Genomic DNA, 56937 nt, shown 5'->3' on the forward strand with positions numbered 1-56937 from the left:
ATCGATGACAGATCCGGGCTGGTGAAGCGGGGTGATCGTGATATCGTCTTCCAAGGCGTATCGCTCCTTCGGGAGGTTCTGGCAGGCTTTGACACCCGCCACGATACGCCGCCTTCTCAGGCCCCATTACCCAAAATCTCGCATAGCTCCGTCCGGTCCGTGCGAACGCTTTTCGCAAGCCGCCTTGTGCCAGCGCCCGGCGATCTCCAGGAGCGCGTTGCAGGCGGTCTACGTACGCCTAGGCACAACGCCTGCACGGCTGGCAAGCGCGACAAGGCTCAGTCGCGCGATCCCCCGCTGCTTAAGTCGGCCAAGCGGTCTCAGACGCCCGCGGCTGCCGTTCCGAACTTCTTCAGCATCGCGGGAAGCCGCCGAGTCAGGAGCTCTCCGATACGGCGAGCGAGCCACTTGAGAAAGAGAGGGAGCGCATACCCGTAGTTGACCTCCGCTGACGCCTTGATCGCCACAATGAAGGCAAGACCATCAGCGTGTCCGTGCGGTTCGTCGAACATGCCGTGACACCCCAAGATGCGGGAATGTCGATCAACCGGATGTCGTTGCCAGTTGGGTGGATCTGCCAGCTTTCCGCGAAATGAAGGAATGGCGGGGTTCTCCGAGGTCGAGAGCAAGGCGGTCTGAGAAAAACCGTCGGTGCCTGGTTCATTTCCGGCGTTTGCGCCTGCGCGAGGTCGTGTTTCCGATGGCGGAACGAGAACCCGCCTCCGGCAGGCCCGGCGTGGTCAAGAGGGCCACGTCTAGGCGGAAGCGGGTCAGATGGGCAGGGGGTGGATCGTGGCACGAGGGCGACCGGCGTCCTCCCAGAGGAAGGCCAGGGTGATCGGCAGGCGGAAGCGGCGGGGGCCGGCGGCGCCAGGGTTCAGCCAAAGGATGCCGCCGGCTTCCTCGATGGCGGGCTTGTGGGAGTGGCCAGAGATCACGACGTTCCACCCCTCGGCTCCCGGATCGGCCTGCAGGGACTTGCGGTCGTGGATCATGTGGATCCGCAGGCCCTCGATCGTGAGGGTCACCGTTTCGGCCAGGACTCCGGCCCAGTCGCCGCGATCGATATTGCCGCGGATTGCAGTCACCGGCGCGATGCGCGCCAGCGCGTCGAGGTGGTCTGGATCGCCGATATCGCCCGCGTGCAGGATGCGGTCGACGCCTTCGAGAGCCTCCAACGCCTCGGGGCGGAGCAGGCCGTGCGTGTCGGAGATGACGCCGATGCGTCCTCGTAGGGGCGGCTGGTCGAGTGCGGGCATTGGCGCAGCTCCTGTTCAGCGAAGGAATGGGCGGTGCGGGGCGCGCAATGCCTCGGCTTCGCCGGCCAGCGCCGCCAGCTCGATGCCGACGTCAGTCGCCATACCAGAGACATGCGTCGTGCGTACCTGCGCGCCCGGGACCATCGTCGTGACCGCGTTCTGCAGCCCGATGACGTAGCTGATTGCCATCACCGTCAGGGCCTCGCCGGTCTGCTGGGGACGGGTCACGAGCAAAGCTCCGAGGCCAGGAGCAAGGCGGCCTCCTCCTCGGCTCGAGCCGCGGCCGAAGCTCATCTGCCTGCGGATCGCATGGCGCAGTTCGGGAGGCCGCGAGGGAGGGCGACCGCTCATCTTCAATCCTCGAACCTGTCGCGCCGCAAGCGGTAGGTGCGGGGCCGGTCCGGGACGTAGCGTCCGGGGAGGCGGTGCAGAAGATCCCGCGCCGCCTCCTGAAGTGACCGGTTACCGGCGATCTCGGCGAACACCTCGCAGTCGAGGTAGATATGATCCGCGTCGATCCAGCCGGCGAATTCTCCCTCGGCCTCGGTTCCTTCAGGAAGGGAGGTGAAGCGGTCAGGCGTGCGCACGAGCGCGGTCAGCCGATCCATCATGCCGTCGAGTCCGTTCGCGCGTTTTTCGCCGGCCGCGTTGTGCCAGAGCCCGGCGTTCTCAAGGAGCGCGTTCCAGGCGGTCTCCGTTCGCCATGGCACAACGCCCGCGCGGCTGGCGAGCTCGCCGGCGATGGCGACAAGGGCCAGTCGCGCGATCACCCGCTGCGCGGGGCCATCAAGTGGACCCAGGCGCTTTGTCGCTGCCCGCTCGAACATCTTGAGCATCGCCGGCAGCTGCTCAGTCTCGAGCTTGCCGATACGTGGGACCAGCCAGTCAAGATAGGCCGGGAGTGCATGTCCATGGTTGGCTTCCGCTGCTGCCTTGATCGCCATGGCAAAGTCGTGACCATCTGCATGTCCGTGCAACTCATCGAATACGCCGTGACGCCAGGCGGACGCGGGGATATCGATCAACTGCGCGCTGCGCGGGCGACCGTGGATTTGCCGCTCGACGTCTTGCTGTGGAGATTGATGCCGACCGTATCGAGGCGCGAAGGCCCAAGAAGCGGCCCCACGAAGCCCATGGCCACGCCCGCGATGAGCGCGGGGTTGCCGACCGACCAGCGACCGATCGTGGTCTGCCAGTCTTCAAGGGTTCCCGATACGGGCATTGGCGTGGCGCCCGACAGCCGCACTATCTCCGTGATCGGCCGCGATGCGCAGACCTCGCCGTCAGGACGGATGAACACGGAGGCGCCGTTCGGCAGGTCGAGCCAGCCTGGGCGGTCGGCGAGATACCCTGTAGCGTCGACATCCCAAGCCTTGATCAATGCCGTGAGGTCTGCAGGTTTGCCGCGAAGATCGAGACCAACATGGGTCAGGGCGTTGACCACGGCCGCGGGACGTGTGCTCAGCTCCGCAACCGGCACGATGACAGTGCGGATCCGCCCGTCGAAATCCCGCAGGGCGATCTCGAGAGGCCTGCCGGTCCCGTCGGGAGTTCGCAGGCGGCGGAGGACGCGGATCGGACTGCAGACCGGGGCATAGTCTCCAGCCTTGGTCAGCTGATACAACAGACCGATATCGAGGAAATACAGATATCCTCTCGGCAGCTCCTCCTCCATCTCGCGCAGGAAGGTCTCCGTCTCCGTTTCCTCTCGCGGCGCCTCGTCATCCGCGGGCGCGTGTTCGTCCGCCGAGACGATCGGGACGGGGAGATGCGTACGGGCCTCGTCGTCTGGATGAGGCTCACCTGGATCGTGGTGGGGCATATCTTGCGGTCTCCGTGGAAGGTCTCCACGAATATGCTGTCAGAGACCCCCGTGTGTCATGCACTTGTCCAAAGGTATTTTGAAATCCGATGGCGATACGAATGGAGCCATTGGACACGAGCTCGCTCCCGGGCATCGGACCGACCATTGGACAGGTCAGACGGTCTGGCGCGATATCCTGCTGGGCGGCGCCGCTACTACCACGGCGGGCAATCGTTTCATGGAAGGCCACAGGTGACCGTGTCGTGTTTCACTTGGTGCGGGCCGTACGACGCTGTCCAACGGTCCGACTGTCCAAGGCGTTGAGCGCGGAGGGCGGTTCCAGCCGGAGGAACCGCCGCTCTCTCCACGCCAGCTCCGAACGTGGGATAGCAGGTCGCGGGCTCGCATTGCCGGCGCTGTCCAACAGTCCAACAGTCCAAGGCGTCGAGCGGGTAGGACGGCTCCAGCCGCAGGAACCGCCGCTCGCTCGACGCCTGCTCCGAATGCGAAATAGCAGGTTGTGAGCTTGCATCGCGGGCGGTTGAACAGGAAAACCGGCGCCGTCCGCGTTGATGATGCCAAGGAAACCGAAGTGGAAGACCCGGACGCACTGGAGGCGACACGGCGGTTGACGCTGGCCTGGCTCAACAAGACCTTCGGCCTTGGGATTGGTGACTGGAGGCGCAGCCAATCGGCTCTGCGGGAAGGCATGGTCGCCATCGCGACGGTGATCGAGAAAAAGTCCTGACTGTGTGACGGCCACGGACGCCAAGCCTCGTCATTTTCATCACGACCCTCCCTTCGGCACCGGCGGAACGGGTGTCAGAGGCTCGGGCACTGGTGCCGTCAGCATCTTGTCCCGCCCGGACATGATGTCGCCCTGCACCTGTTCGGCCAGGCGCTGCACATCGCGACGGCGGATGTCGTCCAGCGCCTTGGCCACTGCGGCCTCATCCCAGCCAAGCCGACGGAGCCCCTCGGCCCCCATCAGCAAGGCCGATTCGGCTGTCTCGCGGATCTCATAGTCCACGCCTGCGCGGATCAGTTCCATCGAATGGCCACGATCGTAGCTGCGCGCCAGCACTGCAGCATTCGGGAACTCGTGCTGGACCTGTTCGACAATGCTGTTGACGGCGTGTCGATCATCGACACAGATCAAGATCACCTGCGCCTGCGCAGCGCCCGAGCTGCGTAGAATGTCCAGCCGCATGCCATCGCCGAAATAGACCTTGTACCCGAAGCGCGCAGCCTCGCGGATACGGTTGGGGTTGTTGTCGATCACCGAAACCTGCGCGCCCCACGCCAGCAGCACTTGCACAGCGATCTGACCGAAACGCCCGAAGCCGATCACAAGGACCTGTCCGCCCAGCTTGCTTGCCGGCTCCACCCCATCCAGCGTTGACCCAGGATCACGCAACAGCCTGTCGGCAGCGATCAAGATCAGCGGCGTGATCGCCATGGACAATATCACGACGGTCGAGAAGATCGCATTTTCCCGCCCGTCGATGACCTCGCCTGCCACCGCGGCCGTATAGAGGACGAAGGCAAATTCGCCCCCTTGCGCGAACATCACAGTGCGGCGCAACGCGGCGAGATTGGTCCCGCCAAAGGCCCGCGCTGTGGCATAAATGGCGACAGCCTTGACCAGCACATAGACCAGCAACATGGCCAGCAGCAGCGGCCATTCCGCCGCGACGACGGCCAAGTTCAACGACATGCCGACAGCAAGAAAGAACAGCCCCATCAACAAGCCCTTAAATGGCTCGATATCGCTTTCGATCTGGTGGCGATAGCTGGAGCCGGACAGCAGGACGCCGGCCAGAAACGCGCCCATTGCCATCGACAGGCCCACCGCCTCCATCAGGAGGGCCGCGCCCAGCACGACCAGCAGCGCCCCCGCGCTCAGCACCTCGCGGGCACGGGCGCGCGCCAGAAGGGCAAAGAACGGCCCCAGCAGCCAATAGCCCGTCACTAGCAGCGCGGCCAGCCCGGCCAGCGCCAGCGCCACGGCACTCAGCCCGCCACTGCCTTGTCCGACGGGCGACAGAAAGGCCACAACCGCCAGCAAGGGCACGATCAACAAATCTTCGAACAGAAGGATCGAGACGGATTTCTGCCCCTCGGGGCTGGCGATCTCTTTGCGCTCCTGCAAGGTCGACATGATCACCGCTGTCGAGGACAGCACGAACCCGGCTCCGGCAATGAAGGCCGTGACCGGTGGAAACGCGAAGACCGCCGCGCCCGCCAGCGACAGCAAGGCAATCGCGAGGCTCACCTGAGCCAGCCCCAGCCCGAAAATCTGCGCCCGCAGCGCCCAGAGCTTTTGCGGTCGCAACTCCAGCCCGATGATGAACAGGAACATCACCACGCCAAGTTCTGCGAAATGCAGGATCGTGTCGGGGTCCGTGAACAGTCCGAGCACGGATGGTCCGACCAGCGCCCCGGCGGCGAAGTACCCCAGCACCGACCCAAGCCCCAGTCGCCGGAACAAAGGCACGGCAATGACCGCTGCGCCCAACAGCACGACCACAGGGCCGATGGTCGGGCCCAATCCTCCTACGGCCATCGGCTTAACCCTCTCAAATGGCAACGCCGGCGCGCGGTGGCGCCGAGTGTCGCGTGCATAGTTGCACCAGCGCGGGTCACCTCGGCTGCTGGCAATGGCTTTTTCGGCTCCAGACCTGCGTTGATCAACGAGCGGCGCAGTTCATCGACTGGGGGCGGCGGCAGCATCTTCATTGCTTCGGATGGTGTGCCGACCGCAGCGAGCGTGTTATTGGACATCACGTCTCGGGCCGGCCAAACACGTCGTGCCATTCAGGATGGCGGTCGAACTTTGCCTTCGCGAACGGGCAGATTGGTAGGATGACGACTTTTTGCGCCGCGCATCATCGGTCGCCTGTCGCACCAGCCTCTCTCTGATCTTGCGGCCACGCAGGGCCGCAGAAACTTCGGTGTGGTCAATGATGATCATCCCGGCGCCGGCGCGGCTGTAGGTCATCTCGGCCTCGTGGCCATCGATGACCAAGTGGTAACGTCCCTTCGACGCGCCATCTTCCCGTTCAACCTTGACGTCGCTGGGCGTGGGCGCAGCCTTTTCAAGGCTCGCGTTCTGCCGCCGCACCTGGCGCGGTTGCCCTTGTGCGCATTCCAGAAGGTCGCGGTCCCACTTGCCTAGGTCGGCGGCCGCCTCGTAGGTCGGGACCAGGAAAGCCATCAGGGCTTCGTCGGGATCGGCTGCACTCTGCACGGCATCGTAGGGCAATATGAATTCCGACAGGCCGTCATGCCAGAAGGCCGCATCGGGTCTGATCAGCGCGCTGCGATAACCGCCCGGCACAGGATAGGCGTAGGCATAGAAGGCCGGATAGTCGATCCCGTTACCGCCCGGCCAGAAACCTGCCGAGGACACTTCGCGGTCATAAGCTTCCCGCGCCACGTCGTCGGGGAGGGACGGAACGCCGGCAGGGTGGAGTGGCGCACGTCGCCCCGAGAAACGCGTGACCGCAAGATCCAGCGCGCCCCAGAACAGGTGAACGGGACTGAACTTGTCGAGAAAGGAGGTCCGGAACCTGCCCATCACCCTGTCGATCGCCACAAGGGCCTGATGGTAGCGCTGTACGGAGTCCCGGTCATAGGGTCGGTCCCGATGATCCTCTCTGAACGGGACTGGGTCAGGCACCTCGTTTGGGGTGTCGTTGAAACTCGACGTGCCCCCGAGGTCGGTAATCAGCTGCACGAAGTTCGCGCGGAACGCCGCGACCGTGGTCGGCCCGAGCGCGAACATTGCAGCGCGGCCGCTGCCGCAGGTGCCCACGATCTTGTGCTCCAAGAAATTGAACCTGAATTCGATGCCGGGACCGTCCGGTATGGTCGACGATGTCAGGCCTGTTGGCGTAACATAGAATGTCGCGTTCCAAGCATGGTTGAGCCAAGGCGTGTGCGCCAGCCTGTATTTGCCGACGATCTGCAGGTACAGATGCAGGGCGGAACAGCTCTCACGCCATTCAAGGTGGTCGAGTTGGGGCCATTTGGTGCTCATTGCGCGTTTCTCCGTTCAGCATCTGTTCCTTCGGGGAACCAGTCACTTGATATCGGGTCGCTCGCGTTGCGCCCCGCCGATAGGTCCGTTGGCGCGGGTCAATTCGGCAAGGGGATGTGCTCATCGCGGTCATCGGCCGGAAGATCAAAGCGCCCCTTACCCCAGTTAGCGGTGCGCCATTCGATCTTGGCCGCTTCGATACGCTCCTGCGATGAGGCGACGAAGTTCCACCAGATGTAACGGGGGCCGGGAAAGGTCGCGCCTCCAAGGATCATCAGCCGCGCGCCCCGCTCGCCGGCGGCGACCGTGATCCTGTCGCCCGGACGGAAGACCATCATCCGACCCGCATCGAAATCCTGTCCCGCGACCGAGATGGAGCCGTCAACGATGTAGATGCCCCGGTCTTCGTGATCATCCGGCATCGGCAGCCGGCTTCCCGGCTCGAGCTGAACATCGGCGTAGAAGGTTTCCGACAGCATCGTCGCAGGAGCGGTCTGGCCATAAGCGCTGCCGAGGATAAGCCGCACCGAGACGCCACTGTCCTCGATCATCGGCAACGTCTCCTTGCCGTGATGCTCGAAACTGGGTGCCACATCTTCATGTGCGTCAGGCAGGGCCAGCCACGTCTGGATTCCGAACAGGCCGTTGGGACCGCTGCGGGCCGCAGCGGAGGTCCGCTCCGAATGGGTCACGCCGCGCCCGGCGACCATCCAGTTCAGCGCGCCGGGGCTGATGATCTGGTCGGCGCCGGTGCTGTCCCGATGGTGGAAGTCGCCGCGATAAAGATAGGTCACCGTGCCAAGGCCGATATGCGGATGTGGCCGGACGTCGATGCCCTGGCCGGTCAGCAGTTCGGCCGGCCCGGCCTGATCGAAGAAGATGAACGGTCCCACCATCTGCCGCTTTGGGGCGGGCAGGGCGCGCCGGACCTCGAAGCCGCCGAGATCGCGGGACCGCGGAACGATGAGCGTTTCGATCGCGTCCACGCTGACATCGTCGGGACAGCCCGGTTCGAGTGCAGGATTCCAGCTCATTGATGTGATCCTTTTCGATCAGGGTTCATTCAGAATTGCGGGTCCAGCGCGTCCAGCGCAGCGCAGACGCCGGCGCCATACTCAGGATGGACTTGTTGGAAGAGGTCGATCTGCCGCTCGATGATCTCAACAGGTACACTGCGCATTGCTGCTGCAACGTTGGTAAACAGTCGATCTTTCTGTGCGGCGTCGAACAACTCGAACAGCGCCCGCGGCTGACTGAAATCGTCGGTGCCGTCCCGATGATCGAACCTGGCAGCCGGACCATTCAGGTCGAGCGGCGGTTCGGTGAACGCGCTGTCCTGCCGTGGGCCGCCGAAGCTGTTTGGCTCGTAGTACGCATCGGGACTGGCCGCGTTGGCGAAGAAACGCATGGCCCCGTCCTTGTGGTAATGATGGACCGGGCATCTCGGCCTGTTGACCGGCAGCGCTTCGTAATGGGTTCCGAGCCGATAGCGATGTGCATCCGCGTAAGCGAAGATCCGGCCCTGAAGCATCCTGTCCGGTGAGTGGCCGATGCCCCGGACGACATTCGACGGGCTGAAGGCCAGAAGCTCGACCTCGGCGAAATAGTTGTCGGGATTGCGGTTGAGTTCGAGCATGCCAATCTCGATCAGCGGGAAGCCCGCGTGGGGCCAGACCTTTGTAAGGTCGAACGGGTTGAACGATAATGCGCCCGCCTCGGCCTCCGTCATGATCTGAACCTGCACGGTCCACTGGGGAAACTCCCCAGCCTCGATCGCGCCGAACAGGGCTTCCTGATATCCCTCGCGCGTTTCACCGATGACCTTCTCCGCCTCGGCGTGGGTATAGTGGCGATGTCCTTGCCGCGTCTTGAAGTGGAACTTGACCCAGACCCGCTCGCCTTTGTCATTCCACAGGCTGTAGGTGTGACTGCCGTAACCATTCATGTGCATCGGGCTGACGGGGAGACCTCGGTCGGAAAAGAGCATCGTTATCTGGTGCAGGCTCTCGGGCGACAGCGACCAGAAGTCCCACATCGCCGTCGGCGACCGCAGATTGGTCCGCGGGTGGCGTTTCTGCGTATGAATGAAGTCGGGGAACTTGAGCGGATCACGAACGAAGAAGACCGGCGTGTTGTTGCCGGCGAGGTCCCAGTTGCCTTCCTCCGTGTAGAACTTGAGCGCGAAGCCACGCACGTCCCGTTCATGGTCGGCCGCGCCCATTTCTCCGGCCACGGTAGAAAAGCGCGCAATCATCGGCGTCTCAGTGCTGGGTTGCAGCACACGGGCGCAGGTCAGATGCGAAATGTCGCCTGTGATCTTCAACGTTCCATGCGCGCCCCAGCCCTTGGCGTGGACGACGCGCTCGGGAATCCGCTCGCGGTTCTGGTGCGCCAGTTTCTCGATCAGATGCCAGTCCTGCATAAGGACCGGTCCCCGATCGCCCGCAGTGAGGCTGTTCTGGTTGTCAGCGACCGGCGCGCCGGCTGTGGTTGTGAGACGGAGTGTCGAAGGTTCTTGAGGAGGCATCGTCGGTCCTGTTCAATCGAGCCATGCCGGCTTCCGGCTTAGTGCGCTTGCCGTCTCGTGATCATGCTGGCAGGCGACAGATTCTGCACAGAACTGCGCATTGATCAGAGTTCTAGCGGACGAATTAAGGCTCTACGTCGCTGGATCTGCTGCAAAGATGCCAATCTTGCGACTTGGTTCCGTGGCCGGTCGGCCTTAGACGGCGACCTTCGCGCTGCCGGGGTGACCTGTCTGCGCCCGGCAGCGCTGCTTGTGCTAGGCGCTGAAGCAGCAGGCCTTGATGCCGGCGTCAATGGCGATGACCTGCCTGTCGAGTTCGGCCCTCGTGACGTTTTTGCCTTGGATGATCATCCGCATGTAGAGGGGGGAAAAGAGCAGATCGAGCGCCAGCTCCCTGTCGAGGTTCTCGTGCAGTTCGTGGCGGTTGATGGCGCGATCCAGCAAACCATGCCCGAACTGTCGGCGTGCCATGGCAGCGCGGTCCAGTACCGTCGCCAGTTCGCCCGATCGCAAGCGTTCGGCGACCAGATCGGCGATGATCCGGCGGACCAGTGGATGCCGCAGCACAGTGCGCGTGGCTTGAAGAAATGCTCGGGCATCCGCTTTCAGAGATCCATGATCGGTGGGATCCAGCATCGCGATCTCAATGCTGGCGATCGCGTCCGACGCGAACTCGCGTTTCGAGGCCCATCTCCGGTAAATTGCGGCCTTGCCGATCCCCGCGCAGGCAGCCACGCGTTCAAGGCTTATCCCCACATATCCGGTTCTTGCCCACTCCTCGAACAATGCCCGAAACAACTTGTCCGTCAGGTCAGGGCGGATCACTGCCGCTCCGCTCGGTTTGCGCTTCTTACTGACGCCGATACTCTTGCGTTCCATCCACTACCTCTTTAATGTGAACGGAGCGGTATCGTTCCGATCATGCCGTGTGAAGAGGTGGTCGAGGTGGGGTAATGCCGCCTCACAGGAGACACGACATGGTACGGCCTGCGTATGCGTCTTCCTCGCAATGGTACTATGACGGACCACTGGGGTCCTATGTGCGCACGTTGAAATCCCCGGGCGGAGTCCTCGATCTCTTCGAAGTAGCGCGACCGGCCGGGGATATGTCTCGCCCGGGGCTGCCGGATATCGTGCTGTATCAGGACATGATGGGCAGTAGCCGTGTGAGCGGGGACTTGGGCGGGGGACGGTTCGATATAACGAGCGAGAAAGGTGGCATCTGCCTCGCCGCGCCGAACTTTTCCACCTCCGCGATCATGGAAGAAAGCCATCAGCTTCGCAGCTTGGCGTTCCCGACGGCGCAGTGGCAAAGCGTGCTCGATGAAGCCGGCGAGGGTCGGTTCTCGTTCGACAGTGCCTCGATCTACGGTCACATGTTCGACTCGCCGGCCATCAGATCCCTGCTCCGGAACCTGTGGGTCCTTGGCGATGAAGAAGGTGCGCCCTCGCGTCTGCTGGCGCGGGCCGCAGGCTGCGAGATCCTGGCCGAGCTGTGTCGGCTGAGCGGGACACCGTTCGCGCCAGCAAAGGGCGGCCTTGCGCTCTGGGCCGAGCGGCGCTGCGTGGACCTGATGCGCGCGAGGCTCTCGGAGGATATCTCCCTTGATGAACTGGCCGCCGAGGCGCAGCTCTCTCCGTTCCATTTCGCCCGCATGTTCAAGCAAAGCGTCGGCGTGCCGCCACGAGTGTACCTGACGCGGTTGCGCATGGAGAAGGCCTGCGAACTGCTCGAACAGACGGACCTGTCGATTACTGAGATCGCGCTCGAGGTCGGGTATTCGTCCAACCAGGTCCTCGCCCGGGTATTCGTCAAGCATCAACGCATGAGTCCTACTGATTATCGTCGGGCGGTTCGCAACCCGCCGCGCCGAGTGCTGGGAGCGGCGACTACAGCATCCAACGCACAGCGATGAACGTGCCAGCCTATTCTTCGTATCTGCAATGGTATAGCGAGGGTCAGCTCGGGTCCTATGTGCGAACACTAAGATCAGCCGGCGAAATGCTCAGTTTGCTGGAGGCCGCGCCGCCACCCGGAGACAATTCCGGCCCCGCTGTTCCGGATCTCGTCCTGGCCCAGGACATGCTTGGAGGGAGCAAAGTCACCGGCAACTTGGGAGGGGGGCGTTTTGACGTAATGAGCAAAAAAGGGGGCTTGTTCCTGGCGGCACCGCACTTTGCACGTACTTCTATCGTGGACATCAACCATCAGATACGCGCCGTGGCATTTCCTGTCGCGCAGTGGCAGACTATCATGGAAGAATCCGTAGACGGCCAATTTGCATTCGACTTTGCCCGTGTCCATGACGGAATGTTTGACTCGCCTGCAATCCGGTCAACGCTTCGGAAGCTATGGTCTCTTTGCGAAGACGAAGGGGCGCCCTCGCGTCTGCTGGCGCGTGCGGCAGGCTGCGAAATCCTCGCCGAACTCTGCCGCTTAGGCGGGGCGCCGTTTACTCCGGCCAGAGGAGGCCTTGCGTCTTGGGCCGAGCGCAACGTGCGGGATCTGATGCGCGCGCGGCTTTCGGAGGATATCAGCCTCGACGAACTGGCCGCTGAGGCGCAGCTGTCGCCATTTCATTTCGCCCGCATGTTCAAGCAGAGCGTCGGTGTGCCTCCACGCGTTTACCTGACGCGTTTGCGGGTGGAGAAGGCGTGCGAACTCCTCGAGCATTCGGACCTTCCGATCACGGAGATCGCACTGGACGTCGGGTATTCGTCGAACCAGGTTCTCGCCCGGGTGTTCAGCAAGCACATGTGCGTGACGCCGTCCGACTATCGGCGCGCCGTTCGAGATCCTGTGCGCAGTTTTGCGCTACGGTAATTTTCACTGGCTCCGGCTGCAGGCACAGCGCCCCGGCTCTGAATCGCTCGGCCCACCAGATCAAGGTCATTGGACTTGAGCGTTCCACGCCGCTTCTGCCACGCTGAGCTGCTCAGAACACGGAGGATTGCCGAAGTGGCGCTGGCCTCGTCCGTACTTCAGCGGGCCGGCGTCATGGAACATGAGCGCGGCCCGGTCCCGCGGCCCGCGCCGTAGTCGCCGTCAATCCACTGCTTCGGCCGCCTGTCGGATCACGTCGGCCACGTCGGCGGGGTTTGTCATTGTCAACATGTGACCATTCTCGATTTCCACGACCGTCGAACCGGCCCGCTCCGACATCTGCCGCTGCAGGTCGGGGGGAATGGTCCGGTCGAGGGTGGCGATGACCGACCAACTCGGCTTCTCGGCCCACGCCGCCGATTGTGTCTCGTATTCGAGGATGGACGCGTTGGATGCTGCCTGCGACCTTGCGACGAAGATGGCGTCTTCAGCCGACAGACCGTTGCCGACGACCGAGAGAAAGCCGTCTTCATGGATCAGGTAGTGGCCATCTTCGAAGACCGTGAGCATGTCGGACGACAACGCGCCCGGATTGGAGGCCAGCAGGCTCCCGCCGCTTTCCCCTGCATCGGGTTGGAACGCGGCGACGTAGACGAGGCCCCTGACGTCCGGGTTCACGCCGACTTCGCTGATCACCACGCCGCCGTAGGAATGCCCGACCAGCAGGATCGGACCATCTTGAACGTCGACGATCCGCTGGACCGCGGCAATATCGTCCTCGGTGGAGGTCAGCGGCATCTGCACGACCGTGACCTTGTAGTCCTCTGCGGTCAGGCGGTCATAGACGGCGCGCCAGGTGCTGCCGTCGACATTCGCGCCATGGACGAGAACGATGTTGTTCACATCGGCGAGCGCCGCGCCTGACTGCGCGGTCACGACACCGACAGCCATGGCGCTGGAAATCAGGAGAGCTTGTAGATTGTTCATGATCTGGGTCTCGTTTTGATGTTGCTGCAGGGAGTCCGGTCTGCGCGAGTTGTCATGTCGGCATTCGGTTTTCGGGCATCGAGAACGTATCGGTGCCATTGTTTTCCATCGGTAGAACGCGACCAAGGAAGTCACGGATCAGCGTTGCAATTTCGCCGGCGTGGGTTTCCAATGCAAAGTGTCCGGCATCCAGAAGATGAACCTCGGCGTTCGGAAGGTCGCGCTTGTAGGCTATAGCGCCTGCGGGGATGAAGGCCGGATCATAGCGCCCCCACGTCGCCAGTAGCGGCGGACGATGCTGGCGGAAATACGACTGGAAGTCCGGATAGCGCGCCACATTGGTGCGGTAGTCACGGATCAGGTCGAGCTGGATATCCTCCGCGCCGGGCCGCGCCATGTAGGCGATGGCGAGTTCGTATCCGTCGGGAGAAAGAAGCTCCGGGTCGGCTCCAGTTCCGTATTGCCAGTTCCTGATCGTGTCGAGTGACAACGACGGTCGGCAAGCTTCGCGGTTAGCTTCGCTCGCACCGCGCCAATAAGCCTCCCACGGTCCCCACTGGTCGCTGAAGCCATCGACATGGGCGTTGCCGTTCTGGCTGATGATTGCGGAAACTCGCTCGGGGTGGCGCATTGCCAGACGCAGACCAGCCGGCGCGCCGTAATCGAAGATGTAAAGCGCACACCGGTCGAGCGACAGCGAGTCGGTGAACCCTTCGATCACGTCGGCGAGCCGGTCGAAGTTGTAGTCGAACGCCCCGCGTGGCGGTGACTTGGTCTGGCCGAAGCCAGGCAGGTCGGGCGCAATGAGCCGATAGCTATCAGCCAGAAGCGGAATCAGGTCACGAAACATGTGGCTAGCCGTCGGGAACCCATGCAGCATCAGGATAACAGGCGCGTCGGCCGGCCCGGCTTCGCGATAGATTACGTCGACCCCGCCGACCGGTTGGGTCTTGAATCTTGTACGTCTGGATTTGGAGTGCATCTCGAGTTTGCTCCGGATTGTTGAGCATTGGCAGGGGCGTCACTGACTTCGGTGGTCATCACCCTAGGACAGCCGCATTGTCGACCAACGACCGCTAGGCCCGGTCGGACTGCGGGCGATCACCTTGAGAATTGTCAGCCTTGTGGGGTGACCCTGGCGCTCGGTTCACTGAAATGCGGCGCCGAGGCTGCCGCGTTGGTGCGATTCTTGCGGCCTTTGCGACTTTCAGGTGGTGGCGCATCTCGACCAGCAGGACCGGGTTCGAGGACAGGCACTGAGGGATCGGCGATTGTCCGGACGGAGGCCGTGGTCCGCATCGGGCGATGTCAAAGGCCCGGAGATGACATTCTTTTGGCTCTTGGCCCCTGTCCACGTCTGTCGCGTTCTGGCGATGGGCCGGGACCACGGCCTGGCCCCGCCTGTGCGAATCGAAGGTCAGCAAGATCGGCACCAATCCGGCAGCCTCCGCGACGCGAGGCGCGGGAACGCTCGCTACGGTGTAGCCATGGGTCGGTGCATCGCGGCCCCGGCCTTCCCTGCAACATCCGGCAACCGCTGAAACCCGACCGAAGGAACGGCAACCATGGCAATCATCACCACATCGGACGGCACAAACCTCTTCTACAAGGACTGGGGACCGAAAGACGCCCAGCCGGTCTTGTTCCATCACGGCTGGCCGCTCAGCGCAGATGATTGGGACAACCAGATGCTGTTCTTTCTGGCCGAGGGTTATCGCGTGATCGCGCATGATCGGCGTGGGCACGGCAGGTCCGACCAGACCGACACCGGCAACGATATGGACACCTACGCGGCGGATGTTGACGAGATCGTCAAGGCGCTGGACTTACAGAACGCAATCCATATCGGCCATTCGACGGGTGGAGGCGAGGTTACGCGCTATGTCGCCCGGGCCGAGCGCGGCCGCGTGGCCAAGGCCATACTGATCGCTGCCATTCCGCCCCTCATGGTTCAGTCCGATGCGAACCCGGATGGTGTGCCGCTTGAGGTTTTCGATGCATTTCGATCCGCGGTGGCGGCGAACCGGGCCCAGTTCTTTCTCGATGTGCCAAGCGGACCTTTCTACGGCTTCAACCGAGAGGGCGCGACCGTCAGCAACGGCCTGATCGGCAATTGGTGGCGCCAGGGCATGGCCGGCGGCGCAAAGGCGCATTATGATTGCATCGCGGCTTTTTCCGAAACCGACCTAACCGAAGACCTGAAAGCGATCGCCGTTCCGGTCCTGTTCCTGCACGGCGAGGATGACCAGGTCGTCCCAATCGCGAACTCGGCGCACAAGGCGATCAAGCTGGTGCAGGACGGCACGTTGAAAACCTATCCAGGCTTGTCGCACGGCCTGTTCGCCACGCATCCTGAAGTCGTGAATCCGGATCTGCTGGCCTTCATTCGCGCCTGATACGCCTTCGTCATAGGTGAACGGCGGTTGCGAGACTCGCGACCGCCGAAAGCGGTATATTACTCAGGTCTGAGACCAGAGCGCTCTTTGGTCGGCGGAATTTGCTTGATTCACAGGACCACTGGTGTGTTCAACCCGAGCCCGATCGGGCCGTACCAGACGTTTGAGGCAACAGGATAAAAGCGATGCGTGTTCTAGAGGTTGCCATCGCCGGCTTCGGGGGCGTGTGGCGCGCTACGACCGATCTTCTGCTGGCCCGCCGGATCGCTATCGGCGCGTCTATGGCGCCGACGTTTGCCTAGACGCGGTCTGCGGATCGCTCGCCGGCCTGGCCGATCCCTTCGGCCTGGAACCGGGGCGCCTGAACACCATTGAGCCAGGTCTGTCAGGCCCGGATTTCATCGGAACGAGCGGCGACGACATTCGCGTCGAGGCAGGGCCAAGCGATTTGCGCACCGGTAACCGGGCCTTGCCTACATCCGCTCATCCCTCACGGCCGGGCGCCACGCCATCGTCATCTCGAAGGGGGCGCTCGTCTATAGCGGGCCGGAACTGCGCGCTCTGGCGGGGCGTCCGGTTCGATGCTGAAGCTCGGCGGCGCGGCCGCCGCAGCCCTGCCGACCATCGCCCTCATCGAACAGAGCTTGAAGGGCTGCGAGGCTCCTCGTCGTACTGGCGGACCGATCGCCGTCTACGATAACACTCGTTCGTCGCGACCGAGATTGCATTGCTCAGGGCACGCTTGGAAGCCGACCTGCCGACGCTGGACATAGGCCTTGGCGCGCAACGGATCGCCGCAGCTCTCCGCGCTCGCGTCTACCCGGGGCCGACGAAAGAAATCAGCTTATTGCCACCTAAGCTTGCAAGCTCTGGCGAATTCGACCCTCTCGGCCCTTCGCGCGACGTTCATGTGTTGCACTGGCATGTCGACACTTTCGAGCTGCCTCGTGGCTACAGCCTTCTCGCGTCGACACCTGTATTCCGGCACCGGGCATTTTCTTGCGGGCCGAACGTGCTCGGGCTCCAGTTTATCCCGAAGTTCACGGCATCGATTTCGAACACTGGCTCAGGACACGCAAATAAACTGGCGACCGCCAGTCTCAGCGCCGCGCGGCTGCGCAGCTATGCCGAACGATATGGCGGCACTCTCGAGAAAGCCGGCGCCGTGATGCTGGCGCAATGGGTGTCATGCCCCACTCGATGATGGCTGCCATGGCAATGGTAGGCGGAGTTGCATCAAGACGGAGCCAACCTCGGTCCTCCCCGAACCGCCCGGCGATATTCGGAAGGACTCGTGTGCCGATGTTTAAGGAACACCCGCGCGAGCACCTGATTTGAAGAGTAGCCGACCTCTAGCGCAATCTGAGTGATTGGAAGGTCAGTCTGTTCAAGCAGTTCGCAGGCTTTCTCCACGCGCAATCGCGTCAGGTAGACGCGTGGCGGCATGCGGAGGCTTTGCTTGAACATGCGGGCGAAATGAAACGTTGAGAGCTCAGCCTCGGCCGCCAGTTCGTCAAGGGTGATATCTTCCGAAAGTCGGGCCCGCATCAGTTCCAGACAGCGCCGCTCTGCCCACGGCGCCAGTCCCCCGCGTGCCGTAGTGAGCGGCGAGCCAGCCAAGCGGCAAAGCTCGGCCAGAATCTCGCAACCGGCGGCCTGCGCCAAAAGTCGCGACGGCACACCCTCCTCATCGCAAAGACGCCAAAGCTGGTGCTGTAAAGACCGGATCCTGGGCGACGTGAACGCTCCGCGGTGCAAAGCACCGAAATCGAGAGAGGAGGCCCGATTCGGGGCGTTCTCGAACATATGGCTCCAAGAACTGACAGGAAACGCTATGGAGCGAATCTGGTGGTCGCTGTCGACTCTGATCGAGTTGGCGAAACTCGGCGCGGCAAGGAAGAAGTGGCCTCGCTGTGTCGTCGCATTGAAGCGTCCCGAGCCAAGGTCGGCGCTAACGCCAAAGCCCCCCCGAAGATCGTGGTGCAGGACGAGCTCGGGCACGGCGGGGTCCGACATCTCGACCGCTGGCATGGCAGTTTCGATCAGGTTGAGAAAGCCGCCGGAGGATTTTATCGTCCGGACATAGGGCGCAAACGGGCCGCCACGGAACCACTGGACGAAGGAGGAATAGCGTGGCGGCGTCATTTTCATTCCCCTGCCGTCTCAAGCGCTGCGCTTGCGGATACAGAGATCTGGCGCACCGGATCGCGCACCGCCCGGCGATAGTCGGACGGGCTCATGCGTCGATGCTTGATGAACACCCGCGCGAACACCTGGCTCGACGAGTAGCCGACCGTTAGCGCAATCTGAGTGATTGGAAGGTCGGTCCGTTCAAGGAGCTCGCAGGCTTTCTCCACGCGCAAACGCGTCAGGTAGACCCGTGGCGGCACACCGACGCTTTGCTTGAACATGCGGGCGAAATGAAACGGAGAGACCTTTGCCTCGACTGCCAGATCATCAAGAGAGATGTCTTCCGAGAGCCGCGCGCGCATCAGTTCAACGGAGCGCCGCTCGGCCCAAGGCGCGAGGCCGCCCTTGACTTGCCCGAACGGTGCCCCGCCCAATCGGCAGAGTTCGGCTAGGATCTCGCAGCCTGCCGCCTGCGCCAGCAGGCGCGACAGCATGCCCTCCTCAATCCGCAGAGCCCACAGGTTCCGAATCGCGAACCGGATAGTGGGCGACGCGAACGACCCCATGCTTAAATCCCGATAGTCTATGAAAAACTGGCCGTCGGTGGCTTCATCCAGAACGGACTGCCACTGCGCCAACGGAAACGACAAGCTGCGAAGCTCATGAGCGGCGTCAACAATGACCGTATTTGCGAACCTCAGAGCGGAGAGAAAAAAACCGCCCTTTTCGCTCCCTACATCGAACCGCTCCCCTCCCATATCTCCGATGACGCGGCTGCCGCCATGCAGATCTTGATAGAGGACGATATCCGGGACGGCAGGATCAGACATGTCGCCGGCCGGCTGCGCGGCTTCAAGCAGATGAATTGCACCACCTGCGGACGTCGTCGTGCGCACATAGCTCGCCAAGTGGCCGGCGCTATACCATTGGGCAAAAGAGGTATAGGCCGGCATGCTCATGCTGTGTCTCCAACGCTATCGGTGATCGGGCCGATCCGTCCGCCCCGCTCGCGCTTCGATCGGCGTCATTGCTCGATGCAAGCGTTTCCCTTTCAGGTCGCATGAAAAAATACCTGCGGTAATCCACGTGTCCGCGGCGCCCGCAACGGCTCTGAAGCCCCCGTCGAAGATCGTTTCGGCCCCTGTTCACAGCATGGCGCGAACGCTACCGTTCCATCGACAATGGGGGAATTCTGGATGGAACGCAAGAGTATCGACGCGGGGAAAAGCGGGCGAAAACCGAGTGGGGCAGCGGTCATCCGGCCTGAACTGACCACAACGCTTTTCAAGGCGTTGTTTGAGGAGTGGGCAGAGACCGGCTATGCAGCAATAAGCTTGGAGCGCGTAGCGGCACGGGCGGGCGCAGGCAAGGCGGCAATATACCGGCGATGGCCGTCGAAAGTGGAGTTTGCGTGCGATGCGATACAGGTCGTTTGCCTCGGCCTGCCTGATTTAGGCGATTGCTGCTCCTTACGGAAAGAACTTGACGCATTTCTTCGAAAAACGCGGGTGGTTCTCCGACATCCGATGATCCGCAAGATCATCCTGGATGCGGCAGCTGAACGAGACAGAACTCCCGAGCTTTCGGCGGTACTGGACGCCGTGGTTGCCGCGCGCCGACGATTCGGAAACGGAATGCTGGATCGCGCTATCGCCCGCAACGAATTGCAACCCGACCTCGACAGGGAGCTTGCACTCGATCTTCTCGTATCGTCCATCTACATGCGTATGATCTTGCGACGAAAAAACGTTTCAATCGCTGAACTCGACAAGCAGGCGGTTGTGATTGAATCCGCGATCAAGGCCTGCTGACGATTCGCCTGCCTGCACAGCAGGCACCTGCGTATTCAGCCGCGAGACCCATACCCGTGCGAGCAATCGTTCCGAAACTATTCACAGGCCACTGATGCGAAGTTCCGTAAATGTGGGATCTCGAGAATTCGTCGGCGTTAGTAGGCTGCTGTAGAAGTCGGCCCTCGACCCGGTTTGAGGAACTTGATTCATCCTTTGGGCCATCAGGGTGGAGGGATGAAGATGCGCGGCATAGACGAGACGAGCGGATCTCTGTTCAGCTATGTTGATCTGGAGGCGCGCATTCCGGCGCGGCATCCGCTGGGCAAGATCAGGCAGGTGGTGAACGACGCGCTCGCCAGTCTCGATGTCGATTTTGAAGCGCTTTATAGCGATCTCGGTCGCTCCTCGATTGCGCCGGAACGCCTGATCCGGGCCAGCCTGCTCCAGATACTCTTTTCGGTTCGCTCGGAGCGGCAGTTGATGGAGCAGATGCAGTATAACCTGCTGTTCCGCTGGTTCGTGGGGCTCGGCATCGACGACCAGGTCTGGGTCCCGACGGTGGTCACGAAGAACCGCGACCGACTGCTGGCGACCGAGATGTCGCGCGCGCAAGGTGATGGCCGCGATCCTGACACACCGGAAGGTCGCGCCGCTCCTGTCGGACGAGCATTTCTCGGTCGACGGCACGCTCGTCAAAGCCTGGGCCTCGATGAAGAGCTCTCAGCCGCAGCCCGACGTTGCACCGCCCGATGACGAAGGGCCGGGCGACCCGCCCTCGCCAGACACGACCGCCGCCGACCAGCCCGAACAGACCCAAACCGAGACCGACCCGATGGCCCGCCCAACTCACCAGCACCGCAACGCCGAGGTCGACTTTCGGGGCGAGATGCGCTCGAACGCCACCCATGTCTCGACGACCGATCCCGACGCCCGGCTCTACAAGAAGTCGCCTGGCACCGGGGCAATGCTATGCTTCATCGGCCATGCTCTGATGGAGAACCGAAGCGGCCTGATCGTCCAGGGTGATCTGACCGAAGCGGACGGCCATGCCGAACGGCGTGCAGCGCTCGACATGGTCCATCGCCAGTCTCCGGGATCTACCCGCAAGCTAACCCTCGGAGCGGACAGGGGATATGACGCTGCCAAGTTTAGCTAATCTGCGACAGGCCTGTGTGACACCGCATGTCGCACAGAAATCGCGTCGTTCAGCGATTGACGGGCGCACCACCCGGCACAAGGGCTATGACTTGTCCCTGAAGCACCGGAAGCGGATCGAAGAGGCATTCGGCTGGGCCAAGACCGTCGGGCACATGGCCCAGACCGTCTATCGCGGCGTCGAGCGGGTGCGCTCCCGCTTCATCCCGACGATGGCGGCCAACAACCTCGCCCGGCTGCCCCGCTTGCTGGCGGCATGAAGCCGAAAGGCGGCATCAGCCGCGCATAACCTTTGCGCTGACGGGCGGACGCTCAAGTCCGCAGGTCTATTCAAGGAAACCATTCAGCCCCGGCGACATCTTCAGCAGCCTGTTGGGAAACGACAACCCACCACTCTCTTCTCCGAAGGATGGGTCAGGTTGCCGGACCGCACTTCGACATCCGCAACCGCCATCTGGAAGACGTGCCAACTCCAATCCGCATTCACGTTCTTCAAATGGAGGATGGAGTCCTCGTTCGTTGACCGGAAGTACCGCTTGAAGTTGGGATGCGCGTCGGTGGTGATCCGGCGTTCGCCCTCAAGTTTCCGGCGCTCCTTTCGCTTGATGTCGGATGGGAAGTCATTCAGTCTATCGCGGCATGATGCTATGTAAGCGATCCGGGTGCCGTCCGGCGACATCTGTGCTCCGGAATACACCGGGGCAGCGAACAGAGCTTCAAACTGAATCGGGTTGAACTCGGAAATGGCAACTGCCCGATCTCGGGGGCTGTGACCGAGAGCGCGTTTCGCGATGCCACGTCTTCGCCGCCTCGCTTTAACTCCTGCGCATCAAGATCATCTTCTGCTGGGTCAGATCTCGCATGGTGTAGGGGATTCCGCCGGTGCCGTAGCCGGACTGCTTGCGGCCGGCGAAGGGCATCCAGTCGGTCCGGAAGGCGGTGGGGTCATTGATCATCACCGCCGAGGCGTCGAGACGGTTGGCCGTGCGCATCGCGACGTCGATATTCTGCGCGAAGACGCTGGCCTGGAACGCAACGGGCAGGGAATTGGCCTGCGTGATGGCGGCGTCGAGATCGGTGTAGCGAGAAACCGCGACCACGGGGCCGAACACCTCCTGCGTCGAGATCTTCGCGTCCATGGCGGGATCAAGCAGCACCGCCGGCTGCAAGGTCGTTTCCGAAAGGCGTTGGCCACCGGTCGCCAGTGTCGCACCGCCGCCGATCGCCTCCTCAACCCATTCTGCGACCCGGTCGGCTTCGCGCGGCAGGATCAGCGGCCCGACCTCAGTGTCTGCGAGGCTGGGATCACCGGTGCGCAACGTCTCGACGCGGGCGACGAGCCTTTGCGTGAAATCGTCGGCGATGTCCCTTTGAACGTAGATGCGCTGCGTTGAGACGCAAACCTGGCCTGCATGATAGTAGCCGCCCTTGACGATCGGCTCGATGATCTTGTCGAGATCAGCGCTGCGGTCGACGATGGCTGGTGCCAAACCGCCATGTTCGAGGGCCGAGCGCGCACCGTGGGCGAGCTTCGCATGCAGCTGCCAGCCGACCTTTGCCGAACCGATGAAGCTCAGGAAAGCGATGCGCCTGTCGGTCGCGAGCTTTTCGGCAAGCTCGTTGCCCTTAGGGATGAAGCACTGGCACCATGCCTCGGGTAAGCCGGCTTCATGGACCAGCGCAACGAAGTTCAGGCAAGACAACGGTGTCGTGCCCGCCGGCTTGATGATGACTGGACAGCCTACGGCGATGGCTGGTGCGACTTGGTGGACGATCAGGTTCAGCGGATGATTGAACGCCGAGATTGCTGCGACGACGCCGATCGGTTCCCTGGTTGTGAAGGCCCAGCGGTCTTCCGACGCCACCGACAGCCCCATCGGAATTTCGCGACCGCTTAGGTTGCGCAGTTCGTCTGCGGCATTGTGAACGCCGTCGATGGCGCGTTTTGTCTCGACGATTGCGTCGGGAAGGGGCTTTCCGCCCTCGCGGGCGATTTGCAGGGCAAAGTGATCGCGGTTGCCGTCCATCAGGCGGGCGAGCTCGCGCAGGATCGCAATGCGCTGGTGCGGCTTGAGCCACCCGTCGCGATCTTTGAAGACGCGCTCAGCTGCCTGCAGCTTGCGTTCCAAGGCGGCGGCATCATCGGTCGCGATCTCTGCGATTGGTTCGCGATCGTATGCCTGAACGACAGTCAACATGGGGGTTCTCCTTGAGCTTTCGATCGCTTGTCGCGACAGGCGGTCATCCGCAATTCACGTCGGGTGAGCGGTTGCGCAGCTCGTCGACCAGAACGCGGGTGTTTTCGGAATAGTCGATCGGCACGTCGACCAAGTGAACGCCGCCGCCGGCGAAGGCGGCCTCAAGCACCGCCACGAGATCCGCGACCGCGCTCACCCGCGACCCGCGTGCGCCGTAAGCCTCGGCATAGCGCACGAAATCGGGATTGCCGAAGCTCATGCCGAAATCCGGACGCCTCTATCCCCCAAACATAGCAGCCGCCGAAAGGGGATTTTTTGTCAAGGGGTTGTGGCGAGATCGACACGAGGTGAGATCCGCGAGTTCTTTTCACGCTCCGTAAAGGGCAGATGGCCAAGGTTCCTTGTCGCGCGTATTGCCGGGGAGCTGCGAATGATCACGGAACTGAAGTCCATCGGAGACATCTACACAAAGATGCCGAGCAGCGACGATGCGCGGCGTTTCCTCGAAGATCTGATATGGGCCGACGGACGCGTCTGCCCGCATTGCGGCGGCCTTTGCTCGACGGAGCTGAAAGGCGCCTCACATCGCTCCGGGCTCTACCAGTGCAACGAATGCCGGGGACAGTTCACGATCACCACGAAGACGCCGATGCACGCCACCAAGCTGGACCTCCGTGTCTGGCTGGCGGCCATCTACACGGTGCTGAACTCCTCGAAAGGCGTCTCCTCCGTGGTGCTCGCCAGGATGATCGGCACCACGCAGAAATGTGCTTGGAAGCTCGGCCACGCGATCCGGGAAATGATGCGCGAGGACTACGGGAGCAATGCTCTGCTTTCCGGCATCGTCGAGGTCGACGAGACGTCCGTCGGCGGAGCACCCAAGTTCAAAAAGGGCAAGAAGAACAAGCGCGGCAAGGGCACCAAGAAGACGCCGGTGATGGTGGCAGTAGCGCGTGGCGGTGAGGCCAGGGCCGCCGTGCTTCCAGGGATATCGAGCTCGGATTTCGAGCCCCTGATCCGGGGCTGGGTGGCCGGTGATGCGACGATGATGACTGATGGTAGCAGTTGCTATAACTTCATCACGTCTGCGTTCCCCGTCCACCACCGCGTAATCCACAGCAAGAAGCAGTTCGCCATCCCGGCGACCGGCGCTCACGTCAATACCGCGGAAGGCTTCGGAGCCTTCATCGAGCGGGCTCGCGTCGGCGTCTACCACCGGATCACGGGATATCACACGCAACGCTATCTCGACGAGCTGACGTGGCGATGGAACCGGCGCGAGCCCGTCGAGGAAATCCGCACCGACAAGAAAGGAAGAACCTCACCGCATATTCGCTGGAAGCCTCTTCCGGTTGTCCAGATGATGCGATTTCTGCTGAAGAGCGCTCCCGGAAGAGAGATGCGGCGATCCGAGAACTATGGCTTGAGGTGGCCAGCGGCTGCTTTGCTTGGGGGATAGAGGCGAATCCGGATAGCCGTCCACCGCCTGCTTCCAGCGGATCATCCCGTAGGCGCTGTCGTTGAGGATGACCACCACGAGGTCCAGCCCGAGCCGCACGGCGGTCTCCATCTCCTGCGAGTTCATCATGAAGCCGCCATCGCCGCAGACCGCCATTACGCGGCGGCTTGGGTAAAGCATCGCCGCCATCATGGCCGAGGGCAGGCCGGCGCCCATCGTCGCCAGCGCATTGTCGAGTAGCAGGGTGTTGGCGACATGGGTGCGGTAGTTGCGCGCGAACCAGATCTTGTACATGCCGTTGTCGAGGCAGACGATGCCGTCCTCGGGCATGACCTTGCGGACATCGTGGACGATGCGCTGCGGCGTGATCGGAAAGCGGTCCTCCTCGGCGCGGTCGTTGAGGCGGGCGAGAATCTTTTGGCGCAGGACGAGCATGCCTTCGTCCTGCACCAGCCGGCCTTCCAGCCGTTCACCGAGCGTCTCGAGGGACGCCCCGATATCGCCGATCACCTCGAGGTCGGGGTGATAGACCTGTTCCACCGTGGCCGATTGGTAGCCGACATGGATTACCTTGGGCCCACCGGCGCTCTTCATCAGAAACGGGGGCTTCTCCACGGTGTCGTGGCCGATGGCGACGATCAGGTCGGCGCGCGCGACAGCTTCGTGAACGTAGTCGCCCTCCGACAGCGCGGCGGTTCCCATGTAGAGGTCGGAGCCGCCGGTGACCGCGCCCTTGCCCATCTGGGTGTTAAAGAACGGCAGGCGGGTGCGCCGCACGAAGCTCGACAGCGCCTCGACCAGCCGGGGCCGGTTGCCCGCTGCTCCAATCATCACGAGCGGATGCTTGGCGGCGAGGATCGCGTCCGCGGCACGGTCGATCGCTGCGGCAGCGGCGACGGGGCGATCGAGCGTGTGGGCCGGAATGGCGAGGACCTGACCGATCTCCCTCCCCGCGACGTCCTCTGGCAGTTCCAGATGCACCGGCCCGGGCCGCTCGTCCATCGCGACGCGAAACGCGTCTCGGACGATTGCGGGGATGCTGGCCGCACTGACGATCTGGCGCGTCATCTTGGTCAGCGGCTTCATTGAGGCGACGATGTCTACGATCTGGAAGCGCGCCTGCGCCGCGCTCATCACCGGCTTCTGGCCGGTGATGAGGATAGTCGGCATGGCGCCGAGATGAGCATAGGCTGCGCCGGTCGAGAAATTTAGCGCGCCCGGCCCGAGCGTAGCGAGGCAGACACCGGGCCTGCCAGTAAGCCGGCCATGGGTCGCTGCCATGAATGCCGCCGCCTGCTCATGGCGCGTCAGGACAAGCTCGATCCGCGAACTGCGCACGGACTCCAGCACGTCGAGGTTCTCCTCCCCCGGCACGCCGAAGATGCGCTCCACCCCCTCGTTCTCCAGCGCGGCGACCAGAAGGTCCGATCCCTTCGGCATGGTGTTGATCCTTTTCATGGCAGTTTCGGCGGAACTCTGTCGATCCAAGACGACTAGGGGTCACTGCCACCTATTGTTCCCGCGTCACGAGGCCGGCTGTCACGCCAATCTAGCCCGCGGCAACGCGGTAGGGTGCATAAAAACCGCCTATGAAACTGCAGCACCGGACGACCTTGCCACCGCATGCGAGCTGTGAAGCAATCCCCCGACCCGAAAACTCATATGGTAACTCGGTATGTATTTGGCCAAGCTGGTCATCTTCCACGCGTCTACACTGCCACGATGTCGCCATCACTGCCGTCTATCGGGAGCTCGAAACGATGGTCGGTGGAATTGTTCATGACTTTGCTCCTTTGTTTCCCAAAGTTCGTGAGCTGTCTTCAGGTGATATCCGCGCGCTCAGAGATGGAGGACATCTACGCTGCATCATGCGCCGCCCGGACCATCGGTGCGGCCTCCGTGCCAAGAAGCTCGATCGAGCGCTTCATCGCCGCCGTCTCGAGCGAGGCCGTGCTCATCTGGAAGGTAATGCGTGAAATGCCGCCGAGCGTCTCGCTCGCCTTCAGCATCTTGGCGGCCACCGTCTTCGGTGCGCCGACCAGGAACGCGCCTTCAGGGCCAGCCATGGCCTCGAACTGCTGACGCGTCGGTGGCGCCCAACCGCGCTCTTTCCCGATCGTGCCGGTGAGATGCGCCCAGCCGGGGTAGAAAGCATCCTTGGCTTGCTCATCCGTCTCTCCGACAAAGCCCATCGCATGGATGCCCACGCTGAGTTTTTCCGCATTTTGTCCGGCGCGAAGGCCGGCCTCGCGATAGAGATCGACGAGGGGGCGGAAACGCTCGAAGGTGCCGCCGATGATGGCGATCATCAGCGGAAGGCCTAGCTCGCCCGCGCGTTGAAAGGACTGCGGCGTGCCGCCGACGCCGACCCATAGCGGCACTCGCGACTGATGCGGACGCGGGAAGACGCCAACACCGCGGAGCGCCGGGCGATGACGTCCATCCCATGTGATGTTGGTCGTTTCGCGGAGTTTCAGGAGCAGATCGAGCTTTTCAGCGAAAAGCTCGTCATAGTCTCGGGTGTCGAGGCCGAACAACGGAAAGGCCTCGACGAACGAGCCTCGCCCTACAACGATTTCGGCGCGCCCCCTCGAAATCAGATCGAGCGTTGCGAATTCCTGAAAAACCCGTACGGGATCGGCTGCGCTGAGCACCGATACCGCGCTCGTCAGCCGGATTCTCCCGGTACGGGCTGCGGCCGCTGCAAGAATGACAGCTGGCGCGGAATCGAGAAATTCGGCGCGATGATGCTCTCCGATGCCGAAGACATCGAGCCCGGCACGGTCGGCAACCTCGATCTCCTCAAGAAGGTCCGCCATGCGATCAGTCGCCGAGGGAAGTCGCCCGGTCGCAGGGTCAGGAAGTATGGCCGCAAAACTGTCGATGCCGATTTCCATTGTGTGTTCTCTTGGTTTTTGCCGATCTTGATGAACGACATTTTATAGCAAAGCGCGCGATTGGGCTGGTTCGGGGCGTGCGAGATGTGTCGCATGGTCAGGGTTGGCCATCGAGATGCCGCTGCTGGTTTCCGTTGCAGCCACCTCGCTCTGCAACACGTCCCAATGCTCGGCAAGGTTGCCGCCCTCAATCCGGAAGATATCGATTGCGATCTGCGGTTCATCCGCCCAGCCGCGGATGCGTCCATGGATGGCGACGAGATTGTCCTCAGCGACGGCCAGCCCGGTTTCGTAGTAGACATGGGCGGGCAACCCCGCGACGATCGCCTGCAACGCGTCGCGGCCTTGGGGAATGTTCGGGTTGTGCTGGGCATAATCCGGAGCGTAGAGCCGATCCACGGTCGAGGCTTCATGGGGAAAGTGGCCATCACGCGACCCGCAGATCACGTCTCCGACGATCGTCCTTACTGCAACAAGGCGCTGGTGCTCGAAGCGATGACGGACCGCATCGACAAACTTTGGATCTTGGCAGGTGTTTGTGAGTTTGCTTTCAATCACCTCCTGGCCGGGAAGCACGTCCGTGACATGCTGGAAGATCACGCCGCCGAGTTCCGCGACGACACTGGTCAGGATGGTGGTGTCGAAGACCTTGGCCATTTTGGCGAGCGCGGGCGTAGTGTTCACCACCGCCTGCGGGTCGTGGCTGTTCAGGTCCGCGAGCTGGTAACGCTGATCGAGGACAGAATCATCTTGGCGAAGAAGAGAGCCAGGGCCGTTACGGAAAGGCATCTCAGTCTCCTCGGAATCTAGAAATTCTGGCGTCTCCGGTGGAAGCTAGCGGTCTCCCTCAAGCGCTGCGTTGCGGAACCTGCCGATCCGGTGCCGTTCTTGCTTCCGTTGCGCCGTATCGCGTGAGAAGGCTCGAACGCTACCGCTTGCACGAAACTTGCTTCTGACTACAGCGCAGAAGTCGTCGTGCACGTGGGGAGCCGGTTTCACGTCTATCCGGCCCGGGGCGGCGATCGAGTTGGCCGCAGCGTGGATGGGAATCGCGTGTGCGCCCGAGTTCGCGATCGCAGGCATGCTCGAGACGGGCCGTCCCGTTTCGTTGCTCAAGGACCTCGACACTGACGGTGGGGCGGTCAGCGCCGTCTACCTTGAGCGACGCGCGCTCGTTGAACGCCTTCGTCTCGAGGGCGACGAAGCGATCGCAGAACAGGTCGCCTGCGGCTGGTGGTCGATCAGCAGCAGAGTGTGGTTGTCTGGCGTCAGCAGGCTCTCGGCCAGGTCGGCAGCATGTGCTGCCGTGAAGGACAGGGATAGCGAGACAAGGGCTGCGCCGCTGGTTTTAAGGCTCATGGTCGTTCCTCTCTTGGATGGGAATGAGTTGCGGAAGTTGCCGGAGCGCTTGGGCGCTCTTGGCCAGAGCGCTCCGAAAGACGCGGAATTTACCTAGGCGGCGAGAGCGTCGACTTCGGCTTCACCCTTGGCGATGGCCGTCTCCGCGCCGAACGCCATGGCATCGGCAGCGACGAACTTGATATCGTCGATGCCGAAGAAGCCAAGCATGTGACGCACGTAGTTCGAGGCGAAATCGATATTGGAGCCGAACGGCGTGCCATCGTGAAGGCCACGATCGCCACCATCCCGTTGGGCGGTGCCGGCTTCCCAGCCTCGAGTGGCGAGGCGAGCGCGCCGTCGAAACCAGCAAGCCGGGCACCGTTGCAGCAGGTTGTGCGCCGCACGGAAGGGTTGAATCCGCAATCGTGAAAAGGAGCGTCTGATTTAGGCAGATCGCCTTAGAAGGCCACCCCGATGCCGGCTGGTGCGCGCCCGGACCGAACGCAGCGCCGCCGGGCAACTCCGGCTTGCTTGAGGACAGGATCGCGAATGAACACGCAGGTTGAATTCGGTGGCACAGAGCGAGGCTATGCCACGGGTATGGTTCTATGGCTACTTCGGCTGGAAGCGCTGGCGATACTCGCTGCAAGCACGACGTTTTTCTTTTTATTTGACGGCAGGATCTGGATGTTCGCCATTCTGTTCTTTGCTCCGGACCTCAGTATTGCCGGCTATACGTTAAGCACGAAGGCGGGCGCAGTTCTCTACAACGCCGCACACAGCTACGCACCGCACATACTCCTAGCAGTCGCTGGTGTTCTGGTCAGGTTCCCAACTCTCTGGCAAATCGCACTGATATTCTTGGCTCATGCCGCCTTCGACCGGAGCCTGAGCTACGGGCTGAAATACGCAGCTGGCTTCCGCCACACCCATCTCGGGCAGATTGGCGCCAAGCCGAGGCGACGGCTGAATTCGGTCAACAAGCAGAGGAAAGATGGAAAAAACTGAAATCATTGTCACGCGGGGCTTCCGCGAGACCCTTCGCATCAACTTACACATCTAGACCGCCGTGCGGATCGGGAACCGTGGAGAGACATTCGTACAGGGCGGGTGGAACGATGAGCTCGAGATTGCCACGGCAATCGAGGACGAGATCAGCGCAGCATCTGACAATATCGCCTTTGTACTGGCGCCCGGTGCGTCTGGAGCCAAGTCGTCCATCTTTGAAGAGCTACCACGTCGGCGGCTTTCCGTCGGTCGTCAACCAGACTATCGTGCGTCTGTACCGGCAGCATAAGCCGGACCACGCGCCGACCTAGAAGCAGTTGGCCGTCGAGGCGCTGGGTCTCCCCGCGATGCGCTTTGAAATGCGGGTCAGCGCCATCACCGACTAGGGCCGCTGCCTTCTTGGATGAGTGAAAGCGCGTACCTCTGCCCTCTACCTGCTTGCCTCCCGCGCTTGCCCTTAGCAAGAGCGTTACCGCGGCACGTCTCGTCGCGGCCGCCGGAGAAGGTGGTATCGCTGCTTCCGGCATTCCGCTGCGTTGGGCCGCAGGATGCGGTCGGCAACTGTATCCCTCGGACCACTGGACCAAACCGGCCAGCTCGACGGGACATGATCGGTGTTTTCCATCGCTCGGGTCATTGATCCGCAAGATCGGCACATCGACGGCAGCTTCAGCGCCGTAGCATTCCTGGCCGAACGCTAAGAATTGTCCCGAGAAGCGGGTTCTGCGCTCCGTTTCAAACATTGGACTTTCAAGGCTTGCGCAGGACGTTCTCTCTCCGTGCCGGGTCACCGGCATGGGCCGCTTTCCGGCGACCCGCGGCGACGGTCGCACCCCACCTTCCAGATCAGAAAGGAACGACGACCATGAAGATGACCGAAAAAAACACTGCCGCCGCGGCGGTCGCGGGCAGTGCCGCCCCTGGCGCCGATGCCGAACCCATCCGCAACATCGTCCTAGTTCACGGCGCCTTCGCCGACGGGTCCGGGTGGCGCGGGGTCTACGACAACCTGACCGCGCGCGGCTATGCCGTGAGCATCGTGCAGAACCCCCTGACCTCCTTCGCCGACGATGTCGCGGCGACCCAGCGGGTCCTTAACCGGCAAGACGGCCCGGTGATCTTGGTGGGCCATTCCTATGGCGGCAGCGTCATCACCGAGGCCGGCAGCCATCCAAGCGTCGGGGGACTTGTCTACGTGGCGGCCTTTGCTCCCGAGATCGGCCAATCGACACTCGACCAGTATGCCAAGATCCCGCCGCCGCCGAACTTCTTGCCAGAAGAACAGTCCGACGGCTTCGCCTACCTCAATGCAGACCTCTTCCGTGCAGGCTTTGCCGCCGACAGCGATGAGGCCGACGCGGCGTTCCTGAGGGATGCACAGGTACCGATCGCGATGGCCGCACTCGCAGCACCCGTGACCGTCGCCGCCTGGATGACCAAGCCCAGCTGGTACGTCGTTGCAACCGAAGATGGTGCTATCGCCCCCGATCTTCTGCGCAGCACCGCCCGCCGGATCGGTGCCGAGACGACCGAGGTGCCCGGCAGCCATGTCGTGTTCCTGACCCAGCCAGAGGCCGTCGCCGACGTGATCGACGCCGCGGCCAAGGGTGCGGCAGAGGCGGTCGAAGGGTTTGGTGACACAGGCATGCTCGGCCCGCTGGAGTGATACCGCCAAACCTGAACGCGGACCGAGCCGCACACAATGATCAGCCTTGCCCAGGTCGTACTTTTGGCTTTCGGGCTGGCTCTGAATAAATGGGAGAATGATATTATGCCTACCCTGTATTACGCCGTCGGCGCTTGCTCGCTGGCACCTCACATCGCCCTCGAATGGATCGGGGCGCCCTATGAGGCCATCAACGTGCAGTACGGCTCCAAAGAACTTGTCGCAGTGAATCCCGCCGGTGCGGTGCCGACTCTTCGCGAAGACGATGGCTGGCTTCTGACGCAATGCGGCGCGATCCTCGACTACCTCGCCTCCAAGCACCCCGAAGCGGGGCTTTCTGGCGGCGACAGCATACGCGAAAAGGCTGAAGCGCATCGCTGGTCCGCCTTCTTCACCTCGGACGTTCATGCTTCATTCTGGCCGATCTTCATGCCTTTCCGCTACACGACAGACACAAGCGAAGCCGCCCGGAGTACAGTGATCGAGGCAGGACAGAGGTTGGTCACCAAACAGTTCCGCATTCTGGATAGCCATCTCGACACCCGGGACTACATTCTTGATGGGGGACGCTCAGTGATCGATGCCTATTCCTTTCCGATGATTCGTTGGGCCATAAAACTCTTGCCAAATGGATTAAGGGAGTACCCCAACGTGCGGACGCTGCATGACAGGATCGCTGCCGATCCCGCAGTACAGAAAGTGCTTGACCGCGAGAGCGGTACTTGACCGCAAGCGCCCTGGAAGCAATGACAACGGGCCTTCACCACGTCACCGGCATCACCGCCAACGTGCAGGCCAATGTCGACTTCTACGTCGGCTTCCTCGGCCTCAAGCTCGTGAAGCGGACCGGCGGCTACGCGGATGCCGAACAACTGCATCTGCTCTATGGAGACGGCATCGGCAGCCCCGGATCGCTGCTGACCTTCCTCGTGTGGGAGGCGGCCGGCCGAGGCCGCACCGGCATCGGACAAGTCTCGGAAGTGGCGCTAGCGGTTGCGCCGTGCTCGATCGGCGACTGGCTGACAAAGGCGCTCGCGGCTCGCGTCCCATTCGAGGGACCCTCCCGCGAGTTCGGCGAGCCGGTCTTGCGGCTAAAAGATCCTGACGGGCTGATCGTAAAACTGGCGGGTGTCGACATGCCGACGCAAGCGCCGATTGCGGGCGCGCCGACGCGGATACGGGGCGTCACCGTATTGACCGACAAGGCTGTAGAAACCGCACAGTTCGTGTCCCGCTTCGGCTACGGGCCTGCCGAGCGCCAAGGCATGACGCGGCGTATGGTGTCGGATACCGACGTCGTTGACGTAAGGGAGGTGTCGGGATTCGTGCCCTCCGTGCCGGGCGCCGGCGTGCCGGACCATGTGGCTTTCCGCGCGCAGGATGCCGATGCGGTACGGGCAATGCGGCTGTCGCTGAGAAATCATGGACCCACCGAGGTTCATGACAGGAAATACTTCCTGTCGCTCTATGTTCGTGATCCTGTCGGCATTCTCATGGAGTATGCGACCGATGGGCCGGGAATGATCGTCGACGAGGCACAAGAATCGCTTGGCCAGACATTGTTCCTGCCGCCACAGGATACTGACCGCGCGGAAGATCTGAAAGCAATGCTGCCGCAATTCTCTCTTCCCGGCGAAGAGCGCTTCCCTGCGCGCGACCTCCCCTTCATTCATCGCTTTAGCCGGCCGGAGCACCCGGATGGCACGACAGTGGTGCTGCTGCATGGCAGCGGCGGGCACGAAGCCGACCTGATGCCGATCGCGCGCCGCATGGCACCGCACGCTACGCTCCTGGGGGTGCGCGGCCGGGCGATTGAGGAAGGCACCAATCGCTGGTTCCGCCGGATCGACGCCACGACGATCGATGAGGCCGATCTCCGCGGCGAGGCGGAAGCCTTCGCAGCCTTCGTCAGAGCCGCCATCAGCGACTATGGGCTGGACGCGGCCAGGCTTGCCTTCCTCGGATACTCCAACGGCGCGAACCTGCTGGCCGCCGTCATCCAACTGCATCCCGGCGTCGTGCGCCGCGCGATCTTGCTGCGGAACATTCAGGCGACGGAGAAATCCGAGACTGGAGATCTTGCGGGAACGCGCGTGCTTATGCTCGATGGACGTGCCGACCCCTTCGTCCGCTCCGAGACGACGTTGGCAGACGACCTGCGTGCCCGTGGTGCGACAGTCGATGCCCGCACGCTTTCTGCCGGTCATGCGCTGTCTGGCGCCGATGTCTTGGAGGCGGCGGATTGGCTTCGAAAAAATCTGTCGGACGCAGAGACCACCCAGATGCGTGATCCCCAGGCGAGGTAAAGCGACCTGCCACTCGACTGTCAGCCGATCCACACCGGAACACGGTTTAATCACGTCGATTGACGCAGATTGAGAAATCGCTCGGGAGTGAAGCGCATCGTCGCGCCGGGGGGCGGTGCGGCGCTCAGTCGGGCAGCGGGATGTGCTCGTCGCGGTCGTCCGCGGGCAGGTCGAAGCGGCCGGCGCCCCAGCGTGCGGCCCGCCACTCGGCCTTGGCCTCCTCGATGCGCTCCTGCGACGACGCGACGAAGTTCCACCAGATGTAGCGCGGTCCAGACAGCGTCGCACCGCCGAGGATCATCAGACGGGCACCCCTCTCGCCGGCGGCGACCGTGATCCGGTCGCCCGGCCGGAACACCATCATCCGGCCCGCCTCGAACGTCTGGCCTGCCACGCTGATCGACCCCTCGGAGATGTAGATCCCCCGATCCTCGTGGTCGTCCGGCATCGGCAGACGCCGCCCCGCCTCGAGCAGGACATCGGCATAGAACGTCTCGGAGAACATCCGCGCCGGCGCCGTCTCGCCGTAGGCGGTCCCGAGGATCAGCCGGACCGAGACGCCGTCGTCCTCGATCACCGGAAGGGTCGCCTTGCCGTGGTGCTGGAAGCTGGGCGTCGTGTCCTCGTCGCGCTCGGGCAGGGCGAGCCAGGTCTGGATGCCGAAGAGCCCGTGCGGCCCCTTCAGCGCCTCGACCGAAGTGCGCTCGGAATGGGTGACGCCACGGCCCGCGACCATCCAGTTCACGTCGCCCGGCCGGATCACCTGGTCGGCGCCCGTGCTGTCGCGGTGATGGAAGTCGCCGCGATAGAGATAGGTGACCGTGCCGAGCCCGATATGCGGGTGCGGCCGCACGTCAATGCTCTGTCCGGTCAGAAGTTCGGCAGGGCCGGCCTGGTCGAAAAAGATGAAGGGGCCCACCATCTGCCGTTTCGGCGCAGGCAGCGCACGCTTGACCTCGAAGCCTCCAAGGTCGCGCGCCCGCGGGATGATGAGAGTCTCGACCGCGTCGGCGCCCGTCTCGTCGGGGCAGCCTGGCGCGAGTGCAGGGTTCCAGCTCATTCGACGTCCTCTCCTTGGCAGCCGGTCGATCACCGCTCCGGCCAGCGACACGGTTCATGGCCGATCTAGCGAGGGATAGCGGAGGCAGCTAGCGCCGTGGGCCGGGGTGTTGTGTCGCCGAACGGGGAACGCTTCATCCGTGAAGCCCCCAGCGTTCGGGGTTCGTTCTGAAGTCCTCCACCAACAGATCGGCAAGAACCCGAACTTTCTGGGCCGGGTGCGGTCCGGGCGGCCTGATGACGTAAGCGCCGGCAGTCGGCGGTGGATAGTCCGTCATGACCCGCACCAGGGCGCCCGATGCGAGTTCCGCGTGAATGAGGCAGTCCGGCAGGAACGCGAGGCCGAGGCCCTTGACCGCAGCAGTCGCCAGCGCCGTGCCGTTGTCGGCCTTGAACCGGCCCTGCGGATGCACACGCACCACCTTTTCGTCGTCCATGAGCCGCCACGGCTCCGTCCCCTGAAGAAGCGCGTCATGCCCCGCGAGATCGTCAGGCGTCTTCGGCGCACCACGTTCGCGGATGTAGTCGGGGCTGGCGACGAAGCTGCCCTCGATCGGTCCGACACGCCGCGCGACCAGGTTCGAATCCTCGAGGTAGCCGACCCGGATCGCGCAATCGAACCCCTCGGCGATCAGGTCGACGAAGCGATCGGTGTAGCAGCTGATGATCTGAAGCTGCGGGTGCCGCCGCGCCATGTCGGCAAGGGCGGGCGCGAAGTGCGTTGGCCCGAACGACAGTGGGACGCTGACCCGAAGGCGACCGCGGAGCTCACCTGTCGGATGGATCGTCTCGCGCGCAAGGTCGATCTCGGTGCCGATCCGGGCCGCATGCTCGCGGAACGTGACCCCCGCTTCGGTGAGCGCGGCGCCCCGCGTCGTGCGCGCGAGCAGCTGGACGCCGAGGTCCGCCTCGATCCGGGCCAGCCTGCGGCTGACGATCGATTTCGACACCCCGAGCCGACGCGCAGCGGGCGAGACGCCGCCGGCGTCGGCGACCTCGACGAAGGTTCTGATATCCTCGATGTCCATTCCGGCGTTCCCCGTTCCGCATCACGCCTCCCGCATTCAGAATGCTAGCGTGCCGCAGAGCGCAATGACAGGATCGCTCGCAGGTCTCGGCGCCGGCCTGCCCGCGAACCGCCCGCGCGCCGAAACCAGTCGAGTCGGTTCAACCTGGAAAGCCTTTGACGTGTTCGGCGTCGGCGAGCACCACCGGGTCTCGGCTCGCTACACGGAGCGCGTCGCTGCACTCGCAAAATCGGCTTGGCGGGCCTTGGTCGGTTTGGAGTCGGACCGCTCGTTCGCCGCGTGGCGCATGAGCGGTCGCAATGCGGGACGGAGCGGTCATCCGTTTTCGGCGAGTTTCATTGCCGCAAACTCGGCTATGCCTTCACTTTGCCCGTCACTGAAGCTCGCAACGGTGACCGGTTCTTCGAGATCGGGGAAATGATAGACGGCGTTTACGCAGAACGGGCCGGCGCCAGAGTGCCCGATTGCGCGCCCGGCGACGCCCACGCGGCCGCTCATGAGGCCGAGGCCATAGCCATGGTCGATCCAAGGCCTTCCTTGGATCGCCCCGCCCAGAGGGTATCGGTGCAGCATTTCAGCGAGTGTTGCCGCCTTCAGCAGCCTGGATGTGAACAGCGCATGAAGCAGCCATGCTGCATCTGCGGCGGTCCCGATCAGGCACCCGTGGTAGACCCAACCCGGGTGATACTGCATGGCAGCCTGCCAATGGACCCGCGAGAAGTCTTCCCGGGTGGTGGCAAGCGCTATGCTGCGAAGTCCAAGCGGCTCACAGATCATGTCTTTGACGAGGCATGCGAAGGATCGATCCGCAACATCCTCCACCCGTTCCCGCGCCAGCATGTAACCGACATTCGAGTAGGCCCAGCCTTGGCCCGGTGCGAACCTCCTTCCCTGGGCCATGGCCGCGCTCAGGAGGTCGTCGCGAGACCAAGGCTCCTCATCATTTCGCACGGCAGCATGATAATCACGAAGCGTGCCGTAATCTGGGAGTCCGGCGGTGTGGCTCAGAAGCTGGCGGAGTGTGAATGGCTGGCCCGCGATAGGCTCATCCAGATCAATCTTGCCCGCCTCAGCCAGCTTCAGGGCACAGATCGCGATGACCGTCTTCGTGAAGCTCCAGTAGGGAAAGATCGGCGCGCTATCGCCGGATGCCACTTCTGGAGCGTCACCGCAAATCCGGCAGGAAAAGATGGGTCGGCTTTGTGTCATGGCCGATCGATAGCACGTGAAAGACCGGCATCTAAGGGCGCGAAGTGGCTGACGGACAGGCGTCAAAGCGAGGGTGGCCTATGCGGTGAGACTCGAACGCTCGATCAGCTTGCCATCGACGAGAACGTGCCGCGCATCGGTCCGGCCGTGGATGCGCGACAGCAGCAGGCGGGTACCCTCTGCGCCCTGGCGCGCTCCGTCGTGGTTGTAGGAAGCCAGATCGATCTGCGGCAGCGCGGCCGCCGGGCTGTCGTCGAAACCGACGACGGCAATCTCGGACGGGATGCGCCAGCCTTTGGCGCGGCCTTGGGAGACGAGATCGATGCCGTGCAGGTCGCTCCAGCAGATATAGGCCTCGGGCTGATCCGGCCGGGCGACCAGCGGCGCGATCGCTTCGCGCTTGTGCTGCTCGGACAGGCGATTGATCCGGATGTGCTCGGTCAGGCCCAGCGCCATCATCTCGGCGGTGTAGCCGACCTCGCGTTGATACGAGACATCGCTGTCATTGGAACTGCGGTCGATGCTCACCATCTCGATCCGGCGGCGCCCGTCCCGGTGAACCCGGCGGACGATCTGACGCATCGCCTCGACATCGTTGCCGTTCACCGTGTCGAAGTCGGTGGAACCCGGTTCGTGATGGCCGACGACCACTGTCGGGATCTGCTTGGCGTACTTGGAAAGAAGCGCTCCCTTCAGGCGGGGCGCGACCAGGATGATCCCATCCATCCTGAAGTCCAGCATCGAATCGATCAGCGACGTTTCGATCATCATATCGGCCCGTCCGACAGCCAGCATGCTCTTGTAGTTCGCCTGCGACAGCTCGTTCATGATGCCCGAGACGATGACAGGCAGGAACGGGTTCTCCATTTCGACCAGCAGGATACCCACTGTCTGCGTGCGCCCGCGCATGCTGCGTGCCGCCATGCTGGGCCGATAGCCCAGCCGCGAGATCGACGAGTCCACCTTCTTTCGCAGCTCGTCGCTGACGCCATAGGCGTTGCGCAGCACCTTCGAGACGGCCGAGACCGAGACGCCGGCATCCTGCGCGACGGTTCGTATCGTGACACGCTGGCTGGTCGTTCCGTCGTCCACGCGACCTCCTGTCTTCCGGCTCCGCCCGAGATAAAGCAATTCCCCCATGATCTGTATAAGGTTCTACGTATAACGATACACCAGGCGACCATCGGGAGGAAAGATGGATGTTTCGGCGAAACGCGCTCCGGCGCGCGAACAGGTTTTCAGCACGGCCCGACCCGTGGCTCCGGCTTGCGATCCGGGCGAGGGCGGGCGAGCTTTGTCGAAACCACCTTCCAGGCGGACGGACGCCCGGTGCTGGGCCGCGGCGGCCGAGATGAGGCTCTGAGCAGGCGAGGAGGTCGCCGTGATCGGCGGCGGCAACTCGGCCTGGCGGGCGGTGGTTCACCTGGCGTCGCATGTTCGCAAGGTGCGCATGTTCGTGTGCGGCCCCGCGCTGGCCCAGCCAGTTATAGGCTTTGACCGCTGCGGCTCGCTGCGCTTATCACATCCTGTGATACGTATCGGGATTGGGCGGAGAAGCGGAATGAACGGCAAATTCATCGTCGTCGACCCGGAGAAGGACTTCGGGATCCTCAAGGCCCTCTCCTCGCCGACCCGCGTGAATATCCTGAAGCTCTTGCGCACCTCCGGCCCGACCAATGTCAACGTGATCGCCGAGAGGCTCGGCCTGCCTCAATCGTCCGTGTCCACCAACGTCCGCCTCCTCGAGGAAGCGGGGCTGGTCGAAACGGAGTCGCGAAATGCGCGGCGCGGCACGCAGAAACTGTGCCGCGCAATCTATGACGAGTTGATCGTGGTCTTCCGAGACGAGCAGGAAGCGACCGGCGACGACGTCATCGATGTCGCGATGCCTGTGGGCCTGTATTCTCATTGCGAAGTCAGGGCGCCTTGCGGCCTGTGTTCGCCCGAGGGTGTCGTCGGGTTGCTGGACGTCCCGTCATCGTTCCTCGAACCCGACCGCATGAAGGCCGCTCTGCTCTGGTTCACCAATGGCTTCGTCGAGTACCAGTTTCCGAACAATGCCAAGCTCGTCGGTTCGGAACTCGATGCCGTGGAGGTCTCGATGGAGCTCAGTTCCGAAGTCCCCGGCACCAGCCCGGACTGGCCATCGGACATCTCTGTTTCGATCAATGGTTGCCCGCTGGGCGCGTGGACCTCGCCCGGTGATTACGGCGACAAGCGCGGCCTCTATACGCCGAGATGGTGGGCGCTGAGGGGGTCGCAGTACGGGATGCTGAAGACCTGGTCCGTGACGCGGATGGGCAGCTTCGTGGACGGTCTGCGGATTTCCGACGTGACGCTGGCCGACCTGGACCTCACGCAGCATCGGTCGATCCGGCTGCGAATCGAGGTGAAGGAAGAGGCCCGCCATCCGGGCGGCGTGAATATCTTCGGCCGTGGTTTCGGCAACTACGATCAGAACATCCTTCTTCGCCTGAGGAGGAGCGCCTAGCCCGACCTCTTCGCGCAAGAGCCTTGACTGCATGGTGCCGTTCCGGCTTCAATTCGACAACGCGATACTTATCGGGTTTTCGGATATACATTCGGGGGAGGGCTATGAAGGCACGTGCCGCGATTCATCGAGACTTCCGCATCTCGCGCATCGACGACCGCCTCTATTCCGCCTTCATCGAGCATATGGGACGTGCGATCTATTCCGGGATCTACGAGCCCGGCCACCCACATGCCGACCACCGCGGGTTTCGGCAGGACGTTCTGGGGCTGGTGCGGGATCTCGACGTTCCGGCAATCCGCTATCCGGGCGGTAACTTCGTCTCGGCCTATGACTGGAAGGATGGTATCGGCCCCAAGACCGAGAGGCCGGTGCGTCTGGACCTTGCGTGGAGGTCGCGGGAGACCAACCAGGTCGGCATCAACGAATTCGCCGAATGGGCCGGAGAAGCCGGAATCGAGATGATGCTGGCGGTCAACCTGGGCACCGGCACGTTGCAGGACGCACGCGAATTCATGGAGTACGTCAATCACCCGTCCGGCACCACGTGGTCCGACCTTCGCCGGTCGCACGGGGTGGAGCAGCCGTACGGCGTGAAGATGTGGTGCCTGGGTAACGAGATGGACGGCCCATGGCAGATCGGGCACCGCACGGCCCGAGACTACGGACGCGTCGCGAACCAGACCGCGAAGGCGCTGAAGGCTCTCGATCCGTCGATCGAGACGATCGTGTGCGGGTCCTCCAACGACGAGATGCCGACCTACCCGGATTGGGAGCGCGAAGTTCTGGAGGAATGCTACGAGAACGTCGACTATATCTCTCTGCACAAGTACTTCGGCAACAACAGCCGGGACACCCTGAACTACTTCGGAAAGATCGAGCAGACCGGCCGCTACATCCAGGCGATCGCAGGGACGATCGACCACGTGAAGGCGAAGAAGCGGGCGAAGAACGACATCTTCATCTGCTTCGACGAGTGGAACGTGTGGTATCACAGCCGCGCCGAAGACAAGGCCCGGGTGAAGGCGTGGGACTGGCCGGAGGCGCCATCCCTCCTCGAAGAGACCTACAACTTCGAGGATGCGCTGTTCGTCGCCGGGCTACTGAACGAGTTCATCCGTCGATCGGACCGGGTAAAGATCGCGTGTATCGCTCAGCTGGTGAACGTGATCGCGCCGATCCGCGCGGAACGTGGTGGACCGGCGTGGCGGCAGACGATCTACTGGCCCTATCAGATGGCCAGCCTCTACGGCCGAGGAGACGCGCTGGCGGTGCAGGTGGATGCGCCCCGGTACGACTGCCGGGTCGCCGATGACGTCTCGTATCTCGACATCGCGGTGACGCACGATGCCGCGGCGGGGATGCTCACCATTTTCGCGCTGAACCGGCATCTGACCGAAGCAGCGGACCTCGACGTCGAGATGGCAGGCTTCAACGCGCGCCGCGTGGCGCTGCATCGGGTGATGGAAGGACACGACTTGCAGGCTACGAATTCGGCCGAAGCCCCTGACCGCATCGCTCCTGCCGATGGCTCGGGCGCGGCACTGGACGACGGCCGCCTTCGCGCGCGGCTGGGACCGCTGTCATACCACGTGATCCGCCTTGAGCTGGAGGAGGTGGCAGGCAGCGGCTGACTGCGGCCGGGCCGGGAGGAAACGTGGCCCCGCCGTCATTGTAGCAAGGGAGGAAGAGATGATTACCGCAATGAACCGTAGAATGGTGCTGAGAGGCGTGGCGCCCGCGCTAGCCTTTGCCGCCACCATCGCCGGCACGGCCGCCGCACAGGACGCGATCCGCGTCATCAGCCATCGGCAGCCGGCGCTCGAATACTACACCCAGCAGATGGTCGAGGCGCTGCCCGAGGGCAGGGTGACGACGGAGCTGATGCCGATCGACAAGGAACTGGAGCTGGCATCGATCACCATGTCGTCGGAGTCGGACGCGATCGACGTGCTCTACCTGAACGACGCGTCGTTCCAGCGCTTCGCCGCCAACGGATGGCTGGAGCCGCTCGACGACCTGTGGGAGAAGTACAGGGAGGAGTACGACCTCGACGACTTCCCCCAATCGGTGATCGATTCCGTCACGTATGACGGCCACATCTACTCCATGCCGATCCTGACCAACACCGAGCTGTTCTTCTACCGCAAGGACCTTCTGGAAGAGGCGGGCATCGAGCCGCCCGAGACGATGGAAGAGTACAAGGCGGCCGCGGCCGAACTCGACAGTGCGCGGACGGCCGGAACGATCATGTCGCTCAAGCCCGTGGACGCGGCCTTGAACGAGGCGCACTGGTACATGAACTCGATCGGAGATGGCTGGTTCGACGAGGAATGGCGGCCGATCTTCAACAACGCCGCCGGCGTCGAGGCGATCACCAAGCTGAAGGAGATGACGGAGCACGCGCCCCGCGGCTTCACATCTCACGCCAACGACGAATCCACGATCAACCTGCAGCAGGGGCTGGCGGCCATGGGCCTTCAGTGGTTCACCCGCGCTGCGGCGATGGACGATCCCGAACAGTCCCGCGTGGTCGACCAGATCGACTGGGTCGCCCCTCCGGGCGGCGGTGCGCGCATCGCGAATGACGGCTTCGCGATTTCAAGGTTCTCGTCCGGCGACAAGGAGGAAATGTTCCGCATGATGGCAGAGGCTGCCAGCCGGGAAAGCATGCGAGAAGGGGCGCAATACGCGATGCCGCCGCGCCTCTCGATCCTCGAAGATCCGGCGCTGGCCGAACAGTATCGCTGGTATCCTGCAGCCCGCGCCGCGCTTGAAGGCGGCAAGGCCTTCCCCGCGATGCCCGACTTCCTCGACGTGGGCGAGATCGTGACCCGCCACATCCTGCGCGCCGTCACCGGCGAGGCCGAGGTTCAGGCGGCGCTCGATCAGGCCGCTGCCGAGACCGAGGAGCTTCTCGCCTCGCGCGGCTACTACGACGAATGAGCGTGGCGGCCCGCGGGCGTTCCGCGGGCCGCTCTCCGGTTCACACAAGGAGATCCGACAATGGTACGCTGGCAGCGCGGCCTCTGGCTATTCTTCGTGCCGAGTTTCGGGTTGTTGGCCGTGGTCCTGCTGTGGCCGCTGGGCTACGCGATCTACCTGAGCTTCTTCGACTATTACCTCGGCTCGAATGTGCGCAGCTTCATCGGGCTGGGCAATTACGTGGACCTGCTCACCGAACAGCGTCTGTGGCGATCGATGTGGACGACCATCGTGATCGCCTTCGGCTCGGTCGGGCTGGAATTCGTCGTGGGGTTCGCATTGGCCCTGGCGCTTTACCGGCTGAACAGCAGTGCGCGGGTCTTCTCGGTCCTGCTGTTCCTGCCGCATATCGTGACCCCGGTCGTGGCGGCGCTTTTCCTGAAGTGGATGCTGGCTGCGAACTGGGGCTTCGTGGACGCCACGCTGCTGACCTTCGGCATCACGCCGCCCGACTGGTTGGGCGATCCGTTCTGGGCGAAGATCAGCGTCATCCTCGCCGATGCGTGGATCTTCACGCCGCTCATCATGATGGTGCTCTATGCGGGCCTCCAGGGACTGGATGAGTCCCTCATCGAGGCGGCGCAGATCGACGGCGCAAGCAATTGGCGGATCCTGCGTCACGTGATCATCCCGGCGCTGATCCCGGCGATCATCTTCACCATTTCGGTCCGGTTGATGGACGTCTTTCGCTTCTTCGACATCATCTACGTGCTGACCGGCGGCGGGCCCGGCACCGCGACCGAGACGATCACCATCTATACCTACCAGCTTGGCTTCCGGATGCTTCAGGTCGGCAAGGCCTCGGCGCTTGGCGTCATCACCCTGGTGATCGTCGCGGCACTTCTGCTGACCATCAACCGGCTTCTGAACAGCATCTACCGGGGAGGGGACCGATGACCGTCGCGGATTCACCGAAACGTCGTCAACGCGAGACCTACCTGATCTTCATCGCCCTTTGCATCTTCACCTTCATCAATCTGATGCCGTTGATCTGGGCGGTTCTGACCTCGCTGAAGGACCCAAGGGACGCCTTCACCATCCCGCCGACGATCATCTTCGAGCCGACGCTCGAGTATCACCGTCAGGTCTGGTTCGAGAACGACTTCTTTCGCTACCTGAAGAACAGCCTGATCGTGTCGGCGGGGACCGTCTTCATCTCGGTCCCTTTCGGGTGCCTTGCCGCCTATGCCCTGTCGCGCATCCCGCGCCGAAGCGCCGGCCCGATCCTGAGCGCGCTTTTCACCATCCGCATGTTTCCCCACATGCTGCTGGCGATCCCGTTCTTCGTGATGGGCACGTTTCTGAACCTGATCGACAGCTACGTTCTTTTGATCCTGGCCCTGGTGGCGATCAATCAGCCGTTCACGATCTGGCTCATGCACGGCTTCTTCCTCGAGATTCCGCGCGACCTGGACGAGGCGGCGGCTATCGACGGCTGCACGAGCTGGCAAGCCTTCCGCATCGTGATCCTGCCCTTGGCCCGCCCCGGCATGACCGTTGCGGCGTTGTTCAGCCTTCTTCTGTCCTACAACGAATTCCTCTTCGCGCTGGTCCTGACCGGCACCGATACCAAGACGCTTCCCGTGGCCATTGCCTCCTTCGGGGGCGAGGACATCTCGGCCTGGTCGCTTTCTGCCGCGGGTGCGATCGGGATCATGTTGCCGATCGTGATCGTGATGCTGGTCCTGCAACGCCACCTCGTGCGCGGTCTGACGGCCGGGGCGGTCAAGGGATGAGCAGGCTGAACTCCAACGAGACGAAGGTGTAGGACATGGCTCCACTGGCTATCCGACGCGCGACCAAGTCCTTCGGCGGCTTCGAGGTCCTGCATGGCATCGACATCGACATCGAAGACGGCGAGTTCGTCGTCCTCGTCGGACCCTCGGGTTGCGGGAAGTCGACCCTTCTGCGCCTGATCGCGGGCCTCGAGGACATCACGACGGGCGAAATCCTGATCGACGACAAGGAGGTCAGCCGACTGCATCCCAAGGACCGCGACATCGCCATGGTGTTCCAGTCCTACGCGCTCTACCCGCACATGAGCGTGGCCGAGAACATGGGCTTCTCGCTCCGGATGCGCGACGTCAAGCCGCCGGAGCGCGACCGCAAGGTTCAAGCCGCGGCCGAGATCCTGGGACTTACCCCGTTGCTGGACCGATACCCGCGCCAGTTGTCTGGCGGGCAGCGCCAGCGCGTCGCCATGGGGCGCGCCATCGTGCGCGATCCCAAGGTCTTCCTGTTCGACGAACCGCTCTCGAACCTGGATGCCAAGCTGCGGGTGCAGATGCGGGCCGAGATCCGCGTGCTGCACAAGAAGCTGAAGACCACGATCGTGTATGTCACGCACGACCAGATCGAAGCCATGACCATGGCCGACAAGATCGTGGTCCTGCGCGACGGCCACGTGGAACAGATCGGCTCGCCCCTGGAACTGTACGACACGCCGGCCAACGCCTTCGTCGGCGGGTTCATCGGCTCGCCCGCCATGAACATGCTGAACGGGCGCATCGGCGAGGGCGGACGGTCGTTCGTCACAGACAACGGGGCCGAACTGCCTCTTGCAGCGCCGCCGCGCATCGAACCTGGCCGAGCGACCATCATGGGTCTGCGCCCCGAGGACATCGAGATAGACGAGGCGGGTTTCCCCGCGCAGGTGCAACTGATCGAACCGACGGGTGCCGATATCCACGTCAACCTGGAGGTTTCGGGCGACGTGTTGACGGCAGTGTTCCACGAACGCCTTGGCCTGAGCGAAGGGCAATCCGTCCGCCTGAGCATTCCTGTGGACAAGGTGCACTTCTTCGATCCCGACAGCGGCGACAGGATCGTCGGCTGATCGGGCTATCCGCAACGATGCCTCACAAGGGAAAGCGAACTGAGACGCAGGAGGATGTCTTCCGCCCGCTCCGCTGGCGCTGCAGATTGCTTCGGCAGAGGGCAGCGGTCCGGCCTTCCACATTCTTTCCTGATGCAGCATGACTCGGCACCGCGAAGCAAGGCGCTGTCACGTCGGTGCGGCAAGGATGGCATGACTCATGGATGATCGACGTTTCCTATCCCGGCTCGTCCTGTCTGCGCTGGCGGCGGCAGTCGTCGGGATCGCGTGGCAGGCCGGACCGAGTATCATCGAGAGCATGCTGACGCCGCCGCCCCAGCCACGGCAGGTCGACCCGCGGCCCGATCTTCCTTCGGATGAGCGGTCGGTCATCGAGACCTTTCAGGCGGCGCGCGAAAGCGTCGTGTTCATCACCACGTCCTCGCGCGTCATCGACCCCTGGAGCCGCCGCTCCACCGAGGTGCCCCGCGGAACCGGATCGGGCTTCGTCTGGGACGCGCAGGGACATGTCATAACGAACAACCACGTGATCGCCGGTGCGGACGGTGCCTTGGTGCAGCTGGCAGATGGCGAGACCTACCAGGCTCGACTGGTCGGCACCGATCCTGCCCATGATCTCGCCGTGCTCAGGATCGAAGGCGGCGACGCGCCGCCTCTCCTGCTCGGACGCAGCGCGGACATCCAGGTCGGACAGAAGGTGCTGGCGATCGGCAATCCGTTCGGGCTCGACTGGACATTGACCACGGGCGTCGTCTCGGCCCTGGACCGTGAGTTCCCCGGAGAAGGTCGCCGAACGCTCCGCGGATTGATCCAGACCGATGCGGCGATCAATCCCGGTAATTCCGGCGGGCCGCTCCTCGACAGCGCGGGTCGGCTGATCGGGGTGAACACCGCGATCTTCAGCCCGTCGGGGGGCAGCGCGGGCATCGGCTTCGCCGTTCCGGTGGACGTGGTGAATCGGGTGGTGCCGCAACTGATCGAACACGGTCGCTATACTCCGCCGGCACTGGGGATAGACTACGACCAGCGGATCAATGAACTGGCGCGCCGCCAAGGGCTGGCGGGGGTCGTGGTGCTGGGCGTCGTTCCCGGCTCGGGCGCGGAAAGAGCGGGCCTCGAGCCGGCGAGGTTCACTGCCGACGGCCGCCTCGTTCCGGGCGACATCGTCGTCGGGGTAGGGGGAAGCCCTGTCGTGACCAGCGAGGATCTCCTGGTCGCTCTCGACACGCACGAGCCCGGCGACCAGGTCGAGATCGAGTTGCTGCGCAATGGTCGGCAGCACAGCGTGACAGTCGCTCTGGAAGGTCCTGCCTAGGAGGTGGGGGAGGTGCCTCCTGTCACGAAGGCCGGCTTCTCGCGCCCGGAACCGATCCGGGACAGCCGCGTTTCACAGTGTCGATTTTCGGCATGGGAGGATGAAAAAGTGAAACGTGTAACGATGAACATGCTTTTGGCCAGCTGCGCGGTTTTCGGATTCGGGGCGTCGATGGCGTTCGCTGATTGCGCGGAGGAAATCAGCGCACTTCAGGCTGATGGTGGCATGAGCGCGGAAACCGGCGCATCAGATACGGGCCGGACCGGCATTGCCAAGGACGGCACGCTTGCTCCGCTCGAGGAGCCCAATGCTACCGAGGCTGAGGGCGCCGCCGCTGGAGGCGATGTCGCCACAACAACTTCCGCCGGCGAAGAGCCTGCCGATCAAGATGCATCGGCCGGTGGCGGGGGCGACAACGACATCGCCAAGGATGGCACCCAGGCGCCCCTGGCGGAAGATGGCACTGCCGCCGAAGGAAACGGCACCGGGATGGACGAGGACTCGGCAATCGCCGTTTCGCAGCAGGACGCTGAAGCTCAACAGGATCTCGCGTCCGGCGCGAACGACGGGATCCGTGTCGAGGCCCTGGAACGCGCGCAAGCCGCCCTTGATCGCGGTGACGAAGACGCGTGCTTGCAGGCGGTCGAAGAGGCGCGCGGCGCCTGATTCAAGGCGCGTATGACTGCTTGATGGCAGCCCCTCCTCGCGGCGTTTGTGGCATCACGCCACAACGGCGCGAGTTCATGGCGGTGTGACCGCTCAGCCGACGAGCGATGCGCCGTCCGGTGATATGCAGCTAAATTGGCCGCACGCTGCCCCTCCGTGTCTGAGAAGCCAGTGAACCCGCGTGTGCAGCGCGATCCAGCCTTCGATCAACGAGCGGTGACGTGTCTGATCTCGGTTGGTTGAGCGACGCCCAAGGGGCGCACGAACGTGATCGTGCCATCTCTCAACGGATTTCATGGCAGCCTCGCGGCAACCGGATGGAGGACAGGATATGGACCTACCTGCAAAGGGTGGTTGCCGCTGCGGCCGTCTGCGGTTCGAGATCACGGCTCCGCCGCTGTTGACGAACGCCTGCCATTGCCGGGGATGCCAAAAGATGACGGGCGGCCCGTTCTCGCTGTCGATCGCAATCCCGGCATCGGACTTTCGTCTTGTCGCAGGTGAAGACGGTCCGGGTGGCGTCGACCACAGCTTTGGGCACCGTTTCTGCATGAATTGCCTGAGCTGGGTCTTCACGCGCCCGCCGGGCGTGGAGGCATCGGTGAATGCGCGGACGACCATGCTGGACAACGTGCCTGCAGAGCCTCCATTCGTGGAAACCTGCGCGGCGGAGCGATTGGGGTGGGTTCATACCGGGGCGCGGCATTCTGCCCCGGCTTTCCCGGAAGCTGAGCAATGGGGCGAGCTGGTCGAGGCTTTCGCTGCATCGCGAGTATGAGGCTTGCCGCGGTGAAGAAGGAGATGAAGGGCCACCCGGCGACGCATGGGATGATCAAGACACTTCGATTGGCGTGCCCCCTGATCGGCTTCGGCGCAGAACTACTCGTACTTGGGGAACCGATCTGGCTGCTTGCGATTGCCTTCGAACAAGTCTGGAGAAGGATGATGCTTTCCTCTTTTCTGATGGGACTCATCGGCGGCCAACGCGCAATGACACCTCTTGCCGCAGTGGCTGTCGCCGCTGCGACCAATCGATTGCGCTCGGACAACGGCGCGCCTCATTTCCTCTCGCACCCGCTCATAACTGCCGGAGCGGTGGCTTTCGCGATCGCCGAAATGGCTGGTGATAAGCAGAAGACAGCACCGGATCGCATCGTGCCGATCGGCATCACCGCTCGTGTCATCACCTCGGCTATTGCGGGAGCATCGCTTGCGACGCGTCGGCAGCGGTGGCTCGGTGCCGCGGTTGGTGGTGCTACGGCCGGAATTGCATCCTATCCGGGCTGGCGCACGCGGGTCAGGGCAATGGAATATGCCGGCCAGACGTCGACCGGCTTCCTCGAGGACGCGGCCGTGTTGGCCGGCGCCACAGCGATCATCAAGGAACACTCGTCACGCGAACCGCGATGACGCGGATTTATCCTCTGGATGCCGGATGCATTGCGCAGGACAGCCGTCGTTGTAGGGATGCTTGAGTGCCTTGGCGCGCCATTGGCAGTTCATGCGAAGTGTCCTGTCCGGAACGACCTGTGCGGCCGGCCACGATTGGATGAGCAAGCCGCGCCGAGCTGAGGAACGCGATCGACCCGCCAATTGTCATGCATCGTTCTTCATCTCCTCGAATTCCGAACGACATGCTTCACCAGCCGCGCCAGGGCCCGGTGAAGGGCGACGCGCACTGCGCCGGCAGTCATGCCATAGCGGGCGCTCGCTTCGTCCGCGCTGTCACCCAACAGCTTGATCGCGCGGACAATACCTGCGGATTTCACATCGAGCTGCGACAAGAGCATTTCCACATCGAGCGCAACCTCCGGACTGACGACGTTCGGATCGGCGATCTGGAGCGTCTTGTCCTCGGTGGAAATGAAAAAGTGCCGCGGCCTTCGCCGGAACGCATCCACAGTCTTGTACCGAGCGATCGCATAGAGCCACGGCGCCACCGGATCACCCGTTCGCAATGTGTGCCGTTTTTCATGTACGGCGATCAGTGTTTCCTGAAGAATATCCTTGCATTCGTCTCGCGAGCCCCGATGCCGCGCTACGATGACGCCCCAGAGGACGGGAGATATTTCCCTCAGGAACTGAGAATAGGCAATGTCGTCGCCGCAATTCGCGCGTCGAAGCAGGTCAGCCCATCTGGCGTCGCGACTGCGTGTCATGCCCATCCTTCGTCTGGAAGCGTGGGAGTGTTACACGGATTTCGCCTGTATAACGGGCTTGTGATGCGGGGTTCTAAGCAGCTCCAACCTTGGCGCGGCCGAACCTCACATCGGCGTGAGCGTGGTAATGGACGTCGTCGCCTTTCCGAAGTGGCTGAGGCACGCTGTCAATAGTGGCGGCGGCAAACCCGCAAAGCGATGCGCCATGATACCTCTCAGGATAATTCTTCCCGCCGCACTCGTCCTCGTCCTCGCGACGCAGCAATCCGCAGTCGCGATGCCGGGCGACCAACTCCGGTCCGCCGTTGGCCACTACCTGCTTACCGCGGGCGTAGGCGAGCCCGATCTGTCCCGGCTCTCCACCGGCGAACTTACGCGCCTCATCTTCATTTTCGAAGATGGTGCGTCCCAAGGCAACAAGCGGTTGCTCGCCCGGACGTATCTTCGCCAGATTGGTGGCTGATCTTCGTTGGGAACAATCTGGAATCACGACACTCATGCGGAGGCAACCGCAATAGGTACAGTGGGTATGTCGATCCCGTAGTTACCGAAGCCCACGGCGTGGCGATTCAGAAAGGCCGCGCCGTGTCCCCGCCGGCAACTTGATGCCCGCAAGACCCTGGAGCGAACGCCCCTGCGACTTCGATGTGTGGACAAACCTGCCGCAGCAAGATCGATCGAGAACCGAGCGAGCAACCCGCCCGCCCTACGGCCCCAAATCAGCCCGTGAGCAGGTGGGTGAGCGCCCGGAGCAGTTCGACGGTGTCGTAGGGTTTTTTCACCAACGGTGCATCCCGGAAGGCCGGTTCTTCCCCGTGCTTGGCGGTGTACCCAGTGACGACGACGAAGGGAATGTTCTGCTCGCGCAAGGCAGTGGCGACCGGCGCCGACGACTCGCCGTTGAGGTTCATGTCGAGCGTGACGACATCGGGGCGTTCAGCACCGAGCACGGCGAGTGCGCGCTCGACGTTGCGGACCGGCTGGAGGACCTCGTACCCTTGATCCTCGAGCAACATCTCGAGATCCATCGCCAACAGCATTTCATCCTCGACGATGAGCACGCGACGCCCCGCCAGCGCTCGCGGGTTCTCAGTGGCTGCGATGGTCACTCTCCTTACGTGACGGGGAATACTATCTCTGCCGTCAAACCCTTCGGAGTGAAGCGAAGTTCCGCCGTGCCCTCGAGTTCGTAGGTGCAGGCGCGCTCGATCAGCCTCGTGCCGAACCCGCGGGGGACTTCATTCGCAACCGGCGGGCCTCCGCATTCTGCCCACGTCAGGCGGATCTGGCGCTGCTCGTCCTCCCCTTCCGCGTCCCAGGTGACGCGGAGTTCACCCTCCGCGGTCGAGAGGGCGCCGTATTTCGACGCATTGGTCGCGAGCTCGTGCAGGATGAGCGCAAGGCCGAGGCCCTGTTTCGGCGTCAGCTGCGTCGCCGGGCCGTTGTCGACCTGGTCGATCGACCCGTCCCGGCCGTAGGGCGAGAGCGTGGACCGGATCAGCGTCGCGAGATCGGCGGATTGCCAGTTCGTCGCGAGCAACTGGTCGTGGGCGTGCGCCAGGGCCTGGATGCGGCCGACGAACCGGTCCCGGTATTGCTCGGTCGTCATGCTCGACGCACATGGCTGCCGCGCGAGCGCCTGAACCACCGTCAGCGTGTTCTTCACCCTGTGGCTCAGCTCGTGTGTGAGCAGTCGGTGCTGATCTTCCGCCTCCTTGCGGTCCGAGATGTCGCGGAACAGCACGCCGAGGCGGTGATCGTCCGCGGCGCCGATGGGGAAGGCGTAGGTTTCATAGTGGCGGTTCAGGGGGGCCGCGGGCGCGTCGAACCGTTCGGGCTTGCCGGTGCGGACGATGTGACCGTAGATTTCGATCCAATGATGCTCGAGATCGGGCACAAGCTCGTGCGCGGTTCGGCCTACGGCGTTCTCCAGCCCCGTCTGTCGCGCGAAGGCGTCGTTGACCTCGATGAACCTGTAGTCGATCGGCGCGCCCTCGGCCGTGAAGATGATCTCGATGATGCCGAAGCCCTCGTCGATCGAATTGAACAGCGTCTGGTACCGGTGCTGGCTTTCAACGAGCTGCTGCTCGGCCTTGAGGCGCGAGGTGATGTCGACGAAGGTCACGACGACACCGTCGATCCGGTCCTCGACCGTGCGGTAGGGCCGGATGCGCATCATGAAGCAGCGCCCGTCCTTGGCCTGCACCTCGGTTTCGAGCGGCGAGAGATCCCGCAACACCCGACGCGCGTCCTTTTCGAGGTCGTCGTAACGCAGCCGGTGCGTGAAATCGGTGAAATTGCGCCCCGCGTCCATCTCGGTGACGTTGAAGAGATCGCCGATCGGCGGCGTGAACATCCGTATCCGCAGCTTGGCGTCGAGGAACAGCGTGCCGATCTCGGTCGCCGCGGTCAGGTTCTGAAGGTCGCTATGGGCGGTCGAGATGCTCTCGAGCTTGATCTTCAGCTCGGTGTTCACGGTCTGGAGCTCTTCGTTCATCGACTGGAGCTCTTCCTTCGATGTCTCGAGCTCTTCCGACGTGGCGCGGTATTCCTCGTTGATGGATTGCAGCTCTTCGTTCGCGGCGCGCAGATCCTCGATCGCCGCCTCGTGCTCGCCCCGGCTTGCCACGAGCGACTCCTGCGCGGCCTTCAGTTCCGCATGCAGGCGGCGCACCTCGTCGTCCCGGACCTCGCCCGGATCGACGTCGTCGTCCGGCGCGGACAGCGCCGGGCCGGCATCGAGGAAAAGCACCATTGCCTGCCCGACAGCCCCTTCGCGCACCGGCACGGGGGCGATCTGCATCGCGATGCGGCGCTTCTCGCCGTCGACGGCGATCGGCGTGGGGTGTGTCATCGTGGCCATCCGGCTCTGCAGCGCGCGGTCCAGCCCCACCTTCAGGTCGAGGCGCAGCTCGGGCCGCACCACCTCGGACAGCTTGCCCGAGAAGGTGCCGGCGGAATGCTGGATGAACCGGCCGGCATTGGGCGACAGGTGCAGGATCTGCTGGTTCGCGTCGACCAGCACGCTGGGTGGCGCAACCTTTTCGAGCGCCTCGGCGTGCTGTTCCAGCGGCGCGGGGTGGCGGTCGCGATGGAGTTCCGGCGCGGGCGCCGGCTGCCGTTGCGAAAGCTCTGCGGTGCCCTGTGGAAGCGTGGGCATGTGCCGCCGCGCCCGGGGAAGGGTCCGGAAGATTCGCGCCTCGCGGTCGAAGCTCGAGAAGAACTCGCTGGAGTCCGCCGTTTCCGCCGATCCGAGGAACAGGGCGCCATTCGGCTTCAAGCCGTAGTGGAACAGGCTCAGAAGCTGCTCCTGCAGCGTTCGCTCCATGTAGATCAGCATGTTGCGGCAGGCGACCAGGTCGAGGCGCATGAAGGGCGGGTCCTTCAGCACGCTGTGGGACGCGAAGAGGACCGTGTCCCGCAGCTCCTTGCGGACCCGGTAATGCGTGCCCTCGTCGATGAAGAACCGCTCGAGCCGCTCCATCGACACGTCGGCTTCGATCGAGCGAGGATAGCGTCCCTCGCGCGCCGTGCCGAGCGCACCCTCGTCCAGGTCGCTGGCGAAGATCTGGATCGGCATCTTCAGCCGGCGCCGCTCGGCCTCTTCCAGCATCAGCATCGCGAGGCTGTAGGCCTCTTCGCCGGTCGCGCATCCCGCCGACCAGGCGCGGACCCCTTCATCGCCCGCCTCTTCGATGAGCGGCCCGATGACCTTCGCCGCCAGCGCCTCGTAGGCGCCCTCGTCGCGGAAGAACTGGGTGACCGAGATCAGCAGGTCGCCGAAAAGCTCCTGGGCCTCCTCGGGCGTGCCGAGGACGAACTTGGAATACTCGGCAAGGCTGGTCACTCCGCAGACCTGCATGCGCCGCAGCACCCGGCGCATCACGGTCGCGCGCTTGTAGCTCGAGAAGTCGTGGCCCGTGCGGGCGCGCAGGATGCCGATGATCCGGCGCAGGTCGTTCGACGCGCCTTCCTCGTCGAGCGACCGCACCGCCCCCTTGCTTTTTGCCACGTCCACGATGTGCTCGGCCAGGCGGTCGAGCGGGGCGATGAAGCTGACGACGCCGGTGGCGATGGCGTTCTGCGGCATCGCGCTGAACTCGGCCTCGGCGGGGTCCTGCGCCAGGACAAGGCCGCCGCCTTCGTGGATGGACCTGACCCCGTTCGCCCCGTCCGAGCCGGCGCCGCTGAGGACCACGGCCATGCCATCGCCGCGCGCCGCCGCGATCGAGCGAAAGAGGACATCGACCGGCGCCCGGCGGCCCCGCGGCTCGGTGAATTCGCGGGCGTGGACGTTGTCGCCCTCGATCACCAACTCGCGGTCGGGCGGGATCACGTAGATGCAGTTCGCCCGCAGCTCGGGCGTGTCAGTGACCTGGTGGACGTCCATCGTCGTGCAGGCCGAGAGGATCTCGGCCATGGAGCTGGGATGCTCGGGCGCCAGGTGAACGATGACGATATAGGCCAGTCCCAGATCGTCCGGCAGTTGCCGAAACAGGCTGCGGAGCGCGTGAACGCCGCCAGCGGAAGCGCCGATGGCACAGATCGGGACGGGACCATTCTTCGGCTGACAGCTCGTATCGTTGGCCACGGCAGCTTTTCCTCCTGAAGGAATGCTGCACTGAACCACATTTCTACCAGAAGAAACATGGGTGTGAGGCTGTATACTGTCTGCGGGCATGACTGCGACCAGCTCGCCCATGCCCGCGCGTCTGATGCATCGGAGAGGCCGGCGGACAGAGTTCGTCCGCCGGCGCGTCAATTCAATGCGTCACCGACCGCCATGGCCGTAATCGGCGGCGTCCATCGTGGCGTCGAGCGCAGCAAATGTGCCCGGGCTTGGATTGAGTGCGCTGGCTGCGGTCTCCTCCGCGAACTCCATCTGAAGGCGGACGCCATAGCCGTCGCTCATGCCGAGAAGCGTCTGCCGGATCTCTGCGGGCGCATCGGCATAGTCCCCCGTGCCGCCGGTCACGGCGCGGACGATCTCGACATCCGTCTCCGCCAGTTCCGGCCCCTGGGTGATCAGAAGCTCGCCGCCGTCGAACACGATGATCTGCCGGGTGACGACCACCGTGCCGGCCACGGTGCGGAAGCCGTCGCCGACATAGTAGCCGTCGCAGGTCCAGGTGCCGATGACCTTGTCCGGGAAGGCCGGGGTGCCGTCCGGGTTGGTCCCCTCGACCCCGCCGTCGAGCGTGCCGGCGGGGTAGACGTAGCCTTGGGTGACGAAGGCGTTGCCGTAGGCCGGCATGCCGTCCTCGAAGACCGGCGCGTCGCCGTAGACGAAGCGGCTGAGATCCTCGGCCACGTCGAAGGCGGTATGCGCGCCGCCGGCAATGGCTGCGGCCGGGACCGTGGCGAGCAAAGCGGCGAGGATCAGGTGGGTCGGTTTCATTCTGTAATTCCTTTTGGGGTTCAGGAGGGGTCGCCGCTCAGCGCATGTGCTGGATGAGGGACCATGGGTCGGAGAAGCGGGTGTCGTGCGAAGATGCGGCATGGCGGGTCAGGCCGATATCGGCGAGCAGGTGGTCGCTGGGTGCCAGCAGAGTTCCGTGCAGCGACGGGTTGGGTCGCCGCCTGGGCCATGGGTTCAGCACCCACATGGCAGCGCGGGCGCCTGTGGGAGCCACAACGCGTGCAGCAGTCTGGTCGGTCGGCATATCGGGCTTCCTTCGTTCGGGGGATGTCATGCCGCCGCCATCCCGGCGGCGCGGCGGGCGAAGAGCTGGGCAAGCGGGCTTTCGTGCCGGACCTCGACGCGCTCGTTCGCCAGGGCGGCGGCAAGGTTGGCCTGGCCCGAGCGGAACGCGGCCTCGATCAGCGTCAGGTCGATGACGTCGCGCTGCGCATGGCTGCCGCCGAAGCGATGCGCGACGGACCGGATCGGGCGCAGCAGCGCCGTGGTCCGGGCGTAGTCGCCGTCGCCGAAGGCAAGGATGGCGCGGGCGACGGCGTGGCCGACGTCGCGGGTGAAGCCCGCGTTGTCGTCGTCGCGCGCCATCGCCTCGGCCTGCGCCTCGATCACGGCTGTCGCCGCATCGCGCCGGCCGGCGCCGACGAAGGCCATCACCGCATGGGTGTCGTTGAAGGCGTAGCTGCCGGTCGCCGCGGCCGCCTCCCATCCCTGGGCAACCGTCTGCCAGCGGTCGCCGACATCGACGCCGCGCAGGTGCAGCCGCCAGAGCAGCGCCGAAGCGTCGACCATGTCGAGAACGACGCCCGAGCGTCCGCCCTCCATCTCGCCGTCGAAGAGGGCGAGCACGGCGTCGTAATCGCCGATGTCGTGATGGTAGAGGGCGAGGTGCCACCAGTTGTGGACCTGGAAGAAGCTGTCGGTCGCCCAGGCGGCGGGGTTCGCGCGCATCCAGGCGATGCCGTCTTCCTGCCGGCTCTGCATCTCCAGCACATGGGCCACCGCGTGCTGCGACCAGCCATCCCGCGGCTCGAGCTCGACGCCGCGCCGCCCCTCGGCCTCGGCGCGGCCGTAGGCGCCGGTCTCCTCCAGCCCGAAGGCATGCATGCCGAGGACCGAGTGGAAGCCAGGCACGCCCTCGTCCCAGGAGGGCAGGGCGCGGGCGATGCGGTCGCGCAGCATCCGGCTGTGGCCCGTGAAGAAGTCGATCTGGTGCCCGCCCAGTAGCGCCAGCGCATCACGCGGGGCGTCGATCGTCACATCCTCGAGCACCCGCCCGGCCTGCTGCCAGCGTCCGTCGATCAGGTGGCCGATCGCCGCGACGTGGCCGCGTTCGCGTGCGGTGCCGGCCGCAGCGGCGGCGGCGGCGTGGGCGGCGCGTGCGACCGGCAGGGCCGATGGTTCGGTGCCGAGCAGATGCAGCCACGCCTTCAACGCATGCGCCATGGCAAAGCCCGGCGCCGCCTCGATCGCGGCGTCGACCTGTGCCACCGGGTCGCCGCGGTAGCATTGCAGGTCGGCGACCGCCGCCTCGTACGGGACCAGCGCGGCGGCGGTGGCCCCCGTGACGTCGAGCCCGCGGATGTCCTTGAGTGTCATGTCGTCGTTCTTCCTCTGGGTTCGGGCCGCGGTCGGCCCATTGGCGTTCACATCGGAAGGCGTGAGAACGCGCCCCACGTCGTGAGGAAGCTTCCCTTACGTCAGGATGCGCCGTAGAGTGCCGCATTCGACTGTGATCGAGGGGGGCCCGGACGCATGAACGGCACGACTCCCATACAGTCCGGCCTGCCGGTCATCGCCGTCATGCCGCTCGTCAGCCGCGGCGATGCCTGGCTTTCGGACCCCGTCCTGCAGGGCCTGCACGAGGATATCTGCGGCGCGTTGAGCCGGTTCCGCTCCCTCGCGGTGATCTCGCCGCACTCCGCGCTGGCGGTGGCGGGATGCGACGATGGCGAGGTGGGCCGGCGGCTGGGTGCCAGCC

At 63.6% G+C, this 56937-nt stretch carries 54 protein-coding genes and 2 pseudogenes (1 of these 56 only partly in view); 24 read left to right on the plus strand and 32 right to left on the minus strand.

Annotated elements, in window-relative coordinates; genetic code table 11:
- Positions 1–320: 320 nt before the first annotated feature.
- The 5 genes from PAM7066_RS16680 to PAM7066_RS16700 all read right to left on the minus strand — a co-directional run bounded on the left by PAM7066_RS16680 (position 321) and on the right by PAM7066_RS16700 (position 3081).
- Positions 321–512 (minus strand): hypothetical protein, encoded by a 192-nt coding sequence (locus PAM7066_RS16680; RefSeq protein ID WP_085855361.1) that lies wholly within the window; start codon positions 510–512, stop codon positions 321–323.
- 258 nt (positions 513–770) lie between these two features.
- Positions 771–1259, minus strand: coding sequence for a metallophosphoesterase family protein (locus tag PAM7066_RS16685; RefSeq protein ID WP_085855362.1), 489 nt, complete (start codon positions 1257–1259; stop codon positions 771–773).
- Between the two features lie 15 nt (positions 1260–1274).
- The gene (locus PAM7066_RS19405; RefSeq protein ID WP_245749734.1) at positions 1275–1487 is read right to left on the minus strand and encodes a DUF1275 family protein; all 213 of its coding nucleotides are present in this window, start codon (positions 1485–1487) and stop codon (positions 1275–1277) included.
- A gap of 125 nt (positions 1488–1612) precedes the next feature.
- On the minus strand, positions 1613–2284 hold the full coding sequence (locus PAM7066_RS16695; protein ID WP_139215040.1) for a hypothetical protein: 672 nt from the start codon (positions 2282–2284) through the stop codon (positions 1613–1615).
- Positions 2281–3081 (minus strand): DUF927 domain-containing protein, encoded by an 801-nt coding sequence (locus tag PAM7066_RS16700; RefSeq protein WP_085855365.1) that lies wholly within the window; start codon positions 3079–3081, stop codon positions 2281–2283. Before PAM7066_RS16700 ends, PAM7066_RS16695 begins: the two co-directional genes overlap by 4 nt.
- Positions 3082–3604: 523 nt before the next feature.
- Here PAM7066_RS16700 and PAM7066_RS16705 point away from each other — a divergent pair.
- The gene (locus PAM7066_RS16705; protein ID WP_085855366.1) at positions 3605–3811 is read left to right on the plus strand and encodes a hypothetical protein; all 207 of its coding nucleotides are present in this window, start codon (positions 3605–3607) and stop codon (positions 3809–3811) included.
- Between the two features lie 39 nt (positions 3812–3850).
- On the opposite strand, the gene PAM7066_RS16710 is transcribed toward PAM7066_RS16705, so the two are convergent.
- From PAM7066_RS16710 to PAM7066_RS16730, 5 genes are all read right to left on the minus strand, one after another.
- Positions 3851–5614: a monovalent cation:proton antiporter-2 (CPA2) family protein gene (locus tag PAM7066_RS16710; RefSeq protein WP_245749735.1), complete on the minus strand. Its 1764-nt coding sequence runs from the start codon at positions 5612–5614 to the stop codon at positions 3851–3853.
- Between the two features lie 222 nt (positions 5615–5836).
- Complete coding sequence (locus PAM7066_RS16715) at positions 5837–7105, minus strand: DUF5996 family protein (RefSeq protein WP_245749736.1); 1269 nt, start codon at positions 7103–7105, stop codon at positions 5837–5839.
- A gap of 98 nt (positions 7106–7203) precedes the next feature.
- Positions 7204–8139: a pirin family protein gene (locus PAM7066_RS16720; protein ID WP_085855368.1), complete on the minus strand. Its 936-nt coding sequence runs from the start codon at positions 8137–8139 to the stop codon at positions 7204–7206.
- Between the two features lie 29 nt (positions 8140–8168).
- Positions 8169–9632: a catalase gene (locus PAM7066_RS16725; RefSeq protein WP_085855369.1), complete on the minus strand. Its 1464-nt coding sequence runs from the start codon at positions 9630–9632 to the stop codon at positions 8169–8171.
- Between the two features lie 255 nt (positions 9633–9887).
- Complete coding sequence (locus PAM7066_RS16730; protein ID WP_085855370.1) at positions 9888–10511, minus strand: TetR/AcrR family transcriptional regulator; 624 nt, start codon at positions 10509–10511, stop codon at positions 9888–9890.
- A 98-nt stretch (positions 10512–10609) separates the two neighbouring features.
- On the opposite strand from PAM7066_RS16730, the gene PAM7066_RS16735 reads away from it, so the two are divergent.
- Both PAM7066_RS16735 and PAM7066_RS16740 read left to right on the plus strand, forming a co-directional pair.
- Positions 10610–11548 (plus strand): AraC family transcriptional regulator, encoded by a 939-nt coding sequence (locus PAM7066_RS16735; RefSeq protein WP_085855371.1) that lies wholly within the window; start codon positions 10610–10612, stop codon positions 11546–11548.
- Complete coding sequence (locus tag PAM7066_RS16740; protein WP_085855372.1) at positions 11545–12456, plus strand: helix-turn-helix domain-containing protein; 912 nt, start codon at positions 11545–11547, stop codon at positions 12454–12456. Before PAM7066_RS16735 ends, PAM7066_RS16740 begins: the two co-directional genes overlap by 4 nt.
- A 222-nt stretch (positions 12457–12678) precedes the next feature.
- Here PAM7066_RS16740 and PAM7066_RS16745 read toward each other — a convergent pair whose 3' ends face one another.
- Together PAM7066_RS16745 and PAM7066_RS16750 are read right to left on the minus strand one after the other, a co-directional pair.
- Positions 12679–13542: an alpha/beta hydrolase gene (locus tag PAM7066_RS16745; RefSeq protein WP_217639992.1), complete on the minus strand. Its 864-nt coding sequence runs from the start codon at positions 13540–13542 to the stop codon at positions 12679–12681.
- The gene (locus tag PAM7066_RS16750; RefSeq protein ID WP_085855373.1) at positions 13496–14425 is read right to left on the minus strand and encodes an alpha/beta fold hydrolase; all 930 of its coding nucleotides are present in this window, start codon (positions 14423–14425) and stop codon (positions 13496–13498) included. Before PAM7066_RS16750 ends, PAM7066_RS16745 begins: the two co-directional genes overlap by 47 nt.
- Before the next feature lie 583 nt (positions 14426–15008).
- Between PAM7066_RS16750 and PAM7066_RS16755 the strand changes: the two genes are divergently transcribed.
- Together PAM7066_RS16755 and PAM7066_RS18725 are read left to right on the plus strand one after the other, a co-directional pair.
- On the plus strand, positions 15009–15839 hold the full coding sequence (locus tag PAM7066_RS16755) for an alpha/beta fold hydrolase (protein WP_085855374.1): 831 nt from the start codon (positions 15009–15011) through the stop codon (positions 15837–15839).
- A 742-nt stretch (positions 15840–16581) separates the two neighbouring features.
- Positions 16582–17043 carry a type 1 glutamine amidotransferase family protein gene (locus PAM7066_RS18725; RefSeq protein ID WP_139215041.1) on the plus strand — a complete coding sequence of 154 codons (462 nt, stop codon included), beginning with the start codon at positions 16582–16584 and terminating at the stop codon, positions 17041–17043.
- 32 nt (positions 17044–17075) lie between these two features.
- On the opposite strand, the gene PAM7066_RS16765 is transcribed toward PAM7066_RS18725, so the two are convergent.
- Together PAM7066_RS16765 and PAM7066_RS16770 are read right to left on the minus strand one after the other, a co-directional pair.
- The gene (locus PAM7066_RS16765) at positions 17076–17990 is read right to left on the minus strand and encodes an AraC family transcriptional regulator (protein WP_245749738.1); all 915 of its coding nucleotides are present in this window, start codon (positions 17988–17990) and stop codon (positions 17076–17078) included.
- A complete protein-coding gene (locus PAM7066_RS16770) occupies positions 17987–18928 on the minus strand; it encodes an AraC family transcriptional regulator (protein WP_085855376.1) in 942 nt (313 codons plus the stop codon). The genes PAM7066_RS16765 and PAM7066_RS16770 overlap by 4 nt, the downstream gene beginning before the upstream one ends.
- 237 nt (positions 18929–19165) lie before the next feature.
- On the opposite strand from PAM7066_RS16770, the gene PAM7066_RS16775 reads away from it, so the two are divergent.
- Both PAM7066_RS16775 and PAM7066_RS16780 read left to right on the plus strand, forming a co-directional pair.
- Positions 19166–19780: a TetR-like C-terminal domain-containing protein gene (locus PAM7066_RS16775; protein ID WP_085855377.1), complete on the plus strand. Its 615-nt coding sequence runs from the start codon at positions 19166–19168 to the stop codon at positions 19778–19780.
- A gap of 222 nt (positions 19781–20002) precedes the next feature.
- Positions 20003–21177 (plus strand): annotated as a pseudogene (locus tag PAM7066_RS16780) (IS5 family transposase).
- 101 nt (positions 21178–21278) lie between these two features.
- Here the strand turns inward: PAM7066_RS16780 and PAM7066_RS18730 are convergent.
- The 3 genes from PAM7066_RS18730 to PAM7066_RS16795 all read right to left on the minus strand — a co-directional run bounded on the left by PAM7066_RS18730 (position 21279) and on the right by PAM7066_RS16795 (position 23374).
- The gene (locus tag PAM7066_RS18730) at positions 21279–21596 is read right to left on the minus strand and encodes a hypothetical protein (RefSeq protein ID WP_090929505.1); all 318 of its coding nucleotides are present in this window, start codon (positions 21594–21596) and stop codon (positions 21279–21281) included.
- A 136-nt stretch (positions 21597–21732) separates the two neighbouring features.
- A complete protein-coding gene (locus tag PAM7066_RS16790) occupies positions 21733–23115 on the minus strand; it encodes an aldehyde dehydrogenase family protein (RefSeq protein ID WP_085855379.1) in 1383 nt (460 codons plus the stop codon).
- Between the two features lie 43 nt (positions 23116–23158).
- Positions 23159–23374, minus strand: coding sequence for a thiamine pyrophosphate-dependent enzyme (locus PAM7066_RS16795; protein ID WP_245749739.1), 216 nt, complete (start codon positions 23372–23374; stop codon positions 23159–23161).
- A gap of 171 nt (positions 23375–23545) precedes the next feature.
- Between PAM7066_RS16795 and PAM7066_RS19410 the strand changes: the two genes are divergently transcribed.
- Positions 23546–24574 carry an IS1595 family transposase gene (locus PAM7066_RS19410; RefSeq protein WP_085855380.1) on the plus strand — a complete coding sequence of 343 codons (1029 nt, stop codon included), beginning with the start codon at positions 23546–23548 and terminating at the stop codon, positions 24572–24574.
- A gap of 15 nt (positions 24575–24589) precedes the next feature.
- Here PAM7066_RS19410 and PAM7066_RS16805 read toward each other — a convergent pair.
- The 3 genes and pseudogenes from PAM7066_RS16805 to PAM7066_RS16815 all read right to left on the minus strand — a co-directional run.
- Positions 24590–26032, minus strand: a pseudogene (locus PAM7066_RS16805) (acetolactate synthase large subunit); the annotation flags it as partial.
- Between the two features lie 398 nt (positions 26033–26430).
- Entirely contained in the window at positions 26431–27471 is a 1041-nt protein-coding gene (locus PAM7066_RS16810) for an LLM class flavin-dependent oxidoreductase (protein ID WP_085855382.1), read from the minus strand.
- 42 nt (positions 27472–27513) lie between these two features.
- Complete coding sequence (locus tag PAM7066_RS16815) at positions 27514–28260, minus strand: nuclear transport factor 2 family protein (RefSeq protein ID WP_085855383.1); 747 nt, start codon at positions 28258–28260, stop codon at positions 27514–27516.
- A 292-nt stretch (positions 28261–28552) separates the two neighbouring features.
- Between PAM7066_RS16815 and PAM7066_RS16820 the strand changes: the two genes are divergently transcribed.
- A complete protein-coding gene (locus PAM7066_RS16820; RefSeq protein ID WP_139215042.1) occupies positions 28553–28927 on the plus strand; it encodes a hypothetical protein in 375 nt (124 codons plus the stop codon).
- On the opposite strand, the gene PAM7066_RS19665 is transcribed toward PAM7066_RS16820, so the two are convergent.
- Positions 28924–29235, minus strand: coding sequence for an NADPH-dependent FMN reductase family protein (locus tag PAM7066_RS19665; RefSeq protein WP_090929506.1), 312 nt, complete (start codon positions 29233–29235; stop codon positions 28924–28926). The genes PAM7066_RS16820 and PAM7066_RS19665 overlap by 4 nt on opposite strands.
- A gap of 126 nt (positions 29236–29361) precedes the next feature.
- Here PAM7066_RS19665 and PAM7066_RS16825 point away from each other — a divergent pair, with 126 nt between their 5' ends.
- The 4 genes from PAM7066_RS16825 to PAM7066_RS16845 all read left to right on the plus strand — a co-directional run bounded on the left by PAM7066_RS16825 (position 29362) and on the right by PAM7066_RS16845 (position 33792).
- Positions 29362–29820: a DUF4260 domain-containing protein gene (locus PAM7066_RS16825; RefSeq protein WP_085855385.1), complete on the plus strand. Its 459-nt coding sequence runs from the start codon at positions 29362–29364 to the stop codon at positions 29818–29820.
- 865 nt (positions 29821–30685) lie between these two features.
- Positions 30686–31486: an alpha/beta fold hydrolase gene (locus tag PAM7066_RS16835; protein ID WP_085855386.1), complete on the plus strand. Its 801-nt coding sequence runs from the start codon at positions 30686–30688 to the stop codon at positions 31484–31486.
- Positions 31487–31522: 36 nt separating this feature from the next.
- On the plus strand, positions 31523–32212 hold the full coding sequence (locus tag PAM7066_RS16840; protein ID WP_245749742.1) for a glutathione S-transferase family protein: 690 nt from the start codon (positions 31523–31525) through the stop codon (positions 32210–32212).
- Positions 32213–32232: 20 nt separating this feature from the next.
- Complete coding sequence (locus tag PAM7066_RS16845) at positions 32233–33792, plus strand: VOC family protein (RefSeq protein WP_085855387.1); 1560 nt, start codon at positions 32233–32235, stop codon at positions 33790–33792.
- A gap of 124 nt (positions 33793–33916) precedes the next feature.
- On the opposite strand, the gene PAM7066_RS16850 is transcribed toward PAM7066_RS16845, so the two are convergent.
- The 4 genes from PAM7066_RS16850 to PAM7066_RS16865 form a co-directional block, all read right to left on the minus strand.
- Positions 33917–34852, minus strand: coding sequence for a pirin family protein (locus PAM7066_RS16850; RefSeq protein WP_085855388.1), 936 nt, complete (start codon positions 34850–34852; stop codon positions 33917–33919).
- A gap of 133 nt (positions 34853–34985) precedes the next feature.
- Complete coding sequence (locus PAM7066_RS16855) at positions 34986–35879, minus strand: LysR family transcriptional regulator (protein WP_085855389.1); 894 nt, start codon at positions 35877–35879, stop codon at positions 34986–34988.
- 315 nt (positions 35880–36194) lie between these two features.
- Positions 36195–37088, minus strand: a complete 894-nt coding sequence (locus PAM7066_RS16860; protein WP_085855390.1) for a serine hydrolase domain-containing protein — start codon at positions 37086–37088, stop codon at positions 36195–36197.
- A 78-nt stretch (positions 37089–37166) separates the two neighbouring features.
- A complete protein-coding gene (locus PAM7066_RS16865; RefSeq protein ID WP_175484708.1) occupies positions 37167–38180 on the minus strand; it encodes a LacI family DNA-binding transcriptional regulator in 1014 nt (337 codons plus the stop codon).
- Positions 38181–38469: 289 nt separating this feature from the next.
- Here PAM7066_RS16865 and PAM7066_RS16870 point away from each other — a divergent pair, with 289 nt between their 5' ends.
- The 10 genes from PAM7066_RS16870 (at position 38470) to PAM7066_RS16915 (ending at position 48791) form a co-directional block, all read left to right on the plus strand.
- Positions 38470–39579, plus strand: coding sequence for an ArsR/SmtB family transcription factor (locus tag PAM7066_RS16870; RefSeq protein ID WP_245749743.1), 1110 nt, complete (start codon positions 38470–38472; stop codon positions 39577–39579).
- 104 nt (positions 39580–39683) lie between these two features.
- On the plus strand, positions 39684–41213 hold the full coding sequence (gene arfA / locus PAM7066_RS16875; protein ID WP_085855393.1) for an arabinosylfuranosidase ArfA: 1530 nt from the start codon (positions 39684–39686) through the stop codon (positions 41211–41213).
- A gap of 58 nt (positions 41214–41271) precedes the next feature.
- Positions 41272–42525, plus strand: a complete 1254-nt coding sequence (locus PAM7066_RS16880) for an extracellular solute-binding protein (RefSeq protein WP_085855394.1) — start codon at positions 41272–41274, stop codon at positions 42523–42525.
- Between the two features lie 60 nt (positions 42526–42585).
- The gene (locus tag PAM7066_RS16885) at positions 42586–43461 is read left to right on the plus strand and encodes a carbohydrate ABC transporter permease (protein ID WP_085855395.1); all 876 of its coding nucleotides are present in this window, start codon (positions 42586–42588) and stop codon (positions 43459–43461) included.
- Positions 43458–44300: a carbohydrate ABC transporter permease gene (locus tag PAM7066_RS16890; RefSeq protein ID WP_085855396.1), complete on the plus strand. Its 843-nt coding sequence runs from the start codon at positions 43458–43460 to the stop codon at positions 44298–44300. The genes PAM7066_RS16885 and PAM7066_RS16890 overlap by 4 nt, the downstream gene beginning before the upstream one ends.
- Before the next feature lie 35 nt (positions 44301–44335).
- Positions 44336–45400, plus strand: coding sequence for an ABC transporter ATP-binding protein (locus PAM7066_RS16895; RefSeq protein WP_085855397.1), 1065 nt, complete (start codon positions 44336–44338; stop codon positions 45398–45400).
- A 199-nt stretch (positions 45401–45599) separates the two neighbouring features.
- On the plus strand, positions 45600–46715 hold the full coding sequence (locus PAM7066_RS16900; protein ID WP_085855398.1) for a S1C family serine protease: 1116 nt from the start codon (positions 45600–45602) through the stop codon (positions 46713–46715).
- Between the two features lie 108 nt (positions 46716–46823).
- Positions 46824–47381 carry a hypothetical protein gene (locus PAM7066_RS16905; RefSeq protein WP_139215043.1) on the plus strand — a complete coding sequence of 186 codons (558 nt, stop codon included), beginning with the start codon at positions 46824–46826 and terminating at the stop codon, positions 47379–47381.
- A gap of 331 nt (positions 47382–47712) precedes the next feature.
- Positions 47713–48159: a GFA family protein gene (locus PAM7066_RS16910; RefSeq protein ID WP_085855400.1), complete on the plus strand. Its 447-nt coding sequence runs from the start codon at positions 47713–47715 to the stop codon at positions 48157–48159.
- Complete coding sequence (locus PAM7066_RS16915; protein WP_217808391.1) at positions 48156–48791, plus strand: DUF4126 family protein; 636 nt, start codon at positions 48156–48158, stop codon at positions 48789–48791. Before PAM7066_RS16910 ends, PAM7066_RS16915 begins: the two co-directional genes overlap by 4 nt.
- 200 nt (positions 48792–48991) lie before the next feature.
- Here PAM7066_RS16915 and PAM7066_RS16920 read toward each other — a convergent pair whose 3' ends face one another.
- The 7 genes from PAM7066_RS16920 to PAM7066_RS16950 form a co-directional block, all read right to left on the minus strand.
- On the minus strand, positions 48992–49540 hold the full coding sequence (locus tag PAM7066_RS16920) for a sigma factor (protein WP_175484710.1): 549 nt from the start codon (positions 49538–49540) through the stop codon (positions 48992–48994).
- Positions 49541–49613: 73 nt separating this feature from the next.
- Positions 49614–50039 carry a hypothetical protein gene (locus PAM7066_RS18740; RefSeq protein WP_139215044.1) on the minus strand — a complete coding sequence of 142 codons (426 nt, stop codon included), beginning with the start codon at positions 50037–50039 and terminating at the stop codon, positions 49614–49616.
- A gap of 220 nt (positions 50040–50259) precedes the next feature.
- The gene (locus tag PAM7066_RS16930; RefSeq protein ID WP_217639994.1) at positions 50260–50649 is read right to left on the minus strand and encodes a response regulator; all 390 of its coding nucleotides are present in this window, start codon (positions 50647–50649) and stop codon (positions 50260–50262) included.
- Between the two features lie 5 nt (positions 50650–50654).
- Complete coding sequence (locus tag PAM7066_RS16935; protein WP_085855403.1) at positions 50655–54131, minus strand: chemotaxis protein CheB; 3477 nt, start codon at positions 54129–54131, stop codon at positions 50655–50657.
- Between the two features lie 180 nt (positions 54132–54311).
- Positions 54312–54938, minus strand: a complete 627-nt coding sequence (locus tag PAM7066_RS16940) for a hypothetical protein (protein WP_085855404.1) — start codon at positions 54936–54938, stop codon at positions 54312–54314.
- A gap of 37 nt (positions 54939–54975) precedes the next feature.
- Entirely contained in the window at positions 54976–55203 is a 228-nt protein-coding gene (locus PAM7066_RS16945) for a hypothetical protein (RefSeq protein WP_085855405.1), read from the minus strand.
- A 26-nt stretch (positions 55204–55229) separates the two neighbouring features.
- On the minus strand, positions 55230–56555 hold the full coding sequence (locus PAM7066_RS16950) for a tetratricopeptide repeat protein (protein WP_085855406.1): 1326 nt from the start codon (positions 56553–56555) through the stop codon (positions 55230–55232).
- A gap of 156 nt (positions 56556–56711) precedes the next feature.
- On the opposite strand from PAM7066_RS16950, the gene PAM7066_RS16955 reads away from it, so the two are divergent.
- Positions 56712–56937, plus strand: partial view of a hypothetical protein gene (locus tag PAM7066_RS16955; RefSeq protein WP_085855407.1) — the 5' portion only. 1586 nt of this gene lie beyond the right edge of the window; the window shows 226 of its 1812 coding nt (coding positions 1–226); its start codon is at positions 56712–56714; its stop codon lies beyond the right edge, outside the window.

The organism is Palleronia marisminoris (assembly GCF_900172315.1).
GTDB lineage: Bacteria > Pseudomonadota > Alphaproteobacteria > Rhodobacterales > Rhodobacteraceae > Palleronia > Palleronia marisminoris.

Bases quoted from the DNA above. Each gene is read 5' to 3' on its own strand.
- PAM7066_RS16685 (WP_085855362.1), bottom strand. From the start codon at position 1,259: ATGCCCGCACTCGACCAGCCGCCCCTACGAGGACGCATCGGCGTCATC.
- PAM7066_RS16770 (WP_085855376.1), bottom strand. From the start codon at position 18,928: ATGAGCATGCCGGCCTATACCTCTTTTGCCCAATGGTATAGCGCCGGC.
- PAM7066_RS16750 (WP_085855373.1), bottom strand. From the start codon at position 14,425: ATGCACTCCAAATCCAGACGTACAAGATTCAAGACCCAACCGGTCGGC.
- PAM7066_RS16860 (WP_085855390.1), bottom strand. From the start codon at position 37,088: ATGACACAAAGCCGACCCATCTTTTCCTGCCGGATTTGCGGTGACGCT.
- PAM7066_RS16910 (WP_085855400.1), top strand. From the start codon at position 47,713: ATGGACCTACCTGCAAAGGGTGGTTGCCGCTGCGGCCGTCTGCGGTTC.
- PAM7066_RS16940 (WP_085855404.1), bottom strand. From the start codon at position 54,938: ATGAAACCGACCCACCTGATCCTCGCCGCTTTGCTCGCCACGGTCCCG.
- PAM7066_RS19410 (WP_085855380.1), top strand. From the start codon at position 23,546: ATGATCACGGAACTGAAGTCCATCGGAGACATCTACACAAAGATGCCG.
- PAM7066_RS16775 (WP_085855377.1), top strand. From the start codon at position 19,166: ATGGAACGCAAGAGTATCGACGCGGGGAAAAGCGGGCGAAAACCGAGT.
- PAM7066_RS16850 (WP_085855388.1), bottom strand. From the start codon at position 34,852: ATGAGCTGGAACCCTGCACTCGCGCCAGGCTGCCCCGACGAGACGGGC.
- PAM7066_RS16880 (WP_085855394.1), top strand. From the start codon at position 41,272: ATGATTACCGCAATGAACCGTAGAATGGTGCTGAGAGGCGTGGCGCCC.
- PAM7066_RS16725 (WP_085855369.1), bottom strand. From the start codon at position 9,632: ATGCCTCCTCAAGAACCTTCGACACTCCGTCTCACAACCACAGCCGGC.
- arfA (WP_085855393.1), top strand. From the start codon at position 39,684: ATGAAGGCACGTGCCGCGATTCATCGAGACTTCCGCATCTCGCGCATC.
- PAM7066_RS16900 (WP_085855398.1), top strand. From the start codon at position 45,600: ATGGATGATCGACGTTTCCTATCCCGGCTCGTCCTGTCTGCGCTGGCG.
- PAM7066_RS16765 (WP_245749738.1), bottom strand. From the start codon at position 17,990: ATGAAAATGACGCCGCCACGCTATTCCTCCTTCGTCCAGTGGTTCCGT.
- PAM7066_RS16895 (WP_085855397.1), top strand. From the start codon at position 44,336: ATGGCTCCACTGGCTATCCGACGCGCGACCAAGTCCTTCGGCGGCTTC.
- PAM7066_RS16890 (WP_085855396.1), top strand. From the start codon at position 43,458: ATGACCGTCGCGGATTCACCGAAACGTCGTCAACGCGAGACCTACCTG.
- PAM7066_RS16845 (WP_085855387.1), top strand. From the start codon at position 32,233: ATGACAACGGGCCTTCACCACGTCACCGGCATCACCGCCAACGTGCAG.
- PAM7066_RS16735 (WP_085855371.1), top strand. From the start codon at position 10,610: ATGGTACGGCCTGCGTATGCGTCTTCCTCGCAATGGTACTATGACGGA.
- PAM7066_RS16740 (WP_085855372.1), top strand. From the start codon at position 11,545: ATGAACGTGCCAGCCTATTCTTCGTATCTGCAATGGTATAGCGAGGGT.
- PAM7066_RS16730 (WP_085855370.1), bottom strand. From the start codon at position 10,511: ATGGAACGCAAGAGTATCGGCGTCAGTAAGAAGCGCAAACCGAGCGGA.
- PAM7066_RS16835 (WP_085855386.1), top strand. From the start codon at position 30,686: ATGAAGATGACCGAAAAAAACACTGCCGCCGCGGCGGTCGCGGGCAGT.
- PAM7066_RS16920 (WP_175484710.1), bottom strand. From the start codon at position 49,540: ATGACACGCAGTCGCGACGCCAGATGGGCTGACCTGCTTCGACGCGCG.
- PAM7066_RS16840 (WP_245749742.1), top strand. From the start codon at position 31,523: ATGATCAGCCTTGCCCAGGTCGTACTTTTGGCTTTCGGGCTGGCTCTG.
- PAM7066_RS16885 (WP_085855395.1), top strand. From the start codon at position 42,586: ATGGTACGCTGGCAGCGCGGCCTCTGGCTATTCTTCGTGCCGAGTTTC.
- PAM7066_RS16795 (WP_245749739.1), bottom strand. From the start codon at position 23,374: ATGAGCTTCGGCAATCCCGATTTCGTGCGCTATGCCGAGGCTTACGGC.
- PAM7066_RS16790 (WP_085855379.1), bottom strand. From the start codon at position 23,115: ATGTTGACTGTCGTTCAGGCATACGATCGCGAACCAATCGCAGAGATC.
- PAM7066_RS16745 (WP_217639992.1), bottom strand. From the start codon at position 13,542: ATGGCACCGATACGTTCTCGATGCCCGAAAACCGAATGCCGACATGAC.
- PAM7066_RS16820 (WP_139215042.1), top strand. From the start codon at position 28,553: ATGCTCGAGACGGGCCGTCCCGTTTCGTTGCTCAAGGACCTCGACACT.
- PAM7066_RS16945 (WP_085855405.1), bottom strand. From the start codon at position 55,203: ATGCCGACCGACCAGACTGCTGCACGCGTTGTGGCTCCCACAGGCGCC.
- PAM7066_RS16715 (WP_245749736.1), bottom strand. From the start codon at position 7,105: ATGAGCACCAAATGGCCCCAACTCGACCACCTTGAATGGCGTGAGAGC.
- PAM7066_RS16810 (WP_085855382.1), bottom strand. From the start codon at position 27,471: ATGGAAATCGGCATCGACAGTTTTGCGGCCATACTTCCTGACCCTGCG.
- PAM7066_RS16855 (WP_085855389.1), bottom strand. From the start codon at position 35,879: ATGGACATCGAGGATATCAGAACCTTCGTCGAGGTCGCCGACGCCGGC.
- PAM7066_RS16825 (WP_085855385.1), top strand. From the start codon at position 29,362: ATGAACACGCAGGTTGAATTCGGTGGCACAGAGCGAGGCTATGCCACG.
- PAM7066_RS16720 (WP_085855368.1), bottom strand. From the start codon at position 8,139: ATGAGCTGGAATCCTGCACTCGAACCGGGCTGTCCCGACGATGTCAGC.
- PAM7066_RS16680 (WP_085855361.1), bottom strand. From the start codon at position 512: ATGTTCGACGAACCGCACGGACACGCTGATGGTCTTGCCTTCATTGTG.
- PAM7066_RS16700 (WP_085855365.1), bottom strand. From the start codon at position 3,081: ATGCCCCACCACGATCCAGGTGAGCCTCATCCAGACGACGAGGCCCGT.
- PAM7066_RS18730 (WP_090929505.1), bottom strand. From the start codon at position 21,596: ATGTCGCCGGACGGCACCCGGATCGCTTACATAGCATCATGCCGCGAT.
- PAM7066_RS18740 (WP_139215044.1), bottom strand. From the start codon at position 50,039: ATGAGTGTCGTGATTCCAGATTGTTCCCAACGAAGATCAGCCACCAAT.
- PAM7066_RS16755 (WP_085855374.1), top strand. From the start codon at position 15,009: ATGGCAATCATCACCACATCGGACGGCACAAACCTCTTCTACAAGGAC.
- PAM7066_RS16950 (WP_085855406.1), bottom strand. From the start codon at position 56,555: ATGACACTCAAGGACATCCGCGGGCTCGACGTCACGGGGGCCACCGCC.
- PAM7066_RS16915 (WP_217808391.1), top strand. From the start codon at position 48,156: ATGAGGCTTGCCGCGGTGAAGAAGGAGATGAAGGGCCACCCGGCGACG.
- PAM7066_RS16815 (WP_085855383.1), bottom strand. From the start codon at position 28,260: ATGCCTTTCCGTAACGGCCCTGGCTCTCTTCTTCGCCAAGATGATTCT.